Source organism: Pseudomonas sp. 22189 (genome assembly GCF_052045635.1).
GTDB classification, from domain to species: domain Bacteria; phylum Pseudomonadota; class Gammaproteobacteria; order Pseudomonadales; family Pseudomonadaceae; genus Aquipseudomonas; species Aquipseudomonas parakoreensis.
The window spans coordinates 1-57,671 of record NZ_JBQEPG010000029.1 but is presented as its reverse complement, the minus strand read 5'-3'; the positions used below and the strand labels follow the sequence as shown (position 1 = coordinate 57,671).

46 protein-coding genes (1 of these 46 running past the window's edge) are annotated in these 57,671 nt (G+C 59.3%); 28 read left to right on the top strand and 18 right to left on the bottom strand.

All coding sequences use genetic code 11. The annotated features are described in order from the left end of the window. Positions 1-472: the 5' portion of a rod shape-determining protein MreB gene (gene mreB / locus ACTJKS_RS24050; protein WP_002555108.1), read on the bottom strand. Its footprint begins 566 nt before the window's first position; the window shows 472 of its 1,038 coding nt (coding positions 1-472); it begins with the start codon at positions 470-472; the stop codon falls past the left edge of the window. A gap of 211 nt (positions 473-683) precedes the next feature. On the opposite strand from mreB, the gene gatC reads away from it, so the two are divergent. From gatC to ACTJKS_RS24020, 6 genes are all read left to right on the top strand, one after another. Then, entirely contained in the window at positions 684-971 is a 288-nt protein-coding gene (gatC, locus tag ACTJKS_RS24045; protein WP_003221657.1) for an Asp-tRNA(Asn)/Glu-tRNA(Gln) amidotransferase subunit GatC, read from the top strand. A gap of 16 nt (positions 972-987) precedes the next feature. Next, a complete protein-coding gene (gene gatA, locus ACTJKS_RS24040; protein ID WP_041072817.1) occupies positions 988-2,439 on the top strand; it encodes an Asp-tRNA(Asn)/Glu-tRNA(Gln) amidotransferase subunit GatA in 1,452 nt (483 codons plus the stop codon). A gap of 10 nt (positions 2,440-2,449) precedes the next feature. Then, on the top strand, positions 2,450-3,895 hold the full coding sequence (gene gatB, locus ACTJKS_RS24035; RefSeq protein WP_041072816.1) for an Asp-tRNA(Asn)/Glu-tRNA(Gln) amidotransferase subunit GatB: 1,446 nt from the start codon (positions 2,450-2,452) through the stop codon (positions 3,893-3,895). Positions 3,896-4,046: 151 nt separating this feature from the next. Further along, positions 4,047-4,421 (top strand): septal ring lytic transglycosylase RlpA family protein, encoded by a 375-nt coding sequence (locus tag ACTJKS_RS24030; protein ID WP_108181675.1) that lies wholly within the window; start codon positions 4,047-4,049, stop codon positions 4,419-4,421. A gap of 46 nt (positions 4,422-4,467) precedes the next feature. After that, a complete protein-coding gene (locus ACTJKS_RS24025) occupies positions 4,468-5,529 on the top strand; it encodes a calcium/sodium antiporter (RefSeq protein WP_108181674.1) in 1,062 nt (353 codons plus the stop codon). Beyond that, positions 5,526-5,903, top strand: a complete 378-nt coding sequence (locus ACTJKS_RS24020) for a carboxymuconolactone decarboxylase family protein (RefSeq protein WP_007966091.1) — start codon at positions 5,526-5,528, stop codon at positions 5,901-5,903. The genes ACTJKS_RS24025 and ACTJKS_RS24020 overlap by 4 nt, the downstream gene beginning before the upstream one ends. An 85-nt stretch (positions 5,904-5,988) precedes the next feature. Here the strand turns inward: ACTJKS_RS24020 and ACTJKS_RS24015 are convergent, their stop codons facing one another. The 5 genes from ACTJKS_RS24015 to kdgD all read right to left on the bottom strand — a co-directional run bounded on the left by ACTJKS_RS24015 (position 5,989) and on the right by kdgD (position 12,541). Further along, a complete protein-coding gene (locus ACTJKS_RS24015) occupies positions 5,989-6,930 on the bottom strand; it encodes an AEC family transporter (protein ID WP_041072811.1) in 942 nt (313 codons plus the stop codon). 113 nt (positions 6,931-7,043) lie between these two features. Continuing rightward, complete coding sequence (gene garD / locus ACTJKS_RS24010; RefSeq protein WP_041072809.1) at positions 7,044-8,597, bottom strand: galactarate dehydratase; 1,554 nt, start codon at positions 8,595-8,597, stop codon at positions 7,044-7,046. Between the two features lie 11 nt (positions 8,598-8,608). Then, positions 8,609-9,973 carry an MFS transporter gene (locus ACTJKS_RS24005; protein ID WP_108181673.1) on the bottom strand — a complete coding sequence of 455 codons (1,365 nt, stop codon included), beginning with the start codon at positions 9,971-9,973 and terminating at the stop codon, positions 8,609-8,611. A 136-nt stretch (positions 9,974-10,109) separates the two neighbouring features. Further along, positions 10,110-11,555: an aldehyde dehydrogenase family protein gene (locus ACTJKS_RS24000; RefSeq protein ID WP_262949111.1), complete on the bottom strand. Its 1,446-nt coding sequence runs from the start codon at positions 11,553-11,555 to the stop codon at positions 10,110-10,112. Positions 11,556-11,629: 74 nt separating this feature from the next. Then, entirely contained in the window at positions 11,630-12,541 is a 912-nt protein-coding gene (gene kdgD, locus ACTJKS_RS23995) for a 5-dehydro-4-deoxyglucarate dehydratase (protein ID WP_145597342.1), read from the bottom strand. A 237-nt stretch (positions 12,542-12,778) separates the two neighbouring features. On the opposite strand from kdgD, the gene ACTJKS_RS23990 reads away from it, so the two are divergent. From ACTJKS_RS23990 to ACTJKS_RS23980, 3 genes are all read left to right on the top strand, one after another. Next, positions 12,779-14,092, top strand: a complete 1,314-nt coding sequence (locus ACTJKS_RS23990; protein ID WP_142580040.1) for a phospholipase — start codon at positions 12,779-12,781, stop codon at positions 14,090-14,092. Between the two features lie 3 nt (positions 14,093-14,095). Further along, positions 14,096-14,284 (top strand): hypothetical protein, encoded by a 189-nt coding sequence (locus tag ACTJKS_RS23985; RefSeq protein ID WP_041072799.1) that lies wholly within the window; start codon positions 14,096-14,098, stop codon positions 14,282-14,284. Positions 14,285-14,555: 271 nt separating this feature from the next. After that, entirely contained in the window at positions 14,556-14,909 is a 354-nt protein-coding gene (locus ACTJKS_RS23980; RefSeq protein WP_108181670.1) for a hypothetical protein, read from the top strand. Between the two features lie 4 nt (positions 14,910-14,913). Here the strand turns inward: ACTJKS_RS23980 and ACTJKS_RS23975 are convergent, their stop codons facing one another. The 4 genes from ACTJKS_RS23975 to ACTJKS_RS23960 all read right to left on the bottom strand — a co-directional run bounded on the left by ACTJKS_RS23975 (position 14,914) and on the right by ACTJKS_RS23960 (position 19,479). Next, positions 14,914-15,660: a FadR/GntR family transcriptional regulator gene (locus tag ACTJKS_RS23975; protein WP_186448505.1), complete on the bottom strand. Its 747-nt coding sequence runs from the start codon at positions 15,658-15,660 to the stop codon at positions 14,914-14,916. A 179-nt stretch (positions 15,661-15,839) separates the two neighbouring features. Beyond that, positions 15,840-17,567, bottom strand: a complete 1,728-nt coding sequence (locus ACTJKS_RS23970) for an ABC transporter ATP-binding protein/permease (protein WP_041072797.1) — start codon at positions 17,565-17,567, stop codon at positions 15,840-15,842. A 96-nt stretch (positions 17,568-17,663) separates the two neighbouring features. Continuing rightward, positions 17,664-18,224 carry a response regulator transcription factor gene (locus ACTJKS_RS23965; RefSeq protein WP_003221630.1) on the bottom strand — a complete coding sequence of 187 codons (561 nt, stop codon included), beginning with the start codon at positions 18,222-18,224 and terminating at the stop codon, positions 17,664-17,666. Then, positions 18,217-19,479, bottom strand: a complete 1,263-nt coding sequence (locus tag ACTJKS_RS23960; protein ID WP_027610820.1) for an ATP-binding protein — start codon at positions 19,477-19,479, stop codon at positions 18,217-18,219. Before ACTJKS_RS23960 ends, ACTJKS_RS23965 begins: the two co-directional genes overlap by 8 nt. A 408-nt stretch (positions 19,480-19,887) precedes the next feature. Here ACTJKS_RS23960 and ACTJKS_RS23955 point away from each other — a divergent pair, with 408 nt between their 5' ends. Beyond that, a complete protein-coding gene (locus tag ACTJKS_RS23955; protein ID WP_027610819.1) occupies positions 19,888-20,607 on the top strand; it encodes an SIMPL domain-containing protein in 720 nt (239 codons plus the stop codon). A 167-nt stretch (positions 20,608-20,774) separates the two neighbouring features. Here ACTJKS_RS23955 and ACTJKS_RS23950 read toward each other — a convergent pair whose 3' ends face one another. Beyond that, positions 20,775-21,137: a DUF6124 family protein gene (locus ACTJKS_RS23950; protein WP_108181667.1), complete on the bottom strand. Its 363-nt coding sequence runs from the start codon at positions 21,135-21,137 to the stop codon at positions 20,775-20,777. Positions 21,138-22,089: 952 nt separating this feature from the next. Here ACTJKS_RS23950 and ACTJKS_RS23945 point away from each other — a divergent pair. The 9 genes from ACTJKS_RS23945 (at position 22,090) to ACTJKS_RS23905 (ending at position 34,718) form a co-directional block, all read left to right on the top strand. After that, a complete protein-coding gene (locus ACTJKS_RS23945) occupies positions 22,090-23,691 on the top strand; it encodes an ABC transporter substrate-binding protein (RefSeq protein ID WP_262949112.1) in 1,602 nt (533 codons plus the stop codon). A gap of 260 nt (positions 23,692-23,951) precedes the next feature. After that, positions 23,952-25,577 (top strand): ABC transporter substrate-binding protein, encoded by a 1,626-nt coding sequence (locus ACTJKS_RS23940; RefSeq protein ID WP_041072781.1) that lies wholly within the window; start codon positions 23,952-23,954, stop codon positions 25,575-25,577. Between the two features lie 300 nt (positions 25,578-25,877). Beyond that, positions 25,878-27,476 (top strand): ABC transporter substrate-binding protein, encoded by a 1,599-nt coding sequence (locus ACTJKS_RS23935; protein ID WP_108181665.1) that lies wholly within the window; start codon positions 25,878-25,880, stop codon positions 27,474-27,476. A 176-nt stretch (positions 27,477-27,652) separates the two neighbouring features. Next, entirely contained in the window at positions 27,653-29,065 is a 1,413-nt protein-coding gene (locus tag ACTJKS_RS23930) for an OprD family porin (protein WP_041072777.1), read from the top strand. Positions 29,066-29,142: 77 nt separating this feature from the next. Beyond that, positions 29,143-30,738: an ABC transporter substrate-binding protein gene (locus ACTJKS_RS23925; protein WP_047291244.1), complete on the top strand. Its 1,596-nt coding sequence runs from the start codon at positions 29,143-29,145 to the stop codon at positions 30,736-30,738. A 73-nt stretch (positions 30,739-30,811) separates the two neighbouring features. Then, positions 30,812-31,822 (top strand): ABC transporter permease subunit, encoded by a 1,011-nt coding sequence (locus tag ACTJKS_RS23920; protein WP_041072773.1) that lies wholly within the window; start codon positions 30,812-30,814, stop codon positions 31,820-31,822. A gap of 10 nt (positions 31,823-31,832) precedes the next feature. Beyond that, positions 31,833-32,759: an ABC transporter permease subunit gene (locus ACTJKS_RS23915; protein ID WP_041072771.1), complete on the top strand. Its 927-nt coding sequence runs from the start codon at positions 31,833-31,835 to the stop codon at positions 32,757-32,759. A 10-nt stretch (positions 32,760-32,769) separates the two neighbouring features. Continuing rightward, entirely contained in the window at positions 32,770-33,738 is a 969-nt protein-coding gene (locus ACTJKS_RS23910) for an ABC transporter ATP-binding protein (RefSeq protein ID WP_041072769.1), read from the top strand. Further along, positions 33,738-34,718, top strand: a complete 981-nt coding sequence (locus ACTJKS_RS23905; RefSeq protein ID WP_047291239.1) for a peptide ABC transporter ATP-binding protein — start codon at positions 33,738-33,740, stop codon at positions 34,716-34,718. Before ACTJKS_RS23910 ends, ACTJKS_RS23905 begins: the two co-directional genes overlap by 1 nt. Before the next feature lie 210 nt (positions 34,719-34,928). On the opposite strand, the gene ACTJKS_RS23900 is transcribed toward ACTJKS_RS23905, so the two are convergent. The 3 genes from ACTJKS_RS23900 to ACTJKS_RS23890 all read right to left on the bottom strand — a co-directional run bounded on the left by ACTJKS_RS23900 (position 34,929) and on the right by ACTJKS_RS23890 (position 39,157). After that, positions 34,929-35,183 carry a hypothetical protein gene (locus tag ACTJKS_RS23900; RefSeq protein WP_047291237.1) on the bottom strand — a complete coding sequence of 85 codons (255 nt, stop codon included), beginning with the start codon at positions 35,181-35,183 and terminating at the stop codon, positions 34,929-34,931. A 157-nt stretch (positions 35,184-35,340) separates the two neighbouring features. Then, positions 35,341-36,570 carry an MFS transporter gene (locus ACTJKS_RS23895; RefSeq protein ID WP_108181664.1) on the bottom strand — a complete coding sequence of 410 codons (1,230 nt, stop codon included), beginning with the start codon at positions 36,568-36,570 and terminating at the stop codon, positions 35,341-35,343. A gap of 1,003 nt (positions 36,571-37,573) precedes the next feature. Then, entirely contained in the window at positions 37,574-39,157 is a 1,584-nt protein-coding gene (locus tag ACTJKS_RS23890; protein ID WP_041066884.1) for a peptide chain release factor 3, read from the bottom strand. A 449-nt stretch (positions 39,158-39,606) separates the two neighbouring features. On the opposite strand from ACTJKS_RS23890, the gene ACTJKS_RS23885 reads away from it, so the two are divergent. The 5 genes from ACTJKS_RS23885 to ACTJKS_RS23865 all read left to right on the top strand — a co-directional run bounded on the left by ACTJKS_RS23885 (position 39,607) and on the right by ACTJKS_RS23865 (position 44,830). After that, positions 39,607-40,296 carry an ABC transporter permease gene (locus ACTJKS_RS23885; protein ID WP_262949113.1) on the top strand — a complete coding sequence of 230 codons (690 nt, stop codon included), beginning with the start codon at positions 39,607-39,609 and terminating at the stop codon, positions 40,294-40,296. 21 nt (positions 40,297-40,317) lie between these two features. Then, entirely contained in the window at positions 40,318-41,211 is an 894-nt protein-coding gene (locus ACTJKS_RS23880) for a glycine betaine ABC transporter substrate-binding protein (RefSeq protein WP_108181662.1), read from the top strand. Between the two features lie 12 nt (positions 41,212-41,223). After that, the gene (locus ACTJKS_RS23875; protein ID WP_041066877.1) at positions 41,224-41,877 is read left to right on the top strand and encodes an ABC transporter permease; all 654 of its coding nucleotides are present in this window, start codon (positions 41,224-41,226) and stop codon (positions 41,875-41,877) included. Further along, the gene (locus tag ACTJKS_RS23870) at positions 41,874-43,031 is read left to right on the top strand and encodes an osmoprotectant ABC transporter ATP-binding protein OsmV (RefSeq protein WP_027610804.1); all 1,158 of its coding nucleotides are present in this window, start codon (positions 41,874-41,876) and stop codon (positions 43,029-43,031) included. The genes ACTJKS_RS23875 and ACTJKS_RS23870 overlap by 4 nt, the downstream gene beginning before the upstream one ends. 635 nt (positions 43,032-43,666) lie before the next feature. Further along, positions 43,667-44,830, top strand: a complete 1,164-nt coding sequence (locus ACTJKS_RS23865; protein WP_047291221.1) for a type III PLP-dependent enzyme — start codon at positions 43,667-43,669, stop codon at positions 44,828-44,830. Between the two features lie 44 nt (positions 44,831-44,874). Here ACTJKS_RS23865 and ACTJKS_RS23860 read toward each other — a convergent pair whose 3' ends face one another. Both ACTJKS_RS23860 and ACTJKS_RS23855 read right to left on the bottom strand, forming a co-directional pair. Further along, positions 44,875-45,747 carry a hypothetical protein gene (locus ACTJKS_RS23860; protein ID WP_108181660.1) on the bottom strand — a complete coding sequence of 291 codons (873 nt, stop codon included), beginning with the start codon at positions 45,745-45,747 and terminating at the stop codon, positions 44,875-44,877. A 53-nt stretch (positions 45,748-45,800) separates the two neighbouring features. Further along, complete coding sequence (locus ACTJKS_RS23855) at positions 45,801-48,014, bottom strand: alpha-xenorhabdolysin family binary toxin subunit A (protein ID WP_108181659.1); 2,214 nt, start codon at positions 48,012-48,014, stop codon at positions 45,801-45,803. A 304-nt stretch (positions 48,015-48,318) separates the two neighbouring features. Here ACTJKS_RS23855 and ACTJKS_RS23850 point away from each other — a divergent pair, with 304 nt between their 5' ends. Next, the gene (locus tag ACTJKS_RS23850; RefSeq protein ID WP_108181658.1) at positions 48,319-49,392 is read left to right on the top strand and encodes an alpha-xenorhabdolysin family binary toxin subunit A; all 1,074 of its coding nucleotides are present in this window, start codon (positions 48,319-48,321) and stop codon (positions 49,390-49,392) included. A 30-nt stretch (positions 49,393-49,422) separates the two neighbouring features. Then, positions 49,423-50,424, top strand: a complete 1,002-nt coding sequence (locus ACTJKS_RS23845) for an alpha-xenorhabdolysin family binary toxin subunit B (RefSeq protein ID WP_108181657.1) — start codon at positions 49,423-49,425, stop codon at positions 50,422-50,424. Positions 50,425-50,444: 20 nt separating this feature from the next. Here the strand turns inward: ACTJKS_RS23845 and ACTJKS_RS23840 are convergent, their stop codons facing one another. Continuing rightward, complete coding sequence (locus ACTJKS_RS23840) at positions 50,445-51,218, bottom strand: tetratricopeptide repeat protein (RefSeq protein ID WP_108181656.1); 774 nt, start codon at positions 51,216-51,218, stop codon at positions 50,445-50,447. Beyond that, complete coding sequence (locus tag ACTJKS_RS23835) at positions 51,215-51,895, bottom strand: Fe2+-dependent dioxygenase (protein WP_108181655.1); 681 nt, start codon at positions 51,893-51,895, stop codon at positions 51,215-51,217. Before ACTJKS_RS23835 ends, ACTJKS_RS23840 begins: the two co-directional genes overlap by 4 nt. A gap of 207 nt (positions 51,896-52,102) precedes the next feature. Here ACTJKS_RS23835 and ACTJKS_RS23830 point away from each other — a divergent pair, with 207 nt between their 5' ends. Together ACTJKS_RS23830 and ACTJKS_RS23825 are read left to right on the top strand one after the other, a co-directional pair. Beyond that, the gene (locus ACTJKS_RS23830; protein WP_086793725.1) at positions 52,103-54,424 is read left to right on the top strand and encodes a TonB-dependent receptor; all 2,322 of its coding nucleotides are present in this window, start codon (positions 52,103-52,105) and stop codon (positions 54,422-54,424) included. A 234-nt stretch (positions 54,425-54,658) separates the two neighbouring features. After that, positions 54,659-57,187, top strand: a complete 2,529-nt coding sequence (locus ACTJKS_RS23825; protein WP_108181654.1) for a PepSY domain-containing protein — start codon at positions 54,659-54,661, stop codon at positions 57,185-57,187. Positions 57,188-57,671 lie beyond the last annotated feature (484 nt).

Genomic DNA, 57,671 nt, shown 5'->3' with positions numbered 1-57,671 from the left:
CACGGGCTTCTTCAACCGGCAGGCCGGCACCGATCGCAGCGGCCATCGGCTCTTCGATCAGGAACACTTCACGGGCACCGGCACCAAGGGCCGATTCACGGATGGCACGACGCTCAACCTGGGTGGATTTGCATGGAACGCAGATCAGCACACGAGGGCTGGGCTGCAGAAAGCTGTTTTCGTGAACCTTGTTGATAAAGTATTGCAGCATCTTTTCGCAGACGCTGAAGTCGGCAATCACGCCGTCCTTCATCGGACGAATGGCAGCAATGTTGCCCGGCGTACGGCCGAGCATGCGCTTGGCTTCGGTGCCGACAGCGACGACACTTTTCTGGTTACCGTGTGTCCGAATGGCCACAACCGATGGCTCATTCAGGACGATACCGCGCTCGCGCACGTAAATAAGGGTGTTGGCAGTGCCCAGGTCAATGGAAAGATCGCTGGAAAACATGCCACGCAGTTTCTTGAACATGGGAAAGGGACCCTAGGCAACGCGTGGGTAAAAAAGTGCGGCAAACTCTAACAACGACAGGGATTTTGGGCAAGGCGCCAATATGTTAAATTGGCCGCTTTTCTGTGCACCAAGCCCCACAATCGCGGCCTTATGACCGTAGAAGTGCGGTAGTGTTCCGACAATCTAACACACGGACGCCGTCCGTTCTGTTTTCCACTGGAGAATCCCGATGGCGCTAGAACGCTCCGACGTGGAAAAAATCGCGCATCTGGCCTGCCTTGGCCTGAATGATGCCGATCTTCCGCACATTACTTCCGCCCTCAACAGCATTCTCGGGCTGGTCGACGAAATGCAGGCCGTCGATACCGACGGTATCGAGCCGTTGGCCCACCCGCTGGAAGCCAGTCAGCGCCTGCGCGCCGACGTCGTGACCGAGACCAATCACCGCGAGGCTTACCAGTCCATCGCACCAGCGGTCGAAAACGGCCTGTATCTGGTTCCGAAAGTCATCGACTAAAGGGAAAGAGCCTGCAATGCATCAAATGACTCTGGCCGAGATCGCCCGCGGTCTCGCCGATAAAAAGTTTTCCTCCGAAGAGCTGACCAAAGTCCTGCTGGCGCGTATTACCCAGCTCGATCCGCAGCTCAACAGCTTCATCAGCCTCACCGAAGAGCTGGCGCTTGCGCAGGCGAAAGCCGCCGACGCGCGCCGGGCCAACGGTGAGAGCGGCGCCCTGCTCGGTGCGCCGATCGCCCACAAGGACCTGTTCTGCACCCAGGGCATCCGCACCAGCTGCGGCTCGAAGATGCTCGACAACTTCAAGGCGCCCTACGACGCCACCGTGGTTGCGAAACTGGCAGCTGCCGGCGCCGTGACCCTGGGCAAGACCAACATGGACGAATTCGCCATGGGTTCGGCCAACGAGTCGAGCTGGTACGGCGCGGTGAAAAACCCGTGGAACCTGGAACACGTGCCGGGTGGTTCGTCCGGTGGTTCGGCGGCGGCGGTTGCCGCTCGTCTGTTGCCGGCGGCCACGGCCACCGATACCGGTGGTTCGATCCGTCAGCCCGCTGCATTCACCAACCTCACCGGCCTGAAACCGACGTACGGTCGTGTTTCGCGCTGGGGCATGATCGCTTACGCCTCCAGCCTCGATCAGGGCGGCCCGTTGGCGCGCACTGCCGAAGACTGCGCGATTTTGTTGCAAGGTATGGCCGGGTTCGACCAGAACGACTCCACCAGCATCGATGAGCCGGTTCCGGATTACTCCGCCAGCCTCAACACTTCGCTGCAGGGCCTGCGCATCGGCGTGCCGAAGGAATACTTCAGCGCCGGTCTCGATCCCCGCATCGCCGAACTGATCCAGAACAGCATCAAAGAGCTGCAGAAGCTCGGTGCCGTGATCAAGGAAATCAGCCTGCCGAACATGCAGCACGCGATTCCTGCGTACTACGTGATCGCCCCGGCCGAAGCCTCTTCGAACCTGTCGCGTTTCGACGGCGTGCGCTTTGGCCATCGCTGCGAGAACCCGGAAAACCTGATCGACCTGTACAAGCGCTCGCGTGGCGAAGGCTTCGGGCCGGAAGTGCAGCGCCGGATCATGGTCGGCGCCTACGCGCTGTCCGCCGGTTACTACGACGCCTACTACCTGAAAGCGCAGAAGATCCGTCGCCTGGTGAAAAACGACTTCATGGCGGCCTTTAATGAAGTCGACATCATCCTCGGCCCGACTACGCCGAACCCGGCCTGGAAGCTCGGCGCAAAGAACAGCGATCCGGTCGCTGCCTATCTGGAAGACGTCTACACCATCACCGCCAACCTCGCGGGCCTGCCGGGCCTGTCGATGCCGGCCGGTTTTGTCGACGGTCTGCCGGTGGGCGTGCAGTTGCTCGCGCCGTATTTCCAGGAAGGTCGCCTGTTGAACGTTGCCCATCAGTATCAGTTGAACACTGACTGGCACACCCGCACCCCAACCGGCTTCTGAGGAGACACACATGCAATGGGAAGTCGTGATCGGGCTGGAGATTCACACTCAGCTCACTACCCGGTCGAAAATCTTTTCCGGTAGTTCCACCCAGTTCGGCTCCGAGCCGAACACCCAGGCCAGCCTGATCGACCTGGGCATGCCCGGCGTATTGCCGGTACTGAACCAGGAAGCGGTACGCATGGCGGTGATGTTCGGTCTGGCGATTGACGCCGAGATCGGTCAGCACAACGTGTTCGCGCGTAAAAACTACTTCTACCCGGACCTGCCGAAGGGCTACCAGATCAGCCAGATGGAATTGCCGATCGTCGGCAAGGGCCACCTGGACATCGCCCTGGAAGACGGCACGGTCAAACGCGTTGGCATCACCCGCGCGCACCTGGAAGAAGACGCTGGCAAGAGCCTGCACGAAGAATTCAACGGTGCCACCGGCATCGACCTGAACCGTGCCGGCACGCCGCTGCTGGAAATCGTTTCCGAGCCGGACATGCGCAGCGCCAAGGAAGCCGTGGCTTACGTCAAAGCGATCCACGCGCTGGTGCGTTACCTGGGCATCTGCGACGGCAACATGGCCGAAGGCTCGCTGCGTTGCGACTGCAACGTCTCGGTCCGCCCGAAAGGCCAGGTCGAGTTCGGCACCCGCTGCGAGATCAAGAACGTCAACTCGTTCCGCTTCATCGAGAAGGCGATCAACTCCGAGATCCAGCGGCAGATCGAGCTGATCGAAGACGGCGGCAAAGTGATCCAGCAGACCCGTCTGTACGATCCGAACAAGGACGAGACCCGTCCGATGCGCTCCAAAGAGGAAGCCAACGACTATCGTTACTTCCCCGATCCGGACCTGCTGCCGGTGGTCATCGAAGAGTCGTTCCTCGGCGAGGTGCGCGCCACTCTGCCGGAACTGCCACCGCAAAAGCGCGAGCGCTTCCAGAGCCAGTTCGGTCTGTCGGCCTACGACGCCAACGTGCTGGCCACCAGCCGTGAGCAAGCGGACTACTTCGAGAAAGTCGCAGCCATCGGTGGCGACGCCAAACTGGCGGCGAACTGGGTGATGGTCGAGTTGGGCAGCCTGCTCAACAAGCAAGGCCTGGACATCGAGGACTCGCCGGTCTCCGCCGAGCTGTTGGGCGGCATGCTGCAGCGCATCAAGGACAACACCATCTCCGGCAAGATCGCCAAAGTGGTGTTCGAAGCGATGGCCAACGGCGAAGGCACGGCGGACGAGATCATCGACAAGCGTGGCCTCAAGCAAGTGACCGACAGCGGCGCGATCTCCGCGGTACTGGACGAAATGCTCGCGGCCAACGCCGAGCAGGTCGAACAATACCGCGCGGCAGACGAAGCCAAACGCGGCAAGATGTTCGGCTTCTTCGTCGGTCAGGCCATGAAGGCTTCGAAAGGCAAAGCCAACCCGCAGCAAGTGAACGAACTGCTGAAAAGCAAGCTCGAAGGCTGATGCAAATGGGGCCAGACCTGAAGCCTGGCTCCATCCCCTGTGGGAACAATCCATGGCTGAAGGGGTTTTGTGGTGAGGGGATTTATCCCCTCACCACAGAAGCTGATCTCCACATTGGGTTGTTTCCACATTTGTTTTGTGGAGCTTTCGAATGAAACGCCTGCTCGGCGCCTGCGCCCTGCTCTCCTTGCTCGCCGGTTGCGCCAGCAACGACATCATCGACCCGCACGGTTACGACCAGACTGGCGTCGCTTCCTATTACGGTACCAAGCACCACGGTAAACGCACCGCCAGCGGCGAAGCGTTCAACCAGAATTCCCTGACCGCCGCCCATCGCCAACTGCCGTTCGGCACGCGGGTGAAGGTCACCAACCTGAAAAACGACAAATCCTGCGTTGTGCGCATCAATGATCGCGGCCCGCACACCCGTGGCCGCTTGATCGATGTCTCCCGTGAAGCCGCCGAACGCCTCGGCATGCTAGGCAGCGGCACGGCACGCGTGCGCATACAGGCCCTCGACGACTGATGGAGCGCTGACCATTTTTGCTCTGGCCGATTTACCGCTGATCAACGTGATCGAGTTGCTCAGCGGCCTGATCCTGTTGATCCTCGGCGCCGAACTGATGGTGCGCGCCGCGGTGCGTCTGGCCGCCCGCCTGCATGTGCGCCCGCTGATCATAGGCCTGACCATCGTCGCCCTTGGCAGCAGCGCCCCGCAGATGGCGGTCAGCCTGCAAGCGACCCTGACGCACAACCCCGACATCGCCGTCGGCAGCGTGATCGGCAGCAGCATCTTCAACATCCTCGTGACCCTTGGTCTGTCGGCGCTGATCATTCCGCTGCGGGTCTCGCGGCAACTGGTGCGCCTGGATATTCCGCTGATGATCGGCGCCAGCCTGCTGGTGTTTGTCCTCGCCTGGAACGAACAGATCGGTCGCTTCGACGGCGTGCTGCTGCTCGCGGCATTGGCGTTGTACCTCAGTTTGTTGCTGCGCCAGTCGCGGCACTCGGCGCGTCCGCATTCGCAATTGCCGCAAGCCCCGCAGGTGCCGTGGTTCAGCAGTCTGTTGATGATCGTCGTCGGTCTGGCGCTGCTGGTGTTCGCCGGGCATTTGCTGCTCGGCGCAGCGGTGGCGGTGGCGACGGATCTGGGCTTCTCCGAACGAGTAATCGGCCTGACCGTGGTCGCGGTCGGCACCTCGCTGCCGGAGCTCGCCACCTCGCTGATCGCCGCACTGCGCGGGCAGCGCGATATCGCCGTGGGCAACGTGATCGGCGCCAACCTGTTCAACCTGCTCGGGGTGCTCGGCGTTACCGCACTGTTCGCACCGACACCGTTGTCGGTCTCGCCCAACGCACTGGATTTCGACCTGCCGGTGATGCTCGGCGTCGCCGCGCTGTGCCTGCCGGTGTTCTATTCCGGCTATCGCGTGACCCGCGCTGAAGGTTTGTTGTTGCTCGGTTTGTACGCGGTTTACGGGCTGCACGTGGTGTCGTTCACCACCGGCATGCCACTGGCCGGCAAACTGGAAAAGCTGATGCTGTTTTACGTGCTGCCAACGCTGCTGGCGTTTCTGTTATTCACGTCCGTACGCGCCTGGCGCCGCCAACACCACAAGAGGGATGTGCCATGACCGATTCGCAGAAAACCGGGGTTGAAATCCGCCGTCAGGTAATGGGCGATGCGTTCGTTGATCGCGCGCTGGGCAACGCCACCGAGTTCACCCAGCCGCTGCAGGATTTCGTCAATGAACACGCTTGGGGCGGCGTGTGGAATCGCGAAGGTCTGCCACTCAAGACCCGCAGCCTGATCACCCTCGCCGCGCTGACTGCATTGAAGTGCCCGCAGGAATTGAAAGGCCACGTACGGGGTGCGCTGAACAATGGCTGCACGGTCGAGGAGATTCGTGAGGCGCTGCTGCATTGCGCGGTGTATGCCGGAGTACCGGCGGCGATAGATGCGTTTCGCGCGGCGCAGGAAGTGATCGACAGTTATCAGAAAAACTAAAAGATCGCAGCCTTCGGCAGCTCCTACAGGAGAACGCATTCCAATGTAGGAGCTGCCGCAGGCTGCGATCTTTTGATCTTGCCCTTCAGATCCACCCACCCCACTGCAACAGAAAGATCCCGATATTGGTGGTCACCGCCGCCATCAGCGTGGTCAGCACAATGATCGCCGCTGCCAGCTCATGATTGCCCTGCGCTGCCCGGGCCATGACGAAACTCGCCGCCGCCGTCGGGCTGCCGAAGTACAGAAACAGAATCCCCAGCTCCGCTCCGCGAAAGCCCCACAGCCACGCACCGAGCGTCGCCAGCACCGGCAAACCGATCATCTTCACCAGACTCGAACTGAGCGCCATGCTCCCGCTCTTGCGCAGCGCCGCTAATGACAGCGTGCCGCCAATGCAGATCAGCGCCAGCGGCAAGGTGGTTTGCGCCAGATACTGGCCGGAGGTTTCCAGCCAGCCTGGCAGGCTGATCTGGAAATACGCGAACGGTGCGGCGGCAATCACGCTGATGATCAGCGGATTGCTGAACACGCTTTTGCAGATGCTCCACGGATCGGACTTGATCACCGGGCTGTACACCGCAAGCACGATGGTCGACAGCGTGTTGTAGAACAGGATCACCAGCGCCGCGAGAATTGCCCCGAGGGAAATCCCGTAGTCGCCGTACATGCTCGCCGCCAGCGCCAGACCAATCACCCCGTTGTTGCCGCGAAACGCGCCCTGGGTGTAGATGCCGCGATCTTCACGCGGGCACTTGATGATCGCCCAGCCCCAGGCCAGGGCAAAACTCACCAGCGTGGCGACTGCAAAATAGATCAGCAGCGCCGGTTGCAGCGCGGCGTGCAGATCCGCATGCAGAATCCCGAGAAATAGCAGCGCCGGCATGCTGACGTTGAACACCAGCGCTGAGGCAGTGTGGATGAAGTTGTCGTTGATCCAGTCGATGCGCTTGAGCAACACCCCGAGGAACAGCATGGCGAACACCGGCGCGGTGATGTTCAGGGTTTCGAGGAAGATTGCCAGCATGCCGGGGGAGCCTTTGGGTGAGCGTCGTCAGGGCTTAATGATAAGCCACTGAGTTGCTGTTGAAGATCAAAAGATCGCAGCCTGCGGCAGNCAGGCTGCGATCTTTTTTGGACTCAGGTAATCGGCGCCGGATTGAACAGGGTGATGTCGTTATGCAGCTTGTGCTTCTCCGCCCACGTCTGCTGCTTGCCGCTCGCCACATCCAGGTAATAGTGGAACAACTCCCAGCCCAACGCCTCGATGGACGCACGGCCGGTAGCAATCCGCCCGGCATCGATATCGATCAGATCCGGCCAGCGTTGCGCCAGCTCGGTCCGGGTCGAGACCTTGACCACCGGCGCCATGGCCAAGCCATACGGCGTGCCCCGCCCGGTGGTGAACACATGCAGGTTCATCCCCGCGGCCAACTGCAAGGTGCCGCAGACAAAATCACTCGCTGGCGTCGCGCAGAAGATCAAACCCTTCTGCTTGAAACGCTCGCCCGGGCCGAGCACGCCATTGATCGCGCTGCTGCCGGATTTGACAATCGAGCCCAGCGATTTCTCGACAATGTTCGACAACCCGCCCTTCTTGTTGCCCGGCGTGGTATTGGCGCTGCGATCCGCCTCACCCTTGGCCAGATAGCGGTCGTACCAGTCCATCTCGCGCACCAGTTCCTGCGCCACGGTCTTGGTTTCGGCACGGGACGTCAGCAGATAGATCGCATCGCGCACTTCGGTGACTTCGGAAAACATCACCGTCGCCCCGGCGCGCAGCAGCAAGTCCGAGGCATACCCCAACGCCGGGTTGGCGGTGATGCCGGAGAACGCATCGCTGCCGCCGCACTGCATGCCGAGGATCAGCTCGGAGGCCGGCACGGTTTCGCGGCGGCGCTGGTCAAGCTTCTGCAAACGGACTTCGGCCAGCGCCATGATCTGCTCGATCATCTCGGTGAAACCGTGACTGGAATCCTGCAGGCGATACAGCCATGGCTCGCTGAGATCGACCGAGGCATCGTCCTCATGCATCACCTGCCCGGCCTGCAATTTCTCGCAGCCCAGACTGATCACCAGCGCTTCGCCACCCAGGTTCGGGTTGCGCGCCAGATTGCGCACGGTGCGAATCGGGATGTAGGCGTCAGTCGCGGTGATCGCCACGCCGCAGCCGTAACTGTGGGTCAGCGCCACCACGTCATCAACGTGCGGATACTTCGGCAGCAGCTCGTCCTTGATGCGCTTTACCGCGTGGTCGAGCACGCCGGTGACGCACTGCACCGTGGTGGTGATCCCGAGAATGTTGCGTGTGCCGACGGTGCCGTCGGCGTTGCGATAACCCTCGAACGTGAAGCCTTCCAGCGGCGACTGCGCGGCCGGTACTTCGGTGGACAGCGGCAGGCTGTCCAGCGGCGGCGCGGTCGGCATGCGCAGTTGATCTTCCTTGACCCAGCTGCCACGCGGGATCGGCTGCAACGCGTAGCCGATGGTCTGGCCGTAGCGAATCACCTGGCCGCCCTCGGGAATGTCCTCGAGGGTGACCTTGTGGCTCTGCGGCACAAAGTCCACGGTCACCAGACCGTCCGGGAACTCGGTACCGGCCGGCACGCCCTGGTCGTTGACCACAATCACTACGTTGTCCCGCTCGTGCAGGCGGATGTAGCGCGGCGAGTCGGAATGTTCAATCAACTGCATGACGCCGCTCCTCAGGAATGCGCTTGAGACAATTTGCCGGTGATTTCAGAACCACCGTTGGTTGGCGGCTCTTTGAGCACCACACGTTTGATCGGGCCGACGATCACCAGGTAGCTGAACACCGCGACCAGTGCGTTGGCACCGACGAACACTAGCGCCCACTTGAACGAACCGGTGGAGCTGATGATGTAGCCGATCACGATCGGCGTGGTAATCGAAGCGAGGTTGCCGAAGGTGTTGAACAACCCGCCGCTCAGGCCAGCGATCTGTTTTGGCGAAGTGTCGGACACCACCGCCCAACCCAGCGCGCCTACGCCTTTGCCGAAGAAGGCCAATGCCATGAAACCAACGACCATCCATTCCACGTCAACATAGTTGCAGGCCACGATACTGCTCGAGACCAGCAAGCCGGCAATGATCGGCGCCTTGCGGGCGAAGGTCAGCGAATGCCCTTTGCGCAGCAGGTAATCGGAAATCACCCCGCCAAGCACGCCACCGATGAAACCGCAGATCGCCGGCAGCGAGGCAATGAAACCAGCCTTGAGGATGGTCATGCCGCGCTCCTGCACCAGGTACACCGGGAACCAGGTCAGGAAGAAATAAGTGATGCCGTTGATGCAATACTGGCCCAGATACACGCCGAGCATCATGCGGTTGGTCAGCAACTGACGGATGTAATCCCACTTCGGCCCGTCGGTTTTTTTGCCTTGCTTGACGTCCATGTCGACCATGCCGCCATTGTCGGCGATGAACTGCACTTCGGCTTCGTTGGCCAGCGGATGCTGACGCGGGCTGTGGATAACCTTGAGCCAGACCAGCGAGAAGATGATGCCGAGGATACCCATGACAATGAACACGTGCTCCCAGCCGAAGCGATACACGATCCAGCCCATCAGCGGCGCGAACAGCACAGTGGCGAAATATTGCGCCGAGTTGAAGATCGCCGAGGCCGTACCGCGTTCAGCGGTCGGGAACCAGGCCGCGACAATCCGTGCGTTACCGGGAAAGGATGGCGCCTCCGCCAGACCGACCAGAAAGCGCAGCATGAACAGCGCAACGATCGCCGTGGACATGCCGAATTCACCGACAAAGCCTTGCAGCACGGTGAACAGCGACCAGGTGAAAATGCTCAGGGCGTAGACTTTTTTCGAGCCGAAGCGATCGAGCAGCCAGCCACCGGGAATCTGTCCGGCAACGTAGGCCCACCCGAAAGCGGAGAAGATATAACCGAGGGTGACCGCGTCGATGCCGAGGTCTTTTTGCAGGCTGGAACCGGCGATGGCGATGGTCGCGCGGTCGGCGTAGTTGATCGTAGTCACCAGAAACAGCATGAGCAGGATCAAATAGCGGACGTGAGTCGGCTTGGACGATTGCATGTAGATGTACTCCCACTGATTATTTTTATGCGCGGGTGAATCTGTTGTGCTGCATGTATTCCCTGTAGGAGCTGCCGAAGGCTGCGATNCAAATCAAAAGATCGCAGCCTTCGGCAGCTCCTACAGGGGTATTGCTTCAGGAGCCGATGTAGCTGGTCTTCACGACCGTGTAGAACTCTTGCGCATAGCGGCCTTGCTCACGTGAGCCATAGGATGACCCCTTACGGCCCCCGAACGGAACGTGGTAATCGACACCGGCGGTCGGCAGGTTGACCATCACCATCCCGGCCTGCGAATGGCGCTTGAAGTGGTTGGCGTACTTCAGCGACGTGGTGGCGATGCCGGCCGACAGACCGAACTCGGTGTCGTTGGCCATCGCCAGCGCCGCCTCGTAGTCGGCCACGCGAACGACGTTAGCCACCGGGCCAAAGATTTCTTCACGGCTGATGCGCATCGACGCTTCGCTGTCGGCAAACAGCGTTGGCGCGAGAAAGTAGCCTTCGGTGTCGCAGGTCACCAGACCACCGCCGCTGACCAGACGTGCACCTTCGGACTGGCCGATATCGATGTACTTCATGTCCTGTTCCAGCTGCGCCTGGGAAACCACCGGACCGATGTCGGTGCCGGATTTGAGCGCGTGGCCGACCTTGATCGACTGCATGCGCTCGGTCATGGCTTCGACGAACTTGTCGTGAATCCCGGCGGTGACGATCAAGCGACTCGACGCCGTGCAACGCTGGCCGGTGGAGTAGAACGCGCTCTGCACCGACAGCTCGACCGCCTGCTTGAGGTCGGCGTCGTCGAGAATGATCTGCGGGTTCTTGCCGCCCATTTCCAGCTGCACCTTGGCCTGGCGCGACACGCAGTTGACGGCGATCTGCCGACCCACGCCGACCGAACCGGTGAAGCTGATGCCGTCGACTTTCGGGCTGTTGACCAGCGCTTCGCCGACCACCCGACCGCTGCCCATCACCAGGTTGAACACGCCGGCCGGGAAGCCTGCGCGGGAGATGATTTCCGCCAGCGCCCAGGCACAACCCGGCACCAGATCCGCAGGTTTGAGCACCACGCAGTTGCCGTAGGCCAGGGCCGGGGCGATTTTCCATGCCGGAATGGCAATCGGGAAGTTCCACGGGGTGATCAGACCGACCACGCCGAGGGCTTCGCGGGTGACTTCGACGTTGACGCCCGGGCGCACCGACGGCACGTAGTCGCCGGACAGACGCAGGCATTCACCGGCGAAGAACTTGAAGATGTTGCCGGCGCGGGTCACTTCGCCAATGGCTTCGGGCAGGGTCTTGCCCTCTTCCCGGGCCAGCAGGGTGCCGAGTTCTTCGCGACGGGCGAGGATTTCCGTGCCGACTTTATCCAGCGCATCGTGACGGGCCTGAATGCCCGAAACCGACCAGGTCGGGAACGCGGCGCGGGCCGCATCGATGGCGGCGTGAACCTGCGTCAGGTCAGCCTTGGCGTAATCGCCGATGGTATCGCTCAGCTCGGACGGGTTGATGTTCGCCGAGTAGTCGGCACCGGCAACCCATTCGCCGTTGATGTAGTTGTCGTAGCGTTTTGCAGTTGTCACAGGGCAGCCCTCAAATCTCAAAGCCTTTACGCAAAAAGCCGCTGATTACTCAGCGGCCGCGTTTTTGTCGGGTGTTACTGCGCACCTTGCTTGTCGATCAGCGCAGCCAGCATTTCGAATTCTTCGCCGGTCAGGTCGGTCAGCGGCGCCCGCACCGGGCCTGCGTCATAGCCGGCGATTTTCGCGCCTGCCTTGACGATGCTCACGGCGTAACCGGCCTTGCGGTTGCGGATGTCGAGGTACGGCAGGAAGAAGTCGTCGATGATCTTGGCGACGGTGGCGTGATCGTCGCGGGCAATCGCGTGGTAGAAGTCCATCGCGGTTTTCGGGATGAAGTTGAACACCGCCGAGGAGTAAACCGGCACGCCCAGTGCCTTGTAGGCGGCGGCGTAGACCTCAGCGGTCGGCAGGCCGCCGAGGTAGCTGAAGCGATCACCGAGGCGGCGACGGATCGACACCATCAACTCGATATCGCCCAGACCGTCCTTGTAGCCGATCAGGTTCGGGCAGCGCTCGGCCAGTCGCTCCAGCAATGGCGCAGTCAGGCGGCAGACGTTGCGGTTGTAGACCACCACCCCGATGTTCACCGATTTGCACACCGCTTCAACGTGGGCGGCGACGCCGTCCTGACTGGCTTCGGTCAGATAGTGCGGCAGCAGCAACAGGCCTTTGGCGCCCAGACGCTCGGCTTCCTGGGCGTACTCGATGGCTTGACGGGTCGAGCCGCCGACACCGGCCAGAATCGGCACGCTGCTGGCGCAGGTGTCGACGGCAGTCTTGATGATTTCCGAGTATTCGCTGGCGGCCAAGGAGAAGAACTCACCGGTGCCGCCGGCGGCGAACAAGGCTGAAGCGCCGTACGGAGCCAGCCATTCCAGACGCTTGATGTAGCCGGCGCGGTTGAAATCGCCCTGCGCGTTGAAATCGGTGACCGGGAACGACAGCAGACCGGCGGAGAGGATGGACTTCAGTTCTTGTGGATTCATTATTCGAACACCCTGGGTAGCAACGTTTTTTGTGAGTTTTATGATTCAGCCAGCGCTGAAGTTGTAGGTCATCGTACAACTTAAAAGACAACCGTCAACTGCATTTCATCGTTGCCCCGCACTTTTTGTCGGACAAGATTCGATCTTGACGTAGGAAAAATCTGGTCTAGGCTCGACATGACTGTATATCCATACAGTTAAAAATAAATCCACCGACGACATATCAAGGAGCCAGAAATGTCCGGACTGCATGCAAAACCACAGGTACGACCCAAACCGGTCGTCGCTCGACTCGATGATCTTTTCACTGTAAAAGGCATTCGCTTCAACGCCGACAATCCGCATCTGCTGCTGCACATCGCCGACGCCCATAGCGATGTCGTACCGGCCGCCGCCCTCCCCGGCAACGCCTTGAACATTCGACCGCCGCTGCGCTTCGAAGGCGCTGAACACACGGCCATCGGCGATAACACCCTGCTGCGCTTCAGTGAAAACGCCGAGCCGATTCGCGCGCAAAACAAGCCCTTGCACTTGCCCAATGGCCTTGCGCTGACCTACGGCCAGGTGGTGGCGCTGGCTGGAGATTTCTACGGCGTGGTCGATCGACCGATCAACGAAGGCGCGACCCCGGCTGATCGCCTGAATCGCTTCCACGCTGCATTTGATTCTCTCGCCGTGCTGCCGGCCTCACGCGCCGAGGCCACGCAGATTCTCGCGGTCATGCAAAAAGAGATCGACGCGGTTAAACAGGCGATCAAGGACGGTAAATCACCGCACGAAGCCTACGACGCGCTCGGAGATACGTTGTCCGAAGAGTGGAACAAGCTCACCGGCGGCGGCAGTTTCGTCTCCGCGCTGTTCCCGCTTGGGCGCTATCTGAAACTGGCGGCGAACAACGCCGACCACTTTGGTGAATGGGCCAGACTGGCCTACATCGCCGGCCACACCGCCGCCCTGCAAACCGCCGTCGCAGCCCGCGCCAATCACGATGAGCAGCAACTGGAACGGGCCTACGCGATGAACGCGTTTGCCGACCACTTCCTCACCGACCTGTTCTCTGCCGGCCACCTGCGTGTGCCACGCAAAGAGATGGCGGCGGTGGTCAGGCCGAGCGATCTCGGCTCGCTGGTCACCCGTTTCATGCACGACGAGGACAGCAAATTCGGCCTCAAGGTGCGCAACGCCCATGGCGATCAATGGCGCGCCTACGGCGACAAACGTTACTTCGACGCCAGCGACGCGGATAACCGCACCCAGGTCAATCTGGCGGTGCAGGCTTCGGCGGATGAAATCTTCGCCGCCTACCTCAGCGGCAACGTGCCCGCCCCTTCAACGTTTGCCGCGCTGCAACGCCTGCCGGATCTGACGGCGGTGCTGAATCTTTCCAGCAACTTCTCGCCGCTGTTCCGCGTCGAGGGCGGCAAGGTGCTGCGGCGCAAAGACGTGAACAACCTCAACGACACCGCCACCATCGATGACTGGTGGGGCTGGAGCACCTACCTGCTGCTCAAGGACTACCACCCGACGGGTAACGTCAATCAAGGAGAATGAGCAATGACGATCACATTGAAACTGGAACTGACGTCGGGGCAGTCGCTGCAGGGCGCGCCGCTGGAGCTGCTGGAGGACGGCAAGCCGATTGCGCGGGGGGTTGTGGATAAATCGGGAGAGGTGGCGTTTGCTGCCAAGCCTGGTAACGCGAAACTGGCGGTGAGGGTGGATCGCTCGATATTGCCGCGCTGAATTCACGGGCCTCTTCGCGAGCAAGCTCGCTCCCACCCTGGATTTTCGGCCAGCCCGATTGTGAGTTCAGCCGAGAATCATTATGGGAGAGAGCTTGCTCGCAAAGGGAATCGTTACCAAGACCGTTCGTCGAAACTGGTATTTCTTACAGGTTCCAGATCAATCCTCTGCCGGCTTCAATACCCAAGGAGTAAACGAACCGGCTCCGCCAGGCAACGCTGTAATGAGCATGCCTTCAACGGTTTGATGGATATTGAAACGGAGTTTGATCATGACTGCACACGCTAAAGCTTTGGCCGCGCCAAGTCTCAGGGAAGCAGAAAACGGAAAACTTTATGTTGGCAAACTGACAGGAGCTGCCCACGGAGAAGTGCTGCCCTACCCTAATGCATCTGTCGGTGACCACATTACTTTTCATGTAGTGACCACCTCCGGTAACACTCGGGAAGACCATCAAATACTCACGGAGCCCGAGGTAGGAAAACCAATCATTTTCCTAATCCCCAAAGATGTTTTTGAAAAGAATCTGACTCCTGAGGCCACTGCTGAACTCCGCTACAGCGTTACAAGTCGCGATCAGCCACCAAAGGCATCACCACTTCTTACCATTAAGCTGGAACGGTAACCTTTCACCCCTGCGCCTGTGCCTCTTCATGGGCCTGGCGCAGTCTTTCACGGCTGTTGGTCAAATGCAGGCGCATCGCCGCCCGCGCCGCATCGGCATCCTGGCGGGCAATCGCCTCGTAGATTTCCTCGTGCTCACGGCTCAGGCGGTTCATGTAGTGCTGCTGGTCATCATGGGCCAGGCGTGCCGAGTTCAACCGCGTACGCGGAATGATACTGGTGCCCAGGTGGGTCATGATGTCAGTGAAGTAGCGGTTGCCGGTGGACAGGGCGATTTCCAGGTGGAAGGCGAAGTCCGACGCTACCGCATCGCTGGCGTGGGCCACGCTGTCGTTCAGCGCATCGAGGGCGGCGCGCATGGTTGCCAATTGCTCGGGGCTGCGACGTTGCGCGGCAAGCCCGGCAGATTCGACTTCAAGGCTGATGCGCAATTCGAGAATGGCCAGCACATCACGCAGGGTGACGACAGTGGCCGGATCGATACGGAAACCGCTCGGGCTTGGCGTGTCGAGCACAAAAGTGCCAATGCCGTGGCGGGTTTCAACTTGACCGGCCGCCTGCAAACGGGAAATGGCCTCGCGCACGACGGTGCGGCTGACGCCATGGGCTTCCATGATCGCCGACTCGGTAGGCAGTTTGTCACCGCGCTTGAGCAGGCCATCGCGGATCTGCTCGCTCAGCACCGTCACCAGTTCCTGGGCCAGGCTGCGGCGCTTGCGCGGGAGGCGTGGGGTGTCGATCGGGTTTTCCATGGTCAACGTCTGGTCTCGAAAAATCGGCTTGGTGGGCATCATAGCGCAGGCGGGTTGTACGATCACTGTCGAGTCGAAACACCGCCCTTGTAGGAGCTGCCGCAGGCTGCGATCTTTGATCTTGAAAAACAACATCAAAAGATCGCAGCCTGCGGCAGCTCCTACAGGGGGTGTGGGGGTCAGGCGGTCACGGCCTGTTCCACCAGATGCCCGCTGTCGATCCGTACATGCCGTGGGTGGAAGCGCTTGAGGCTGCTGCGGTGGCCGACGCTGACGATGCTCAGGCCCGGCAACTGATCAATCAGCGCCTGATACAACGTTGCCTCATCCTCTTCATCCATCGCCGACGTCGCCTCGTCCATGTACAGCCATTGCGGTGCGTAAAGCATCGCGCGGGCGAAGGCCAGGCGTTGCTGCTCACCCGGCGACAGCATGCGCTGCCAGTGATTGGCTTCGTCCAGACGCGCGACCAGATGCGGCAGGCGGCAAGTTTCCAGCACCTGCGCGTAACGCTCTGGCGCGTAGGTGTCGCCCGGTTGTGGATAACTCAAGGCTTCGCGCAGGGTACCGATCGGCAGATACGGCTTCTGCGGCAGGAACAGATAACGCGCTGCCGGCAGGCGAATAGCGCCGTGGCCCGCGGGCCACAAGTGCCCCATCGCCCGCAACAGCGTGGACTTGCCGCTGCCGGAGCGACCGCTGAGCATCACCCGCTCGCCGGGCTCTACCGTCATGTCGGCATTGGTCAGCAGGTGACGACCATCGGCCAGGTCCAGGCCGAGGTTGTGCACTTGCAATTCGCTGCCTTGGTTTTGCACGTCGATGGCCGGGCGGCGCTGTTCGTTATCGGTCATGGCCTGACGGAAACTCAGCAGACGATCACAGGTGGCGCGCCAGGACGCGAGGCTCTGATAGGCGCTGATGAACCAGCTGAAACTCTCCTGGACGTTGCCGAATGCCGAGCTGATCTGCATCAGTTCACCCAGCTCGATCTTGCCGGCGAGGTAGCGCGGCGACGCCACGATAAACGGGAAAATGATCGCAGCCTGGCTGTAACCGGCAGTGAAGAACGTCAGGCGCTTGGACACTTTCATGATGTCCCAGAAGTTGTGCCAGACATTACCGAAGCGACCGCTCAAACGACGATTTTCGTTCGGCTCGCCGTTGTACAACGCGATACTCTCGGCATTTTCACGAATCCGCACCATGGAAAAACGCAGGTCGGCTTCGAAGCGTTGTTGTTGGTTGTTCAGGCCGATCAAGCGGCGACCGATCAAGTGCGTCAGCCAACTGCCCACCACGGCATAGACCAGCACGCACCAGAACATGTAGCCGGGAATGGTGATGCCATAGACCTCAATGCTGCCCGACACGCCCCACAGAATGATCGAGAACGACACCAGGCTGACGATATTGCGCAGCAGGCCGATCCCCAGCTCAAGGGTATTGGAGGTGAAGTTATTGAGGTCTTCGGAAATCCGCTGGTCCGGGTTATCGGTGTAACCGCCCTGCTCCAGCTGGTAGTAATTCTTGTCGGCGAGCCAACGGGAAAAATGCTTTTCGGTGAGCCAGGCCCGCCAGCGAATCGTCAGCATCTGGGTCAGATACAGTCGGTACACCGCACCGACAATCGCCACCGCTGCAATCGCGCAGAAATACAGAATCAGCTGCCAGAACGCCGCTTCATCTTTCTTCTGCAGCGCGTTGTAGAAATCCTTGTACCAGGTGTTGAACCACACCGAGATCCCCACGCTGAGCAACGACAGCGCAATCACCGCAATCAGCAATGTCCAGGCCTTGCCCTTCTCTTCGCTGCGCCAGTAAGGCGTGATGATCCCCCACACCTTGCGAAAAAACTGCCCGCGCACAGCATCGTTGACCGCGGAATATTCAGCGTTCTGATTCATGGAAAAGGCTCGATAAAGAAAAGAACAGACACGCACCGATCATAGTTGATCGGTGCGCGTTATCGCGAGGGCTGGCGATGGCCGTTCAGCGCAGGTTCAGCGACGAACCGGGCGCTTCTGCAGTTTGCGCTGCAGGGTGCGGCGGTGCATGCCCAGGGCGCGGGCAGTGGCGGAGATGTTGCCTTCATGCTCGGTGAGCACGCGCTGGATGTGCTCCCATTGCAGACGGTCCACCGACATCGGGTTTTCCGGCACCAGGCTGTCGAGGTCGGCGTGTTCGGAGAGCAGCGCAGCCAGCACGTCGTCGGCGTCGGCCGGTTTGCACAGGTAGTTGCAGGCGCCGCGCTTGATCGCTTCGACCGCCGTGGCAATGCTCGAATAACCGGTGAGGATCACCACGCGCATTTCCGGGTCCAGTTCCAGCAGCTTGGGCAGCAGCACCAGACCGGAGTCGCCGTCCATTTTCAGGTCCAGCGCGGCGTAGTCCGGCAGGTCGGCCTGGGCGATGGTCAAGCCTTCCTCGGCGGAGCCTGCGGTACTCACGCGAAAGCCACGGCGGGCCATGGCACGGGCCATTACTCGGGTGAAGGTCGCGTCGTCGTCGACCAGCAGCAGATGCGGCAGTTCTTCGCCTTCGACTTGGATTTCGTCACTCATGTTGGTCTCCTCGGGCGCCGTGGGGCAGGCGCAGCTCGGTGAGCGTGCCGCCTTCCTCATGACTATAGAGTTTCACTGAACCGCCGGCGCGTGTCACGCTGGCCTTGCTCAAAAACAGGCCCAGGCCGAAACCTTTGCCCTTGGTGGTAAAAAACGGTTTGCCGATCTGCTCGGCGATGGCCAGCGGCACACCGGCACCGTGGTCACGAATGCTGATGGTCACGGTTTCCGCGTCCCAGTCCAGCGTCACCTGAAGATTTTCCGGGCAGGCGTCGGCGGCATTGTTCAGCAGATTGAGCAGCGCCTGGGTCAGATCCGGCGGCGGTGCCATGCGCGGGACTGTGCCCTGGCCGAGACGCTGGAAGCGATAACTGGCTTCCGGACGCATCAGGTGCCAACGGTTCAGCGCTTCGTCGAGCCATTGGGTGACGTCCTGCATTTCCACGGCCATACGGCGGTTGGCTTCGGCGGCGCGCACCAGTTGTTGCAACGTTTCTTTGCACAGCTTGACCTGATCCTGCAGCACTTTCAGATCGTCCTGCAACATCGCGTCGGGGTGATCCTGCTGCATTTCCTTGAGCAACACGCTCATGGTTGCCAGCGGCGTGCCGAGTTCATGCGCGGCGCCAGCGGCCTGGGTGGCGACGGCCAGCAATTGCTGATCGCGCAAGCCTTCTTCGCGGCGAATCGCGCGCAATTCTTCCTGACGGCGCAGCTCTTCGGCCATGCGCGCAGCGAAAAACGTGATGACCGCAGCCGCGAGGGCAAAACTCAGCCACATGCCGTAGATCTGCAGGTTCTCGCGGGCCACCGGCAGGGTTTCCAGCGGGTAGAACCGCGTCAGCATCACGGTGTAGAGCGCCAGCGCGATACCCGACAGAATCACCGAATAACGCCACGGCAGCGTCACCGCCGCGATGGTCAGTGGCACCAGGTAGTAGGAAACGAACGGGTTGGTCGAACCGCCGGAGAAATACAGCAACGCACTGTGGATCACCAGATCGCACGCCAGTTGCAGCGCATATTCGAGTTCGGTCACCGGCCACGACGTACGCAGTCGCACGGCGGTGAACACGCACAGAAGAATCGAGCAGCCGAGGGTCATCGCCAATTGCACCCACGGCAACGGCAACAATTGCAGCCAGTAGGCCAGGCCGACGGACCCGGCTTGCGCGGCGAGCACCAGGGTGCGGATGAACGTCAGCCGCCAGAGGTTCTGGCGAGTGGCGGAAGTCAGTTGTACGGGGGCGAGCATGAGCTCTCCTGATGAGCGCTCCAGGCGGATCGCACGGAGTATAACCAAGCCGCGCCTTTGAGAGGCGAAAGTGCGGCAAATGACCACATGGCGCTGGCGGAAAATTCAGCTACCTCACATAGCTGTCCGAGATCAGTGTGGTGAGGGGATTTATCCCCGATGGGTGGCGAAGCCGCCCCAAACCCTGCAATCCGTTTTTCACAGGCAGACCGCATCTGCTGAATTGCGACTGCTTCGCAGCCGATCGGGGCGGTGCGACGTTTCGCTAAATCCCCTCGCCACAAAGAGCTTGCGGCGTGCGGCCATCTGTATAGAAGTTGTAACTGGGCGAACCGCAGCACAGAAGCTAGAGTCTGATGGTTTCACGCAGGGACGAACCAACACCTGCGCATTATTCAAGGAGCCTTCATGCACACCTTTCGCCGCAGCGCCGCCCTTCTCGCCCTGACCGTCGGCAGCATCGCCAGCCTTCCGGCGCTGGCCGCCGATGAGCTGCACTACAACCAGATCTCCCTGCGCGCCGAAGTCAGCCAGGAAGTGGCCCGCGACCTGATGATCGTGACGCTCTACACCGAAGCGCAAAACACCGACCCGGCCAAACTCGCCGCCGACGTCAGCACCACCATGAACAAGGCGCTGGCCCAGGCCAAGCAAGTCAAAGACATCACCCTGCGCCAGGGCAGCCGCAACAGCTACCCGATCTACGACACCAAGGGCCAGAAAATCACTGGCTGGCGTGAACGCGCCGAACTGCGCCTGGAAAGCGCCGACTTCGCCGCCCTGTCCAAACTCACTGGCGAACTGCTGACCGACCTGAAAATGGGCGGCATGGACTTCGCCATCGCCGAGCCGACCCGCAAGGCCAGCGAAGACAAACTGCTCAAAGAAGCCGTCAGCGCCTTCAAGGCCCGCGCGCAACTGGCCACCGACGCACTGGGCGGCAAGGGCTACAAAATCGTCAACCTGAACCTCAACAGCAACGGCTACCCACAACCGTACATGCGCGCCCCGATGATGATGAAGGCCGCCGGCATGGCGGATTCGGCACCGGTCACACCGGAAGTCGAAGCCGGCACCAGCCAGGTCAGCCTGACAGCGGATGGCTCGATTGAAGTGCTGATGCAGTGAATTGATGCTTGCTGAATGAGAAACCGGCGATCAGTGAATGATCGCCGGTTTTTTTGTGCCCGGGATTTGTGTTGTTTGATCTGACGCCTTCGCGAGCAGGCTCGCTNACATTTGAAATGCGCACTCCTGTGGGAGCGAGCCTGCTCGCGAAGAACGATAACGCGGTCTCAAGCCTGCTGATCAACCCGATCCAGCGCCCGATTCACCGCCAGCTCAGCGAGCATGATGATCTGCTGAATCGCCAACGCCGTATTGCGCTGCGGGCGACTGAGCTGATCGGCGAAATCGCTGGCCATGGTGTTGGCCGAGGCCAGGGACTCACAGGCGTGGGCCAACAGACTTTCCGTGTCGATGCCCGGATGGACGAGGAACATCGAGCTGGGTGGGCGCGGTTTTGTGGCTTCGGGGCTGAGGTAGAAATCGAGGGCACGCTTGATCGCTTCGCGGTTTTTTGCGAGGTCTTCGGCGTGGAGGGCTTCGGTGAGTGGGGTTGTGGGTTCGAGCGGTGGATCTGGGACCGGTTTGGACATTGATAGCGTTCCTGATCAATAGCCATTCACTCGCCGTTCTCACGCGGCGGAGTGGTGGCAGCAATGTGCGGGGTGAGAAACCGGTAGGAACAAGCCCGGCCGGACCGAAGCCCGCCCGCACACAGCCGCCATAGAATATTGCAGCAGCAGAAATGCCGGCGGCAATTATGGTGGTACTGATTGTGGATTAACAGTTCCTGCGGGTTCTCACACCCGATCGCTGAGTTTTCAGCGACAGCCCAAGGCTAGAGAGCTGACGTCCGAGGGACAACCTGAAAACCTTGTGGGATGGTTCTGGTTATCCCACACACCTTTAAACACAACCCCACTCTCTGTAGGAGCTGCCGAAGGCTCGGGCCGCGTTCGGACGACCTTTTGACTTTGGCTCTCACAACTCAAAAGCAAGATCAAAAGATCGCAGCCTTCGGCAGCTCCTACAGGAGAACTCAGAGTATTCAATCAAAGTCAGGTCGGCTGTCAGGCCGCCATCGCTGGCAAGTCGCCGCAACCGCTTTTCACCACTCAACACGATGAGCGTTAGCTCGAGTACCGCTTTTGATCTGAGGGCCCGTCGGCAGGCTGAGTGGAGGGGTTTATCCGGGGGTGGGAGCGCAGCGACCGTTTGGCGCAGCCAAACACAGCGAGAGGAGGTGCAGCGAAGCAAACCGTAGGCGCTGCCCCCCGGATGAATCCCGGAGCGAAGGAACCCGAGCCTAGGCGAGGGCCGAACGTCAGGGTAAAGCCCTTTGGTTACTTTGGGGCGTTTGCCAAAGTGACCCGCCGTCAGGGCGGAACCCTAAGTGGCCGTTACCGCAGCAACGGATATGTACCCGACAAAAGCCGCCACATATACCGAGATAGACATCTCAACAGGAAAAACGATATTTCCGAACACACCCAAATCCCCGCTACCCTGAAAAACACAACCACCTCCAATCGACCCGGGGACTCCATGGAAAGATTCACCCTAAAACCACTACTAATCACCCTCGCACTAACCGCCATAGCCCCAATCGCAAACGCAGCAACAACCCTGGTCTACTGCTCCGAAGCCAGCCCCGCCGGCTTCGACCCCAGCCAATACACCAGCGGCACCGACTTCGACGCCTCCGCCGAAACCGTCTTCAACCGCCTCACCCAATTCCAGCGCGGCGGCACCGACATCGAACCCGGCCTGGCGACAAAATGGGACGTCTCCAACGACGGCCTGCAATACACCTTCCACCTGCGCCAAGGCGTGAAATTCCACACAACGGAATACTTCACCCCGACGCGCGACTTCAACGCCGACGACGTGCTGTTCACCTTCCAGCGCCTGCTCGACCCGGACAACGCCTTCCGCAAGGCCTACCCCGCCGAGTCCCCGTACTTCACCGACATGGGCCTGAACACCACGATCAAATCAGTGGAAAAACTCGACGACAACACCGTGCGCTTCAACCTGAACAACGTCGACGCCGCGTTCGTGCAAAACCTCGCCATGAGCTTCGCCTCGGTGCAATCGGCCGAATACGCCGCCCAACTGTTAAAGGAAGGCAAAGCCGCCGACCTCAATCAGAAACCGGTGGGCACCGGCCCGTTCGTGTTCAAGCGTTACCAGAAAGACGCGCAGATCCGCTACGCCGCAAACAAGGACTACTGGAAACCCGAGGACGTGAAGATCGACAACCTGGTGTTCTCGATCACCCCGGACGCCGCCGTCCGCCTGCAGAAACTCAAGACCGGCGAATGCCAGGTCAGCGGCTACCCGCGCCCGGCCGACATCGAAGTGATGGAACAAGACCCGAACCTGCGCGTATTGAAGCAGGCCGGTTTCAACCTCGGCTTCCTCGCCTACAACACCACGCATCCGCCGCTGGACCAGCTCAAGGTCCGTCAGGCGTTGGACATGGCCATCGACAAACCGGCGATCATCAAAGCCGTCTACCAGAGTGCCGGGCAACTGGCGCAGAACGCCTTGCCACCGGCGCAATGGTCGTATGACCCGAACATCAAGGACGCGCCGTACGACCCGGTGAAAGCCAAGGCGCTACTCAAGGAAGCCGGGGTTGCACCGGGTACCACCATCAATCTCTGGGCGATGACCGTGCAGCGCGCCTCCAACCCGAATGCGCGGATGTCGGCGCAGATGATCCAGCAGGATTGGGACAAGATCGGGATCAAGGCCAACATCGTCAGCTACGAATGGGGCGAGTACATCAAGCGCGCGAAAAATGGCGAACACGACGCGATGATCTATGGTTGGACAGGTGACAACGGCGACCCGGACAACTGGCTCGGCGTGCTCTACAGCTGCGCGGCAGTCAAGGGCAGCAACTACGCCAAGTGGTGCGATCCGGCCTACGACAAATTGATTCGGCAGGCCAAGGTGTCCTCGGATAAAGCGCAACGGGTAAAACTGTATCAACAGGCGCAACTGATCCTTAAACAGCAGGTGCCGATCACGCCCATTGCCAACTCCACGGTGTTCCAGCCGCTGCGCAAGGAAGTGAGCGACTTCAAGATCAGTCCGTTTGGCCTTACACCCTTCTACGGCGTGGGTATAAATAAGTAACACCGAGCCCCAAGGCGGCGCGCACAACGTGACCAATGCACCGTTTTGGGGCCTCGTTTGCACCGTAAAAAACGGCCGCAAACGGTCAAATGCGTCAACTCTTATACAAATGCGACATTAAGGTACGTTCGTGCCACGCTTTGAGGCCGGCAGTCGCTCTGGATCTTGCATTGGGTATGGCCCCTGCATAAGTATCCGCAGGCACGACTCACGAGGTCGTACCTCAATATTAAAAAATGACAACAAATCATGAGGCCAACATGCTTAAACACGCGGTCATTCCGTTTTTAGTCGGCGCAGGCTTGTTAGCCTCCGCACCTTTCGCATCCGCTGCGACTAACCTGGTGTTCTGCTCCGAAGGGAGCCCGGCCGGTTTTGATCCAGGCCAGTACACCACCGGAACCGACTTCGACGCCTCAGCCGAAACCATGTTCAACCGTCTGAGCCAGTTCGAGCGTGGCGGCACCGCCGTTATCCCGGGCCTGGCCACCAGCTGGGACATTTCCCCGGACGGCCTGAATTACACCTTCCACCTGCGTGAAGGCGTCAAGTTCCACACCACCCCGTATTTCAAGCCGACTCGTGAGTTCAACGCCGACGACGTGCTGTTCACCTTCAATCGCATGATTAACAAGGATGACCCGTTCCGTAAGGCCTACCCGACCGAATTCCCGTACTTCACCGACATGGGGATGGACACCAACATCACCAAGATCGATAAAGTCGACGACCACACCGTCAAGTTCACGCTGAAAGAAGTCGACGCCGCGTTCATCCAGAACATGGCCATGAGCTTCGCCTCGATCCAGTCCGCCGAGTACGCTGCCCAGCTGCTCAAGGAAGGCAAGGCTGCAGACATCAACCAGAAGCCGATCGGCACTGGTCCGTTCGTGTTCAAGAGCTACCAGAAAGACTCGAACATCCGTTACACCGGCAACAAGGACTACTGGAAGCCTGAGGACGTGAAGATCGACAACCTGATCTTCGCTATCACCACCGACCCGTCGGTGCGCATCCAGAAGCTGAAAAAGAACGAATGCCAGGTCACCCTGTTCCCGCGTCCGGCGGATCTCGCGGCGCTCAAGGCCGACAAGACCCTGAAGATGCCTGACCAGGCCGGTTTCAACCTGGGCTACATCGCCTACAACGTGATGGACAAGGTCAAGGGCAGCAACGAGCCTAACCCGCTGGCCGACCTGCGCGTGCGCCAGGCGCTGGACATGGCGGTGAACAAGCCGCAGATCATCGATTCGGTTTACCAGGGCGCCGGTCAGCTGGCCGTCAACGCCATGCCGCCGACCCAGTGGTCCTACGACACCACCATCAAGGACGCCAAATACGATCCTGAGAAAGCCAAACAGCTGCTCAAGGAAGCCGGCGTCAAGGAAGGGACCGAAATCGTTCTGTGGGCGATGCCGGTACAGCGCCCGTACAACCCGAACGCCAAGCTGATGGCTGAAATGCTCCAGTCAGACTGGAAGAAGATCGGCTTGAACGTGAAGATCACCAGCTACGAATGGGGCGAGTACATCAAGCGCTCCAAAGGTGGCGAGAACCAGGCCATGCTGATTGGCTGGAGCGGTGACAATGGTGATCCCGACAACTGGCTGAACGTGCTGTTCGGCTGCGACTCGCTCAACGGCAACAACTTCTCCAAGTGGTGCGACAAGAAGTACGACGGTCTCGTCAAAGATGCCAAGCGCACCACCGATCAGGCCAAGCGCACCGAACTGTACAAACAGGCGCAACACGTCCTCAAAGATGCTGTTCCCTACACACCTATCGCTCACTCGACGGTGTTCCAACCCATGCGCGCCAACGTGCAGGACTTCAAGATCAGCCCATTCGGCTTGAATTCCTTCTACGGCGTCAGCGTCAGCAATTAAGCCATCGCAGCGGCGACGTTCATGACGTCGCCGCTGCTTTAGCTGCCGGAAGTCAGGAATTTGCCTACAGCCAATTCCGTTGCGGATGACTGCAACGGCAGGGGATGTGTCGACTTTTCCTACGAGCATTCAGGCAATTACGCATTTACTGCCAGACCCACGGCCCCTACCGTCGGGTTCTGACCAGTTTCTGCGTGGGCCATCGGCTTGCTGTACGTACTGGATTGAGCTCAATGCCACCTCAACTTCCCTGGACGGGATCGCGGTGCATTGAACAACACGACAAAAAGAGGGAGCGTCATGCGCCATACCTTGGTTTTTTCCGCATTGCTGGGCGCCGGCCTGCTGGCCGCCACGTCCGCCAGTTTTGCCGCCAGCAAGAGCCTGGTGTTCTGCTCCGAAGGCAGCCCGGCGGGTTTTGATACCGCGCAATACACGACGGCGACCGATAACGACGCCGCCGAGCCGCTGTACAACCGTCTGGTCGAGTTCGAAAAAGGCGCGACCAACGTCGTACCGGGACTGGCAACCCAGTGGGATATTTCCGAGGATGGACTCAAGTACACCTTTCACCTGCGTGAAGGTGTGAAATTTCATACAACGCCGTACTTCAAACCGACGCGCGATTTCAACGCCGACGACGTGCTGTTCACGTTTAACCGCATGCTCGATCCCGCGCAGCCATTCCGTAAGGCTTATCCAACCGAATTCCCGTATTTCAACGGGATGAGCCTGAACAAGAACATCGCCAAGGTCGAAAAGACCGGGCCGCTGACCGTGGAGTTCACGCTCAACAGCGTCGACGCCGCGTTCATCCAGAACATTGCCATGAGCTTCGCCGCGATCCTGTCCGCCGAATACGCCGACAAGCTGCTGGCTGAAGGCAAGCCAAGCGACATCAACCAGAAACCGGTCGGGACCGGGCCGTTCGTGTTCAAGAGCTATCAGAAGGACTCGAACATCCGTTACACCGGCAACGAACACTACTGGGACCCAAGCCGGGTCAAGCTGAAGAATCTGATCTTCGCGATCAACACCGACGCTTCGGTGCGCGTGCAGAAGCTCAAGGCCGGCGAATGCCAGATCACTCTGCATCCGCGCCCTGCCGACGTGGAGGCGCTGAAGGCCGACCCGAAACTGCAGCTGATTTCCAAGCCTGGCTTCAACCTCGGTTACATTGCGTACAACGTCCGTCACAAGCCCTTCGACCAACTCGAAGTGCGTCAGGCGCTGGACATGGCCGTGAATAAACAAGGGATTCTCAACGCTGTTTATCAAGGCGCCGGACAACTGGCGGTCAACGGCATGCCGCCGACCCAGTGGTCCTACGACGACAGCATCAAGGATGCCGCCTACAACCCGGAAAAAGCCAAAGAGCTGCTCAAGGCCGCCGGCGTCAAGGAAGGCACCGAGATCACGCTGTGGGCGATGCCGGTCCAGCGTCCGTACAACCCGAATGCCAAATTGATGGCCGAAATGCTCCAGGCTGACTGGGCCAAGATCGGTCTGAAAGTGAAGATCGTCAGCTACGAATGGGGCGAGTACATCAAGCGCACCAAGAATGGCGAGCACGACATCAGCCTGATTGGCTGGACCGGCGACAACGGGGATCCGGACAACTGGCTGGGCACCCTGTACAGCTGCGATGCCATCGGCGGCAACAACTACTCCATGTGGTGCGATCCGGCTTACGACAAGCTGATCAAAGAGGCCAAGGTCGTCACCGACCGCGACCAGCGCACAACGCTCTACAAACAGGCGCAGCAGTTGCTCAAGCAGCAAGTGCCGATCACGCCTGTCGCCCACTCGACGGTCAACCAGCCGTTAAGCGCCCGGGTTGAAGGCTTCAAGGTCAGCCCCTTCGGTCGCAATGTGTTCTCGGGCGTCAGTATCGATTAACCCAACCGATTAGCCGCAATGCTGAGGGGGCTGTCTATCCCCCTCACGCAAGCGCTTTGCCGAAATTCGCCGATCCGGCCTTTTGCAAACGTTTGCGATGTGTGAAATGAGTTCTAAACCAATAACCGGCCCACCCAAAAAAGCCGGCATAAAAAGAAAGTAAAGGAGCTTCACCCATGAAACTGAGCAGCACCGCGATACTGGCCCTGGCCATCAGCAGCATCACCGCCACGGCCTATGCCGAGGAACAGAGCCAGGCATTCACCCCGGTGACCGTCAACGAGAAAAGCGCCCAGGCTGATGCCACCGGCTTCCTCGAAGGTTCCACCATCAGCGGCACGACCCGTAACTGGTACGCCAACGAGCAACTCAAGCGCGGCGGCAAGTTCACTTATCGCAAGGACGGCGTTGCCACCCCGACTGATCGTCGTATCAACTGGGTGCAGGGCACCATCGTCAATTTCACTTCCGGTTTCACTCAGGGCACCGTGGGTGTCAGCACTGAAGTCGCTGCTTACAACGCTGTAGCGCTGGAGCGCAATCGCAAGGACCTGGCCTCCAACAACGGTGGCGCACCGGGTTCGCGTCCAGGCGCGGGCAACAACCGTACGCTGACCAAAGAAGGCGGCGACGCTGAGGGCCAGTGGAGCAAACTGGGTCTGGCCAACGTCAAGTTCCGCGTGTCGAACACCACCCTGACCGCCGGTCGCCAGAACTTCAGCACCCCGATCGTCGACACCATCGGCAACCGTGCGCTGCCTTCGAGCTTTGAAGGTGTGAGCCTGCACAGCGAAGAACTGAACAACTTGTCGTTCGACGCCGGCAGCTTCGACCGCGTATCGCCACGTACCGAAGAAAGCCTGTCGAAATTCCGTTCCGAGTACACCAACAACAACGCCGAAACCGATCGCGTCAGCATCGTCGGCCTGAACTATCAGCCGCTGAAAAGCCTGAAGACCAGCCTGTACGCCTCCAAGGTTGAAGACTTCTGGAACCAGTACTACTTCGGCGCCACCCACGAACTGGGTGACAGCAATGTCGTCAGCCTGACCACCGGCCTGAACTACTACAAGACCGTCGATACCGGCAAAAAAGAGATGGGCGAAATCGACAACGACACCTACTCGCTGTCGTTCGGCCTGACTCACCAGGCTCATAGCCTGACCTTCTCGTACCAGGAAATTAACGGTAACGAGTACTTCGACTACCTGCACGAAACCAACGGCATCTACCTGGCCAACTCCCTGCTGTCCGACTTCAACGGCCCGAACGAGAAATCCTTCCAGGTCGCCTATGGTCTGAACATGGCCGAATATGGCGTGCCAGGCCTGAAGTTCAACATCTACCAGGCTCGCGGCTGGGGTATCGACGGTACTCACTACACCGGCACTGCCTATGACGTACGCAACATGGACGGCGAGCACCACTACGAATACGGCATTGGTGCGACCTACGCCGTACAGAGCGGCCCGCTCAAGGCGACCACCATCCGTGGCACCTACACCGCTCACCGCGCCAGCGAAAACCAGGCTGACGGCAGCATCAACGAGTTCCGTCTCGTGACCACCATCCCGTTCAACATCCTGTAAAAACGCCGACCGACGGCTGACTCATGACGAGTCGGCCGTTCGGTTTTTTGTCTTCAACCGATTGCAGAGGGTTATCGATGAAAATGCTTCCCCTACGTGCGGCCGTCACGGCTGTGTTGTTGAGCGCCGCCATCGGCGTCTCGGCCAAACCCTTGGTGGTCTGCACCGAAGCCAGCCCGGAAGGCTTCGATATGGTCCAGTACACAACTGCAGTCACTGCCGATGCGGTGGCCGAAACGATCTTCAACCGTCTGGCGGACTTCAAGCCCGGCACCACCGAAGTGATTCCGGCACTGGCCGAATCCTGGGACATCAGTGAAGACGGCCTGACGTACACGTTCCACCTGCGCAAAGGCGTCAAGTTTCACACCACCGAATACTTCAAGCCGACCCGTGACATGAACGCCGACGACGTGGTCTGGAGCTTCCAGCGTCAGCTGGACCCGAATCACCCGTGGCACAAACTGTCGAGCGTGGGCTTCCCGTACTTTGAAAGCATGGGCTTCAAGGAACTGCTCAAAAGCGTCGAAAAAGTCGACGACAACACGGTCAAGTTCACCCTGACCCGCCGCGAAGCGCCGTTCCTGGCCGACATCGCCATGGCGTTTTCCTCGATTTACCCGGCCGAATACGCCGACCAGTTGCTCAAGTCCGGCAAGACCGCCGACCTCAACAACAAGCCTGTAGGCACCGGCCCGTTCATCTTCCAGCGTTACGCCAAGGATGCGCAGGTGCGCTTCAAGGCCAACCCGGACTACTTCCGTGGCAAGCCACCGGCCGATGCGTTGATCCTGGCAATCGCCACCGACAACAACGTGCGCCTGCAGAAGCTCAAGGCCAACGAGTGCCAGATCGCACTGTATCCGAAGCCGGATGACATCCCGAGCATCAAGAAAGACAGCAACCTGAAGGTCGATGAACTGGACGCGATGACCGTCTCGTACATCGCCATGAACACTCAGCACAAATACATGAGCGACGTGCGGGTCCGCAAAGCGATCGACATCGCTTTCGACAAGGAAGCCTACGTCAACGCCCTGTTCGGCAAAGGCAACGCGACCGTAGCGGTCAACCCCTACCCGCCGACACTGCTGGGCTACAACCACGACCTGAAGAACCCGCCACGTGACCTCGACAAGGCCCGCGCCCTGCTCAAGGAAGCCGGGGTCCCGGAAGGCACCGTGTTTACTCTGTTTACCCGTAACGGCGGCGGCCCGACCAACCCCAATCCGATGCTCGGCGCACAGATGATGCAGGCCGATCTGGCGAAAGTCGGGATCAAGGTCGACATCCGTGTGATGGAATGGGGCGAGATGCTCAAGCGCGCCAAGGCCGGCGAACACGATATGGTGTCGGCCGGATGGGCGGGCGACAACGGCGACCCGGATAACTTCCTGACGCCTATGCTCAGTTGCGAAGCAGCCAAGAACGGCGAAAACTACGCGCGCTGGTGCAACGAGAAATTCCAGGCACTGCTCGACGAAGCACGGGCTAAAGTAGATCCGGCCGAACGCGCGAAGCTCTACGAACAGGCTCAGGTGCTGTTTAATCAGGACCAACCGTGGATCAGCATGGCCCACACCCGTATGTTTACCGCAATGCGCAATAACGTAGAGGGTTACCACATCAGCCCTCTGACCACGAATAACTTCGCCACCACCCAGGTGAAGTAGATAAGAAACTCCCGGCCTCCCTGACCCCAGGGTCGCCGGGCACGCCTAACCGGCTGATGAGGTACCACACAAGATGTTTAGTTTTATTGCCCGCCGACTGGGGTTGTTGATCCCCACGTTTTTCGGCATCACCCTGCTGACTTTCGCGTTGATTCGCATGATTCCCGGCGACCCCGTGGAAGTGATGATGGGCGAACGTCGGGTCGACCCCGAAATGCACGCTCAGGCAATGGAACGCCTTGGTCTGAACAAACCGCTGTATGCCCAGTACCTGGACTACATCGGCAAACTGGCCCACGGCGATCTCGGCGAATCCCTGCGTACGCGTGAGAGCGTATGGACCGAGTTCACCTCCCTCTTCCCGGCGACCCTGGAACTGTCCATGGCCGCCCTGCTGTTCGCCGGCATTCTCGGTCTTCTGGCCGGGGTGATCGCGGCCCTCAAACGAGGATCCCTGTTCGACCATGGGGTGATGGGCATCTCCCTGGCGGGGTATTCGATGCCGATCTTCTGGTGGGGCCTGATCCTGATCATGTTCTTCTCGGTGAGCCTGGGCTGGACCCCGGTGTCCGGGCGGATCGACCTGCTCTACGACATCGAGCCGCGCACCGGTTTCATGCTGATCGACACGCTGTTGGCCGATGACATGGGCGCATTCTTCGATGCCCTGCATCACCTGATTCTGCCGGCCATCGTGCTCGGCACCATTCCACTGGCGGTGATCGCGCGGATGACCCGTTCGTCGATGCTCGAAGTGCTGCGTGAAGACTACATCCGCACTGCCAAGGCCAAAGGCCTGTCGCCGTCGCGCGTGGTGTTCGTGCACGGCCTGCGTAACGCGCTGATTCCGGTTCTGACCGTGGTCGGCCTGCAAGTCGGTACCCTGCTGGCCGGCGCGGTCCTGACCGAAACCATTTTCTCCTGGCCCGGCATCGGTAAATGGCTGATCGAAGCCATCGGCGCCCGGGACTACCCGGTTGTGCAAAACGGCATCCTGTTAATCGCCTGCCTGGTGATTCTGGTCAACTTCGTAGTGGACATCCTCTACGGCTTTGCCAACCCACGCATCCGTCATCAGCGCTGAGGTCCATACCATGAGCACTCCAACATCCTCAGTAGCCACTTCCGCCCCAAGCGCGGATCAAAGCCTGCTGTATCCGTCACCGTACAAAGAATTCTGGCAAGCCTTCGCGAAGAACAAGGGCGCGGTTGCCGGCCTGCTGTTCATGCTGCTGGTGATTTTCTGCGCGATCTTCGCGCCGTGGGTCGCGCCGCATAACCCGAGCGAGCAATACCGTGACTTCCTGCTGACGCCACCGGCGTGGCTCGAAGGCGGGCAAATGCAGTTCCTTCTCGGCACCGATGAACTGGGCCGCGACCTGCTGTCGCGGCTGATCCAGGGTTCGCGCCTGTCGCTGCTGATCGGTCTGTCGTCGGTGGTGATGTCGTTGATCCCGGGGATCCTGCTGGGTCTGTTCGCCGGTTTCTTCCCGAAGATGATCGGCCCGACCATCATGCGTCTGATGGACATCATGCTGGCCCTGCCGTCCCTGCTGCTGGCTGTGGCGATTGTCGCCATCCTCGGCCCTGGCCTGATCAACACCGTGATCGCCATCGCCGTGGTTTCGCTGCCGTCCTACGTGCGTCTGACCCGTGCCGCCGTGATGGGCGAACTGAACCGCGACTACGTCACTGCCGCGCGCCTGGCCGGTGCCGGTCTGCCGCGCCTGATGTTCATCACCGTGCTGCCCAACTGCATGGCACCGCTGATCGTTCAGGCCACCCTGAGTTTCTCTTCGGCGATTCTCGACGCGGCGGCGCTGGGCTTCCTCGGCCTTGGCGTACAACCGCCAACCCCTGAGTGGGGCACCATGCTGGCCTCGGCCCGCGACTACATCGAACGCGCCTGGTGGGTCGTGAGTCTGCCGGGTCTGACCATTTTGCTCAGCGTGCTGGCAATCAACCTGATGGGCGACGGTCTGCGCGATGCGCTGGACCCGAAACTCAAGAACGCCGCCTGAGGAGATTCCCATGTCACTGCTAGAAATCAAGAATCTCAACGTCCGCTTCGGCGACAAGAACGCGACGCCCGTGGTCGATGGCCTCGACCTGAAAGTCGACAAGGGCGAAGTCCTGGCCATCGTTGGCGAGTCGGGGTCGGGTAAATCCGTGACCATGATGGCGCTGATGGGGCTGATCGAGCATCCCGGCATCGTCACGGCCGACTCGCTCAGCTTCGACGGCAAAGACATGCTCAAGCTGAGCAATCGTCAGCGTCGGCAAATCGTCGGCAAAGACCTGTCGATGGTGTTCCAGGATCCGATGACCGCGCTCAACCCGAGCTACACCGTCGGTTTCCAGATCGAAGAAGTGCTGCGCCTGCACCTGAAAATGTCCGGCAAGCAAGCGCGCAAACGCGCCATCGAACTGCTGGAGAAAGTGGAAATCCCGGGCGCCGCCAGCCGTATGGACGCCTACCCGCACCAACTGTCCGGCGGCATGAGCCAGCGTGTGGCAATTGCCATGGCGATTGCCGGCGAGCCGAAACTGCTTATCGCCGACGAACCGACCACGGCGCTGGACGTGACGATTCAGGCGCAGATCATGGATCTGCTGCTGGCGTTGCAGAAAGAACAGAACATGGGCCTGGTGCTGATCACTCACGACCTTGCGGTCGTGGCCGAAACCGCCCAGCGCGTCTGTGTGATGTACGCAGGCCAAGCGGTAGAAGTCGGTCAGGTGCCGCAACTGTTCGACATCCCGGCACACCCTTACAGCGAAGCCCTGCTCAAGGCGATTCCCGAGCACAGTCTGGGCGCCGAGCGCCTGTCGACCCTGCCGGGCATCGTTCCAGGCCGCTACGACCGTCCGCAGGGCTGCCTGCTGTCGCCGCGCTGCCCGTACGTGCAGGACAGCTGCCGCGTGCAACGTCCAGCCCTTGATCCGAAAGCCAACAGCCTCGCCCGTTGCTTCTACCCGCTGAACCAGGAGGTGGCGTAATGGCCGTCGTACTTACCGCCCGCGACCTGACCCGTCACTACGAAGTCTCCCGTGGCCTGTTCAAGGGCCACGCGACCGTGCGCGCCCTCAACGGCGTGTCGTTCGAGCTCGAAGCCGGCAAGACCCTCGCTGTCGTAGGCGAATCGGGTTGCGGCAAATCCACCCTCGCTCGCGCCCTGACCCTGATTGAAGAGCCGTCTTCCGGCTCGCTGAAAATCGCCGGGCAAGAAGTCGCCGGCGCCGACAAGGCCCAGCGCAAACAACTGCGCAAAGACGTGCAGATGGTGTTTCAGAGCCCGTACGCGTCGTTGAACCCGCGGCAGAAAATCGGTGATCAATTGGCCGAGCCACTGCTGATCAACACCAACCTGAGTGCTACCGAGCGTCGCGAGAAAGTCCAGGCGATGATGAAGCAGGTCGGCTTGCGTCCCGAGCACTACCAGCGCTATCCGCACATGTTCTCCGGTGGTCAGCGTCAGCGTATTGCCCTGGCGCGGGCGATGATGCTGCAACCGAAAGTGCTGGTGGCGGACGAACCGACCTCGGCGCTGGACGTGTCGATTCAGGCGCAGGTGCTGAACCTGTTCATGGACCTGCAGCAGGAGTTCAACACCGCCTACGTGTTCATCTCGCACAACCTGGCGGTGGTGCGTCACGTCGCCGACTCGGTGCTGGTGATGTACCTCGGCCGTCCGGTGGAAATGGGCCCGAAAGAGGACATCTACACCCGACCTCTGCACCCTTACACCCAGGCCTTGTTGTCGGCGACACCCACGATCCACCCGGATCCGGACAAGCCGAAAATCAAGATTGTCGGCGAACTGCCCAACCCGCTGAACCCGCCACCGGGCTGCGCGTTCCACAAGCGTTGCCCGTACGCGACCGAGCGTTGCAGCACTGAAGAGCCGGCCCTGCGCCAACTCGACAACCGGCAGGTGGCTTGCCACTACGCCGAGCAGTTCCTTGATGGCGCCGCGTAGGCAAAACCGGAGACCGCCACTCAACCTGTAGGAGCTGTCGAGTGAAACGAGGCTGCGATCTGTTGATTTTCAGCATCAGGATCAAAAGATCGCAGCGTGCCGCAGCTCCTGCAGGAATCGTGTTTATCCGGAAATAATGTGTTAACCCAAACCTCTTCTCCCCCGATTGCGCATCAGTCGGGGAAGAAGGGGTTTTCTTTTGCCGGCGCTTTACGACTGGCTGTCGCCTTCGTCATCGTCAGTGTCCGGCTCGTCAGTGGTCGAGTCGTCATCATCCTTGCTGCCGCCCTGATCCTGATCGCCCGGTTCGGATTCCGACTTGGCCAGCATGACCACACCGGCTTGCCCGTGGGCTGCGTTAAACCCCTGTGATGGTGTGGCAGAACTTGCCCACGCCGCCGTAGTGCCAAGCGTCAACATCACCAAAACCTTAAGCAACAGCACAATGCGTTGAAAAATGCTCATAGCCATTTCCATCCTTTCGTGGTTGAAGCCTGGGGTGCCGATCCGGCGCTGAATGAAATCTAGTTCCGATCAGTCCGGTTCACCAGATAGGACGCTGACCAACCCCGGGAAATGCCCTGGTACGAGAGATCACTTGTGAATAACCGCTATAACCGAATCAGCTAAGCGAGGCCGTGCGTTCGCTGGTGGCCAGCGCTTTGGCCTGGGTCGACGAGCGCGTCGCCAGGCAGATCAGCGGCAAGGTCAACAACGCCAGTGTCGCGCTTGCAAGCCATACGCTGTGCCCTCCGAAGTGCCCATACAGCTGACCACTCAACACCGGCGACAACAATGCACTGGCGCTCCAGCTCATGAAAAACAGACCGAAATACTGGCCGCTTTTGCCGCCCTGCGCGTGCCGCATGACCAGCATATTCAGCGGCGGCATGAAAAAAGCTTCACCCAAGGTCCAGATCACCGTCGACAGACACACGTAAAGCAACCCGGAGCCAAACGGCAACATCCCCAACCCGACCGCCAACAACACACAACCCGCGAGCAATTGCCGACGCAAGCCCCACCGCTCGCCCCAGTGCGTGAGCGGGATCTGCAGCGCCACCACCAGCATCGCGTTAAGCCCGAACTGCCAGCCGATGGCCTCGGTGCTCAAGTGGTAGTAGTCGCGCAGATAGTTGCCCAGCGTGCTGTAAACCGTGTCGAAGGCCATCCCCAGCAACACGGCCGCACCGAGCAGCCAGAGGAATGCCGCGTCGCGCAACGGTGTACCAGTGCCAGCTTCGGTCACCTCATCGGGCTTGAGTACCGCGCGGCGCCATGTAGTGCGCACAAACCACAGCAACGCGAGCAGCGTCATCGCCGCACTGACAAAAAACACCCAACGGAAATCCGTCTGCGCCAACACCCCGCCGGCCACCCCGGCCGCCGCCATGCCAAGGTTTCGCGCCACCCGGCTCAAGGCTTGGGCACGGGAGCGCTGCGCAGGCTCGCAATACTCCATGATCAGTCGCTGATGCAGCGTTCGAATCGCCCCGTCGACGGCACCACTGAGCAACAGCAACACGGCCAGCAACGCCACCTGCGTCACCAGCCCCAACAGGATCAACACCCACATGGAAACAAAGAACAACGCGGCGGTCAGCCGCGCCGTCCGCACATGATCACTGAGCAGCCCACCCAGCATCGAACCAATCAACAACCCGGCTCCGTAAGCCGACAACAGCCAGCCCACCGTCTCGATCGCCAGCCCCAGCTCCTGGCGCAGATACAGCGCCATGAACAACTTGACCATGCTGCTCAAGCGATTGATGAACAGCAGCGCCGCGAGCACCCAGGCCATCAGGCTGAAATAGCCGTTGGGGCGCAGCAGATGGACGAGGTTGCGCGTCATTCCATTGACCTCTCAAAGCGACTGGCGTGGACCTGAAACACTAACGCCCAGCACACCGGTTGTCGCGCTCAAGAACATCGATATCTCAAAATACAGAGTCGCCCTACAACCCTGTGGGAGCTGTCGTAGGCAGCGATCTTTTGACTTCGCGCTTCAAATCCAAAAGATCGCAGCCCTCGGTCGCTAAGTTCGATTAGAAAATGGTCGGCTCGCAGGCCGCCATCGCTGGCAAGCCAGCTTCCACAATGGATTGGGGGTATTCATTTGGAGAACGATTGGCTGGCAGGGCGCCTTCGCGAGCAGGCTCGCTCCCACAGGGAAATTGAGTGACTTCAGTGGGCGATTGGTCGGCTGACAGGCCGCCATCGCTGGCAAGCCAGCTCCCACAATGGATTGGGGTATTCATTTGGAGAACGGTTGGCTGGCAGGGCGCCTTCGCGAGCAGGCTCGCTCCCACAGGGAAATTGAGTGACTTCAGTGGGAGATTGGTCGGCTCGCAGGCCGCCATCGCTGGCAAGCCAGCTCCCACACAAGAGCAAGAGCAGAACGCGCACCGCTCTTGCTCCTCACCACTCAACACAATGAGCGTTAGCTCGAGTACCGCTTTTGATCTTGATCCACGGGCGACATCGGAAGGCTGAGCGGAGGGATTGATCCGGGGTGGGAGCGCAGCGACCGTTTGGCGCAGCCAAACACAGCGAGAGGAGGTGCAGCGAAGCAAACCGTAGGCGCTGCGCCCGGATCAATCCCGGAGCGAAGGGACCCCGAGCCCCAGCGAGCGGGCCGAACGCAGGAGCAAGCCTTTTTTTGCTTACTTTTTTGAGGCGTTTGTCAAAAAAGTGAGTCGCCGTCAGGGCGAAACCCTAAGCCGCCATCACCTAAAAAACGGATATACACCCAAAACCACCCGAAGCCTGGTCGGCCCAAAGGCCGCCAAGGCAAAGCCCAAAAAAAGCCCCCAAGGCCTACACCTCAGGGGCTTTCGAACAACCCAGCTCAGCGCTTAATGATGCTCACGCGTCGCACGGAATTTGACATCCGGCCACCGCTCTTCCATCAACGCCAGGTTAACCCGCGTCGGCGCCAGGTAGGTCAGGTGCCCACCGCCATCCAGCGCGAGGTTCTCCACCGCCTTGTTGGAAAACTCCTCAAGCTTCTTCTTGTCGCTGCACTCGATCCAGCGCGCGGAGTAAACAGTGATCGGCTCATACGAGCACTCAACCTTGTATTCCTCCTTCAAACGACTGGCGACCACATCGAACTGCAGCACACCGACGGCGCCAAGAATGATGTCGTTGCTGCGCTCCGGAAAGAACACCTGAGTCGCGCCCTCTTCGGCCAACTGCTGCAGACCCTGACGCAATTGCTTGGATTTCAGCGGATCACGCAGACGCACGCGACGGAACAGCTCCGGGGCGAAGTGCGGGATACCAGTGAACCCGAGGACTTCGCCTTCGCTGAAGGTGTCGCCGATCTGGATCGTGCCGTGGTTATGCAGACCGATGATGTCGCCGGCGTACGCCTCTTCCAGCTGTTCACGCTCGGAGGAGAAGAACGTCAGGGCGTCGCCGATGCGCACGTCCTTGCCGGTACGCACGTGGCGCATCTTCATGCCTTTCTCGTACTTGCCGGAGCAGATACGCATGAAAGCGATACGGTCGCGGTGTTTCGGGTCCATGTTCGCCTGAATCTTGAAGATGAAGCCCGAGAACTTCTCTTCCACCGGCTCGACGGTGCGCTCGTTGGCCACGCGAGGCAAAGGACGCGGCGCCCAGTCCACAACGGCGTCGAGCACGTGGTCGACACCGAAGTTGCCCAATGCAGTACCGAAGAACACCGGAGTCAGTTGACCGTCGAGGAACTCCTGCTGGTTGAACTCATGGCAGGCGCCCTGCACCAGTTCCAGCTGTTCGAGGAAGCGCTCGTACTCGTCGCCCAGATGCGCGCGCGCCTCGTCGGAGTCGAGCTTCTCGATGATCTTGGTTTCAGTGCGTTCGTGACCGTGACCGGCGGTGTAGACAATGATGTAGTCGTCGGCCAGGTGGTACACGCCCTTGAAATCGCGGTAGCAACCGATCGGCCAGGTGATCGGCGCTGCCTTGATCTTCAGGACGGCTTCGATTTCGTCGAGCAGTTCGATCGGGTCGCGGATGTCGCGGTCGAGTTTGTTGATGAAGCTGACGATCGGCGTATCACGCAGACGGCAGACGTCCATCAGGGCGATGGTCCGTGGCTCAACACCTTTACCGCCGTCGAGCACCATCAATGCCGAGTCGACCGCCGTCAGGGTGCGGTAGGTGTCTTCGGAGAAGTCTTCGTGGCCCGGGGTGTCGAGCAGGTTGATCATGTGTTCGCGATACGGGAACTGCATGACCGACGTGGTAATGGAAATACCCCGCTGCTTCTCCATCTCCATCCAGTCGGATGTCGCATGGCGGTCGGATTTACGGGATTTCACCGTGCCGGCCACTGCAATCGCCTTGCCCATCAACAGGAGCTTTTCGGTGATCGTGGTTTTACCGGCATCGGGGTGGGAAATAATGGCGAAAGTGCGGCGTTTCGCGACTTCGGCGGCCTGGTTGGTCATGGGAAATCGCCTGGCGGTGATTCAAAAAAGGGCGGCGAGTATAGCTTAAAAAGTAACCGCCGAACCACCGTCCCTCGGCCGCGCAAAACCCTGTAGGAGCTGTTGCAGGCTGCGATCTTTTGATCTTGCTCTCAAGAACAAAATCAAAAAATCGCAGCCTGCGGCAGCTCCTACAGGTGGCCAAACAGTGTCTGACGTGGGAACCTTTTAAAGCACGGAGACGTCCATCCCCTGTTACGACATTTCGTCAGGGGCTGAAAAATCAGCAAGTTAGCCTGACGAGGCTGCGCTCATGGCTCGCTTTCAGATCGCTTGGCCGGTCCTGAAAAACGGCTACTTTTCGCGAACGCTGACTTCGGCAGCCAGGAATGGCCTTGCCACACGGAGCTGCGTTCGCCGACTACAAAAAAAGGAGTCCGCCTGTGGCTATCCGCTATGGCAAAGGGCTGATGGGAGGTGCGGTGGTGATCGCGCTCCTGGCCCTGCTGGTTCACTGGATCGGCATCAACACGATCGAACACTACCGCGACGATTTGTTGTTTTACCTGCAAGCTCATCTGATTCTCGTCCTCGCTTCAATGCTGGCCGCCCTGGTCGTGGGCATCCCCGCCGGTATCTTTCTCAGCCGCCCGAGCATGGTCAGCCGCGCTGAACGCTTCATGCAGATCTTCAATATCGGCAACACCGTGCCACCGCTGGCGGTACTGGCGATTGCCCTGGGGATTCTCGGCATCGGCAGTGGTCCGGCGATCTTCGCTTTGTTCCTCGCTTCCCTGTTGCCAATTGTGCGCAACACCTACGAAGGCCTGAAAAACGTTCAGGGTTCGCTCAAAGAAGCCGCCGTCGGCATCGGCATGACCCCGCGCCAGGTGCTGTGGAAAGTCGAATTGCCCAACGCCGTGCCGATCATCATCGGTGGCGTGCGCGTGGCGCTGGCGATCAACGTCGGCACCGCGCCGCTGGCCTTCCTGATCGGCGCCAACAGCCTCGGCAGCCTGATCTTCCCTGGCATCGCCCTGAACAATCAGCCGCAACTGCTGCTCGGCGCCGCGTGCACCGCGCTGCTGGCCCTGCTGCTCGATGGCGTCGTCACCCTCGCCAGCCGTCTCTGGCTGGAACGCGGTCTGCGCCCGTCTTAAGGCTTTTGCGAAGGAATAGTTATGAAACGATTTAGCTTGATCTTGAGCTGCCTCCTGCTGTTTGCAGGATTGGCCCAAGCCGCCGAAAAACCGGTTATTCGCCTCGGCGCCCGGGTGTTCACCGAGCAGACCCTGCTCGCGGAAATCACCGCGCAATACCTGCGCAGCAAAGGCTACGACGCGCAGATCACCGGCGGTCTGGGCAGCAACCTCGCCCGTAGCGCCCACGAAAGCGGACAACTGGACATGCTCTGGGAATACACCGGCGTGTCGCTGGTGGCCTACAACCATGTCACCGAGAAACTCGACAGCGAACAGTCCTACGCCCGGGTCAAAGAACTCGACGCGAAAAAAGGCCTGGTCTGGCTGACCCCGTCGAAATTCAGCAACACCTACGCCCTCGCCCTGCCGAAAAAAGTCGCCGAGGAGTATCCGCAGGTCAACACCATCAGCGACCTGAACAAGGTGCTGCGCGATGAGGCCAAGACCAATCACCTGGTGGCGCTGGACACCGAGTTCGCCAACCGCTCCGACGGTCTGGACGGCATGGTCAAGCTCTACGACATGAACCTGACCCGCAAGAACATCCGGCAGATGGACGCGGGGCTGGTCTACACCGCGCTGCGCAATGGCCAGGTGTTTGCCGGCCTGGTCTACACCACCGACGGCCGCCTGAATGCGTTCGGCCTGAAACTGCTGGAAGACGACAAGCACTACTTCCCCGACTACACCGCTGCGCCGGTGGTGCGCCAGGCCTACCTCGATGCGCACCCGCAACTGGCCGAGCAACTCAAGCCGCTGGCGCAACTGTTCGACGACGAAACCATGCGCCAGCTCAACGCGCGGGTCGACGTCGATCACGAAAGCCCATCGAAAGTGGCCGCGGATTTCCTGCGCCAGCATCCACTCAACTAAGGAGGAAAAGTCATGGAATTTCTGAACGCCTTTTCCCACCTCGACTGGCAGCAGGTGATGCACCTGACCTGGCAGCACATCACCCTGGTCGGCATCGCGGTGACATTGGCGATTCTCATCGGCGTGCCGCTGGGCATTCTGATGACGCGCTTCCCGACACTCGCAGGTCCCTTGCAAGCCAGCGCCACAGTGTTGCTGACCGTGCCGTCGATTGCGTTGTTCGGCCTGCTGCTGCCGTTCTATTCCAAGTTCGGTCAGGGTCTGGGGCCGATGCCGGCGATCACCGCGGTGTTCCTCTATTCGCTGCTGCCGATCATGCGCAACACCTACCTCGCCCTGACCGGCGTCGAACCGGGCATTCGTGAAGCCGCGCGCGGCATCGGCATGACTTTCGGCCAGCGCCTGCGCATGGTCGAGCTGCCGATTGCGGTGCCGGTGATTCTCGCCGGCGTGCGCACTGCGGTGGTGATGAACATCGGCGTGATGACCATCGCCGCGACCATCGGCGCCGGAGGCCTCGGTGTGCTGATCCTCGCCTCCATCAGCCGCAGCGACATGTCGATGCTGATCGTCGGCGCGCTGCTGGTCAGTCTTCTGGCGATCTTCGCCGACCTTCTCCTGCAGTGGCTGCAACGTACGCTGACTCCAAAAGGACTCCTCAAATGATCGAACTTCAAAACCTCAGCAAGACCTTCCAGAGCAACGGCAAAGATGTCAAAGCCGTGGACTCGGTAAGCCTGACCGTCAATGAAGGCGAAATCTGTGTGTTCCTCGGGCCATCGGGTTGCGGCAAAAGCACCACGCTGAAAATGATCAACCGCCTGATCAAGCCGACCTCGGGCAAGATCCTGATCAACGGCGAAGACACCACCGACCTCGACGAAGTCACCCTGCGCCGCAACATCGGCTACGTGATCCAGCAGATCGGTCTGTTCCCCAACATGACCATCGAAGAGAACATCGTCGTGGTGCCGAAACTGCTCGGCTGGGACAAACAGAAATGCCACGACCGTGCCCGCGAACTGATGAGCATGATCAAGCTGGAACCCAAGCAGTATCTGCATCGTTACCCGCGTGAACTGTCCGGCGGCCAGCAACAGCGCATCGGTGTGATCCGCGCACTGGCGGCGGATGCGCCGTTGTTGCTGATGGACGAGCCGTTCGGCGCAGTCGACCCGATCAACCGTGAGATGATCCAGAACGAGTTTTTCGAGATGCAACGCGCGCTGAACAAGACCGTGATCATGGTCAGCCACGACATCGACGAAGCGATCAAGCTCGGCGACAAGATCGCGATCTTCCGCGCCGGCAAACTGCTGCAGATCGATCACCCGGACACCCTGCTCGCGCACCCCGCGGACGACTTTGTCAGCAACTTCGTCGGCCAGGACAGCACCCTCAAGCGTCTGCTGCTGGTGAAGGCGGAAGACGCGGCGGACAACGCCCCGTCAGTCAGCCCGGAAACCCCGGTGGCCGATGCGCTGGAGCTGATGGACGAGCATGACCGCCGCTACGTGGTGGTCACCTGTGCCGAGAACAAGGCGCTGGGTTATGTGCGACGCCGCGACCTGCATCGCCAGACCGGCACCTGCGCGCAGTATCTGCGCGAGTTCAACGCCACTGCAGCGTACGACGAGCACCTGCGCATCCTGCTGTCGCGCATGTACGAGTTCAATCGCTCGTGGCTGCCGGTGATGGATGCCGAGCGGGTGTTCCTCGGCGAGGTGACGCAGGAGTCGATTGCGGCTTACCTGAGCTCGGGACGTTCGCGGGGCATGAAGACCAATATCGTTTCGCCGGCTGAGGCTGTAATCGCGTAAAAACTCCAAATCTGTGGGAGCGAGCCTGCTCGCGAATGCGCAATAACAGTCAACAATGATGTTGGCTGTGAAAATGTTTTCGCGAGCAGGCTCGCTCCCACAGGATTCGCGCAATCCTCGGGGCATTTACAGGGCGGAAAAGAATCTCAACAGCAATGTTCGTTGGACCTGGGCAAAGACACCTGTTCAAACAAGCAAAATCCCCCTCACACCCACCTCTCGCCGCCAACGTCGCCGATGTTGCGCCTAACGTACTTACCCTCGACTTCGCCGACAAAAGCGGCGAACGTGCAGGTATTTTTAACACATGAAAATTCTTGGGGAACATCTGTCCGTCATCTCGGTCGGCTACAAAGAGTGATATCCGCGACGTACGTCAGAAGCGTGCAAAAACGCGACATTTTTAGTTGATCTCAGGCCCCTCACGCCCTAAAGTTCGCGCCGAACGTCCATGCTGGAAACGATCCATCCGGCTCAAGTACTGACGACGAGACAGCAAGGCCAAGGGCAGTTACGCCCGTGGCCTTTTTGCTTTCGGCGACATGCCTTGGGAAGTAGGCGAACCAAAGTGGGGATACGGAGGACGTTCATTTACACCCATGTTTTTACCCGTTTGCCCATAGGAGCACTCCAGCATGTCGATCCAGGTCGAAGACTATTTCGCGCGCGAAACCTTTCAGAAAATGAAGGCGTTCGCCGACAAACAGGAAACCCCGTTCGTGGTGATCGACACCGCGATGATCGCCCAGGCCTACGATGACCTGCGCGCCGGTTTCGAATTCGCCAAGGTATACTACGCGGTCAAGGCCAACCCGGCTGTCGAGATCATCGACCTGCTCAAAGAGAAAGGCTCGAGCTTTGATATCGCCTCCATCTATGAGCTGGACAAAGTCCTGAGCCGTGGCGTCAGCCCGGATCAGATCAGCTACGGCAACACCATCAAGAAGTCCAAGGACATCCGCTACTTCTTCGAGAAGGGCGTGCGTCTGTACGCCACCGACTCCGAAGCCGACCTGCGCAACATCGCCAAAGCCGCGCCGGGTTCGAAAGTCTATGTGCGCATCCTCACCGAAGGCTCGACCACCGCTGACTGGCCGCTGTCGCGCAAATTCGGCTGCCAGACCGACATGGCCATGGACCTGCTGATCCTGGCCCGCGACCTCGGTCTGGTGCCTTACGGCATCTCGTTCCACGTCGGTTCGCAGCAGCGCGACATCAGCGTCTGGGACGCGGCGATCGCCAAGGTCAAAGTGATCTTCGAGCGCCTGAAGGAAGAAGACGGTATCCACCTGAAGCTGATCAACATGGGTGGTGGCTTCCCGGCCAACTACATCACCCGTACCAACAGCCTGGAAACCTACGCCGAAGAAATCATCCGTTTCCTGAAAGAAGACTTCGGTGATGACCTGCCGGAAATCATTCTCGAACCGGGCCGTTCGCTGATCGCCAACGCCGGCATTCTGGTCAGCGAAGTGGTACTGGTCGCACGCAAATCGCGCACCGCCGTCGAGCGTTGGGTCTACACCGATGTGGGCAAGTTCTCCGGCCTGATCGAAACCATGGACGAAGCGATCAAGTTCCCGATCTGGACCGAGAAGAAAGGCGAGATGGAAGAAGTGGTGATCGCCGGTCCAACTTGCGACAGCGCCGACATCATGTACGAGAACTACAAGTACGGCCTGCCACTGAACCTGGCGATCGGTGATCGTCTGTACTGGCTGTCGACCGGTGCCTACACCACCAGTTACAGCGCCGTCGAATTCAATGGCTTCCCCCCGCTGAAATCGTTCTACGTGTAAACCACGTCGATTGGCAAAAGGCCCATGTTTTCATGGGCCTTTGTTTATTTGCGCAACCATGACTCGATATGGGTCAACCTCTGCAATAGCTCCACAGCATTCTCCTCGCCAGTGGCCAGCTTCACATTCAGCCTTCCCAGGGTCGTCAGGTCATCGGCTTTGGTAAGTTCAACTCTTGCACTGTCGAAGCGCTGAGTAACTTCCTCGAAAAAAGCGCCGATCTGCATGAGCAAATACGCCTGTTGATCAAAGAGCCGCTTTACGTCCGCCTCATACTCTCTCGACCTGATCAGGGGATCCGACGAGGAATATTCAATACTCCATTGAGGAGTCGTGTCATGAGCCCTGAACAACTCGGGAGCAACCATCGGCTGCGAATGACATTCACACGTGCGATACCCCATGGCTCTGGTGAATATCGCTTTGAGCCCGAATGAATGCTCATGCACATCCTGGACGATCTTCTCGATAACAATCATGTCGCCCTTTCCGGCGAAGAACAGATTACCCAGGCCGTAAACCAGATCCTTGATGGTACGGGGTCGAAACGAGCCCCAGATGGGCGACTGCACGATAGTGAAAGAGCTGATATCCACCTGATCGACCGGCTCGGATCTGGAGGTTCTGGCGGTATATTCCAGTACCTCTTTTCTGAAAGTAAGCAGTGCCTCTATGTATTGACTGGCCTGGCTTTTCAGCTCTTCGACGCGCTTGTGTAACCCCAGCAGTGTTCGCTCATCCCAAAATGCATTATTCAGACGCGAGTCGTATGGTAAATACGTACGTTGATGGCCACTCTGGGCGCGTCGCGCAAAAACAAGGTTGGCGTTGTCATGCGTTGCGACAACCGTCGACAGAAAAACGATATAGCGCTCCAATGTGCGGCGCTGCTCACGGGTAAATTCATATCCGGCCATGCTCATATCCTTATGAAGGAGGGTGGCTGACTCCCACCCTCCCCACCGACGTATTACAAGGTCAGTGGCTTCAAATACCGGATCGCTTGTGTAACACCGGCAATCGCCAGATCGACTCGCTCCTCAACTGGCACGGACGTGTCCTGAGTAAACGAGCTGGACAGCTCTTCGAAATAGGCCAGCAGTCCGGCAAATTCACCGACGTACTTCCAGCGCGCATCGTCGACCTTATCCAGCGTTTCCAGCAGTTCGATTTTCCCGTCCGCTTCCACGATATCTTTCGCGTACTTTTTCACCTGGTCTTTCAGCGCCAAGGCTTTTTCCCTGAGCTTGTTGTGAGCCGCCACCATGTTGAGGAAGGACACGGCCTCGCCGATACCCGAGATCAGCTTTTTAAGCGTATCGATAGCCAACATGGCAACTTGAACCTGCGGTGGCGCTAGTCCCAACTCCTTCAAGCTACTGAGCGACAGTGCGACGCCTTCGCCGATTTTTTCGATTCCGGCCTTGGCAATCAAGTCAATGGCCTCAGCCACTGACTTTATTTCTGCGTCCAGCTCGACCAGTTGCTCCTCAAGCTTATCCTTGCGCTCTTGCGCGTAAGCGCGCTCATCCTGAAGACCGGCAATCGATCTTGCCGAATCACTGCGACTGTAAGCGGCCATCAGATTTTTATTAATGCCTTTCAGATCCTCAGACTGCGCCTGGATCTTTTTGGCAATAGCCGACAATTCAGCCTCCATGTCTTCACGAACGTCGTCAGCATCTGCAGGGTCGTTAACCTCCTCCTTTAGCAATCGCAAATTTCTCTGTGAGCGTTCCATATTGATAATAAGCGTCTGACCTTTAATACGCAGATCAGCCGTTGCCCGGCTGGCGGAAAGCGCCAGCCCATTAGCTGTTTGCACGGGGCCTGACGCATAGACATACCGCTCGAAAAGCATTTGCGCGGTGACATTGATATCTTGCATCTCAGCATTAAAATCGCGCAGCCTGACGATATTGAATTCTTGCGAAACCTTTTGATTCAACATAAAAGCCCCCATCCTTCCGGTGAATTTTATTTTACCCGCCTCGTACTCCTTATCTGCTTCAGCGAACACGCGAAGTAATTGATCAGAATCGACCTTGATTTGCTCCCATGGCAGGACGATTTTTGCCAGATGGTTCATGAAACGCCTAAGTTCTGTGGCAATGGTCAGCGAGTCGGCCTCCTCTTTCGAGGCTGTAATATATTCAGCCAACGAATTCCAGACCAACATCAGATTGCGGGTAGCCACATCTGCCTCAACGGTAACGTTGTTCAACTCCTGCAAATCAGCGCGCACTCTGTTCAATGACCCCAGCGTCTTGTTTTTACTGGCCATTCGCAGATTATCGTTGCGCTGTTCTTCATTAAGGGCATTACGCTTCTTGCGGATGGCTTCAGCCTGGACGCCTGTGTAAATAGCCAGAATCAACCCTCCAATATTGAGACCTGCCGCCGACTTGATTGCCTCCTGAACCATCTGGTCATATTGTTTGGTGAGCACATCAATCTCTTTCGAGCGCTCATCCATCTTGTTTTGCAGCTCTTTGATATCCTGCTGATAGGTATTATTCGAAACGGCCCTCAAGCGTAACTGGACTTGCGGAAGCACATCTTCGCGCAGGTCTGTGCCAAAGCTATCCAGTTGATCCCTGACAGATGCGGCTCTGGCATGAGCATTCCGAACTTTGGCAAGAATGTCATCCAGATACAGTTTCAGTTCAGGTACGTCACCCGCCGGCAAGTCCAGTTCGGGAAGCCCTGGAATCCGCCGCTTCAGTTCCAGATATTGCTCTGGTGTCTTGATGTCGTGCTCTTCAAGGTATTTCGAGGCTTTCAGATCGTCATATATCTCTCTGATTCCACTGCCCGCCAGAAGAATACTCCCGGCAAAGATCTTTAAATCGGTGCCCGTCAGCATTATTTTTTCACGCAGCGGCGACCAGCGCCTGGCGTGATCATAGGTTTTTTTGAACGTAGCCTGGAAATCACGAGCCGTCAGCCCCGGCCCACCTGTTTCGCCTTGACCGTAGTCCAGATAGACCATCACATCTTCTAGAGTCACAGGAAGCGACAGGCCTAACACCTCATACTTGCGCAAGTTGACGATATCTTCCTTGGTTAGCTGAAACCCTGGATCTCGATTGTATTCACCGCCCTCCCCCAACGATGCACTCACGAATAACAGCGGCGCCTTTGCGGCGGCCTCAACCAACTTGTCACTTAACTTCGGTTCCATCAGAGACTCCTTGTCTTCTTCGGATTGTATATTGACTATTCATTTACAACGCTGAACCAACCATCCAGAACGCATATCATCAGCGCTGCAATTTAACTTAGTGCACGAAAACAAATACCCACAAGCCATTAAATATTAGAAGAAAATACACAGATCCCGAACAACCCAAACCCGCCCACCACTTATGCAAGAGATTTCAAAAAACGACAAATCATAACCAACAAGAAGTCACACTCAATGCATATACCCACGAGCAAAAGCAATATTAACCTTGAGGCTCAGACAACCACTCAAGGAATTAAAAGTGCAGCCCAGCTCAAACCCGCTCGTCACCAAAGACGACATTCGAAAAATAAAAAACTACATCTCTGCCGCCAAAGCATTGCCGCGCAATATCGAAGATGTAGAACGCCAATTGAAAACCAGACACACCGGCATCATCGGTCTGGAACCGATCGATATTGTTCAGCTCAATCATATGATCATCAACAATGCCAATTCGTGGAGCGACATCGAGTACTCGATGAAGCGTGTGGCCGGAAGTCTTTCGACCTTTTCGGAGGACCTGGAAAATTTTGGTCAGGAAATTATCGACGCCATCGTGACGATGCCGGGTTACATAAACTACCTGGGTACTATCGACTCGCTGAGCGAAGAACAAATAACCAGGCTTCCGCCACTGGAGATCGGCACGGCAGAAAAGAACCGTTTCGGCTCCATTCAGGAGTCTCTCGCGTTCATCGAAAGATCGATCGGCGAGAAGAAGCTCAGCAGTGTGGATGTCAGCGAGCGATTGAAGTACTTCAAGATCGATCTTAACGACAAGGTTGCCGTCAATATTGGTGAAAAACTACGCCTGGCCGGCGATGCGCAACTCAACCGACAGCTGACTGAACTGAATGTTGCGATTGATCGAGCGAATAAACTCATAGAGGAAAAAACCCGCGAGACGGCGCCGGATTTTTTTGATCACATTCTTGGTTTTGTCGCCGCTTACAAGGGCGGCCCTCTCAGCTCGAGCGTTTATTACAAAACGCTCGAACTTCAGCAAAATACCCATTTACGCCCATTGATTGCCCAGCGAGATCAACTCGCGGAGCAGATCAAACAAACCAATATTCTGGCCGGCACGCTCATGGAGTTTCAGTCGGGTCTGGACAGCATGTCGCTGTACGTCGAAGGCGCGATACAGAGTACCTCGCAACTGGAGACGCTATGGATCTCCGTTACCGACTACATCAACGCCTCGCAAAATAAAGTCATGGGTATGCACGAGTTTCTGACCCTCAGAAGCTTTGTCTCCAGTTTCAAGATTGTCATTAAAAACTGGAAAACCGTTCAAGCCAACGCGAATCAACTTATCCACGCATTCGACTGACGCCACTCAATCATTCAGGAAATATTCATCATGACAAACCTCAGTTATGCCCAGCCTGACCTTGGCCGCATTCAAGAAAGCCGCGAGGCGATCCGTTATCAAGCGATCGTTGGCTCTGCCAACCTGTACATCAAAGCCTTGAGCGATGAGTTGATCGCTTTGAATGCCGCCGTCAGCGACCTTGATCTTACGGCCGCGAATATCTTCACTTCGGCAATGACAGCGCTGGAGACCGACGACCTGAACGAAAACCTGCAGGCACTGGCCAGCCTCAACGCCCGTGAACCGAGTGCTCAGGTTGAAAAAGCACGCCAGCAGTATTCGCAGATCGTCACCCAACTGATCAAGCTGTGCACTGAACAAATGACCAGACTCCACACTTCGCTGCACAACAGTGCATTCGGGGTGCAGAGCATCGGCATCAGCAACAACCGTTTCAGACTTGAAGAGCTGGCCGCGAGCAAAATCAATCTGACCCGGGAGTACGACGCCGAGCAAATCCCGCTGGCTGAATTGAAAGACGATGAAACCGTTCTGAATCTGGCCATTGCCGAGTTCGAAAAGCTGACATTCATTGATCGAATCAAGCCATTGCTTGAACAACTGAAGGCGATCATCGGCAACAAACCGACCACCCCTGAAGCGGCGGCGCTGGAGGCCGGACTGATTATCGCCAACAAGTTTCTCGACGAAGCCAACGAGCTGATCAAATACAAGGATCTGATCAAGGCGCGCCAGATCATCCAGAGTCGCCGTGCACAACGCGAGGAGCGCGTGGCGTCGCTGGCCAGGCAACTGCGCGACAATGACGACAAGACCCGCCAGTTGAAAGATACGCAGAAGGTTGTGCCACACCAGCAAACCTATGTCAGTGAGACCGGCAAACTGACGGCTGCGTTGTCCGCGTTTCTCGGTGCGGTCACCGCTGCGCCGAATGAAGACGTTCTGCGGCGTGGCGAACGAGTGCTGGAACACAGCCAGTCCCTGCGCAATTACCTGATCCCGCTGCAGGGACGCTGGTTACGCGGGTGATCGAAGGCGCCTGCCCTCGATTACTGATGGAGAGCAGGCGTCTCGGCGTCAAGGGCCGCCAGACGCTGACGGTACTCGGCGCCCATGGCGCGTATCTGCGGATGCACGGATGCCAGCAACGATTCGCCGCTGACGCGCAAGAACTTCACATTGCCGAGCAGCAAAGCCTTGCGCAGCCATTGCAGTGCCTCTTCGATTCGCCCCGCTTGCGCCAGGATCGCGGCGTGACTGAACTGCCCGCGAAAATCCCCACCCTCCGCGGAGCGTCGATACCAGTCGTGCGCCGCTGGCCGATCCATCGGGCCTGCTCGCCCTTCCTCCAGATACCGTCCCAGCAGGTTCATTGACTTCGCATGGCCCGCTTCAGCGGCGCGCCGATACAACGCCAATGCCTGACGCTGATCGACCATGACACCGCGCCCGGTCGCCAGCAGGTTGGCGAGGTTGTACATCGCCCAATCCAGCCCCGCGTCAGCGGCGATTCGATAATGCTGCGCGGCAATCGCGGCATTCGCGACGCATCCCCAGCCATGCTCATGACAACGGCCCAGCATGTTGCGCGCCATCCAGTGCCCTTGCCCGGCGGCGATGGCGAACCAGCGCAGTGCCAACGTTTGATCCTGAGCAATGCCACGGCCATCGAGCAGGATCTGCCCGAGCAACGCCTGTGCTTCAACAATGCCCTGGCCGGCGGCGAGCAGAATCGCCTGCGCCGCACGCGCCGGACTTTCTTCGAGCATCGCGCTGAGCTGCGCAACGTCGAGCACTTCCTCCCGCCGCAGTTGAAAACTCATACGTCAACCCAGCGCCGCAGCAGGTTGTGATAGGCGCCGGTCAGGCGAATCAGCGACGGGTGATCAGGCATGTCCTGAGTGAGCTGCTGGATCGCCCCGTCCAACTCGAACAGCAAGGCGCGCTGGCTGTCTTCGCGCACCAGACTCTGCGTCCAGAAGAACGACGCATAACGCGCGCCACGGGTGACGGCGTTGACCTTGTGCAGGCTAATGCCGGGGTACAGCACCATGTCGCCGGCGGGCAGTTTCACCCGCTGCGTGCCGAAGGTGTCCTGAATCTCCAGTTCGCCGCCGTCGTAGTCCTCGGGTTCACTGAAAAACAGCGTGGCCGACAGATCGGTGCGCACCCGCTCGATGCTGCCTTTGGGCTGACGCACGGCGTTGTCGATGTGAAAGTCGAAACTGCCGCCCGCCGTGTAGCAGTTGAGTAACGGCGGGAATACTTTGTGCGGCAGCGCAGCGGACATGAACTGCGGATTTTTCCACAGCCGCTCGAGCATCGCTGTGCCGATTTCCTTGGCCAGCGGATGGCCTTCCGGCAGTTGCAGATTGTGTTTGGCCTTGGCCGACTGATAGCCGGCGGTGATCTTGCCATCGGCCCAATCCGCCTGCTCCAGCGCCTCGCGAATGCGCTGCACTTCTTCTTTGCCGAACAGGCCGGGGATGTGCAGCAGCATGGCGATCGTACCTGATGGTAAAGGGGTGCCAATGGTATTGATTCTTATTGGCCGTGTAAAACCCGCATGACGGATGAATCGGCAAAAACCGTAGGGTTAAATTGTAAAGAATGTAAATTCGTCGCGAATAACAATGTTTCGCAATTGATACGAATACCCGTTTACCCTATATTCCGCGACCTCAAATCCTTGGGGAGGGGAATAAAAATGTCACGTCAACACGCACAATTGCCGGTCAGTTCACCACGTTTGCTCGCTTCGGCCATTGGTGTCGCCATCACCGCCGGTTCCGCTGGCCACATGGTCTTCGCCGCAGAAAAGACCGACAGCAAAGCCTCCGGCAATGCCATCGCCCTGGACGCTACCGCCATCACCGGCGAAGCGCAGGACTCGACGTCCTACCAGGTCGAAAAAGCCTCCTCGCCCAAGTACACCGCGCCGCTGGTCGATACCCCGCGTTCGGTCACCGTCATCCCGCAACAAGTGCTCAAAGACACCGGCGCCCTGAACATGCAGGACGCGCTGCGCACCGTGCCGGGCATCACCTTCGGTGCCGGTGAAGGTGGCAACCCGCAGGGTGATCGTCCGTTCATTCGTGGTTTCGACGCCCAAGGCGACACCTACCTCGACGGCGTGCGCGACACCGGTTCGCAGAGCCGCGAAATCTTCGCTGTGGAAAACATTGAAGTCAGCAAAGGCCCGAATTCGGCCATCGGCGGTCGCGGCGCGGCCGGTGGCAGCATCAACCTGGTGAGCAAAAAAGCACACTTGGGCAACTCGTTCGACGGTGGTTTCACTTGGGGTTCCGACCAGACCCAGCGTTACACGCTGGATGGCAACTACCAGTTCAGTGACACCGCTGCCGGCCGCCTGAACCTGATGAGCCACGAGAGCAATGTCGCCGGTCGCGACAAGGTCGACTACGACCGTTGGGGCATCGCGCCGTCCCTGGCGTTTGGCCTGGGCACCGACACCCGGGTCAACCTGGACTACTACCATCTGGAAAGCAACGACACCCCGGACTCGGGCATTCCTTACACCATTCCGGCCGGTGGTTCGGCGGCACGTACCAAGTCCAACCCGGACAAGCCGTACGCCGGTGGCGATCACAGCAACTTCTACGGTCTGGATCGCGACTTCCGCAAGGGCCGCACCGACACCGCGACTTTCGCCATCGAGCATGACCTGAGCGATTCGCTGACCATCAAGAACACCCTGCGCCACGGCACCAGCATGCAGGATTACATCCTGACTCAGCCGGACGACAGCAAGGGCAACGTCAACAATGGCAGCGTCTGGCGCCGTGCCAACACGCGGGTCAGCAACACCGAGACCACCACCAACCAGACTGATCTGTTCGGCAATTTCTACGTCGCCGGTTTCAAGAACAGCTTCTCCACCGGTGTCGAATACACCCGCGAGGAAGGCCAGAAGTCCTCGTACAACGTCAACACTGACACCACGCCGCGCACCAGCGCCGCGACCACCAATTGCACCCCGTCGATGATTGGCGCATCGAGCGGCTACAACTGCACCTCGCTGTCGAACCCGAACCCGAACGATCCGTGGAACGGCGCGATCTCACGCAACTACGCTGGCACCGACACCAAGGCCAACACTTACGCGCTGTATGCGTTCGACACCCTGGAGCTGTCCGAGCAGTGGCTGGTGAACATGGGGCTGCGTTATGACCACTTCGACACCGACTACAAGACCTACAACAACGCCGGCACCACCACCGCCAAAGGTGATGACACCAGCGAATTCGTCACTGGTCAGTTCGGCGTGGTCTACAAACCGGCACCGAACGGCAGCATCTACGCCTCCTACGCAACCTCCGCGACGCCACCGGGCAACACCCTCGGCGAAGGCCAGGAAGGCAACCCGCTGGGCGGCACTCCGGACCGCAATGGCAACCTGCTCAAGAGCGACATGGAGCCGGAAACCACCAAGAACTACGAAATCGGTACCAAGTGGGATCTGCTGAATGATCGCCTGTCGCTGACCGCTGACATCTTCCGCACCGAGAAAGAAAACGCTCGTGTACAAGTCGATACCACCTCGTACGAAAACGCCGGCAAGACCCGCGTGCAAGGTATCGAGCTGTCGGCCAGCGGCAAGATCACCGACAAGTGGCAAGTGTTCGCCGGTTACGCCTACATGGACAGCGAACAGGTGGACGGTGGTGACCTGCCGGCCAACAAGGCCAACAACGGTAACGAGTTGCCCAACACGCCGAAAAACAGCGCCAGCCTGTGGACCACTTATCAGGTCACGCCGAAGCTGACCCTCGGTGGCGGCGCGTTCTACGTCGACGACGTCTACGGCAGCGTGGCCAACACCACGATGGTCGATTCCTATGTCCGTTACGACGCGATGGCCGCCTACAAGCTGAGCAAGAACGTCGACCTGCAACTCAACGTGCAGAACCTGACCAACGAGGTCTACTACGACAAAGCCTTCTCGACCCACTTCGCCAATCAGGCGGCGGGCCGCACGGCGCTGTTGAGCACCAACTTCCACTTCTGACCGATGTGGAAACCTGTGGGAGCGAGCCTGCTCGCGAAAGCGGTGGGTCAGTCAAGTAGAGGCTGACTGACACGACGTCTTCGCGAGCAGGCTCGCTCCCACAAGGTCTGCTCCGCAAGGCTTGGCCCCGTTCATCGACTGAACGGGGCCTTTGTGCGTAATCAAAGAAGCTCTCGATAACCCACGGCATAATGCGCGCCGTGATGACAATTTTGAACGGACAAGGCGAGCGACGTGTTGAAGAAAACCCTGTTCCAGTTGCACTGGTTTTTCGGCATCACTGCCGGGCTGGTGCTGGCCCTGATGGGCATTACCGGTGCCGCCTACTCGTTCCAGGACGAAATCCTGCGGGCACTGAACCCGTCGGTGTTGCAAGTGGAAAAACAGGTCGCTGGCGTCCTGCCCCCGGTCGAGCTGGTGGAACACATCGAAGCAAGCTCCGGCAAGAAAGTCGGCATGCTCTGGGTCGAAACCGACAGCGGCAACGCCGCACGTGTCTACTTCACCCCGCCCAAAGGCGAACGTCGCGGCGAGATGCGCTACTTCGATCCGTACACCGGCGAGTTCATGGGCGACGCGGTGGGTCAGGACTTCTTCGGTCTGATGTTGCAACTGCACCGCTTCCTCGCCATGGGCGATACCGGCCGCAACATCACCGGCGCCTGCACCCTGATCCTGCTGTTCTTCTGCCTCTCCGGGCTGTACCTGCGCTGGCCGCGCCAGTGGAACAGCTGGCGCGTGTGGCTGACCCTCGACTGGCAGAAAAAGGGCCGCAGCTTCAACTGGGATCTGCACTCGGTGGCCGGCACCTGGTGTCTGCTGGTGTATCTGCTGCTGGCGTTGACCGGGCTGTCCTGGTCGTACGAGTGGTACAACAAAGGCCTGACCAGACTGCTTTCCGACGCGCCGCAAAACGAGCGCATGCGCGGCGGTCGTGGCCCGACGCCGGAAGGCCCGGCACCCACCGCCGACTACGCGGCGATGTGGAGCAGCATCTACAGCGCTGCCGGCCCGGGCCTGTCGGCCTACAACATCCGCATGCCGCCAGTGGCCGGGCAACCGGCGACCGTGTTCTACCTGCTCGACAGCTCGCCGCATGATCGCGCGCTGAACCAGATCACCCTCGACCCGGCCACCGGCATCGTCAAACGTGTCGACCGCTACGCCGACAAGAGCTTCAAGGCGCAGCTGTTGACCAGCATTTACGCGCTGCACGTCGGCAGCTATTTCGGTCTGGTCGGACGGATCATCGTCACCCTCGCCGCCGTGTGCATGCCGCTGTTTTTCATCACCGGATGGCTGCTGTATCTGGATCGCCGGCGCAAGAAAAAGCAGATTCAGGACGCACGCAAAGGTCTTCAGGCAACAGCCGGCGATGCACCGGCATGGCTGGTAGGTTTCGCCACTCAGAGTGGTTTTGCCGAACAACTGGCATGGCAGACCGCCGGGCAATTACAGGCCGCCGGGTTGCCGGTGAAGGTGCAGCCGCTGGCGGACGTCAGCGCCGAGGATCTGCGTGAATCGAGCAATGCGTTGTTCGTGGTCAGCACGTTCGGCGACGGCGAAGCACCGGACAGCGCACGCGGTTTCGAACGCAAAGTGCTGCGCACCGCTGCCAGCTTCGACGGCTTGAACTATGCGGTGCTGGGCCTCGGCGATCGCCAGTACCCACACTTCTGCGGCTTCGCCCGACGCCTGCATCAGTGGCTCGGCGATCACGGCGGCAAGACCCTGTTCGCTCCGGTCGAAGTCGACAGCGGCGACCCGTACGCCCTGCGTCACTGGCAGACGCAGCTCGGCCTGATCACCGGGCAAGCGCCGGTCGACACCTGGCAAGCGCCGAGCTACGACAACTGGACGCTGGTCAGCCGCGAACTGATGAATCCCGACAGCAGCGGCGCGCCGGTTTACCTGTTGGGCCTGAAGGCGCCGAGTACCAGCAGCTGGCTGGCCGGGGATCTGGTAGAGGTGCTGCCACGCAATTGCGCGTGGGCGGTCGAACATTTCCTCGACGGCCTCGGCATTCGCGGCGAAACCCGCGTGACGATCAACGGCCTGGAAGAGCCGCTGGAAGTCGCCCTCGCCTCGCGCCAACTGCCCGAGCATCGCGCGCATCTGGTCGGCCTGCATGCGCAAGCGCTGGTGGACGCAATGGTGCCGCTGGCGATGCGCGAGTACTCGATTGCCTCGATTGCCGCTGACGGTGTGCTGGAGTTGATCGTGCGCCAGGAACAACACAGCGATGGCAGCCTGGGCATCGGTTCCGGTTGGCTGACCGAGCATGCCCCGGTCGGCGGCAGCATCAGCCTGCGTGTACGTCGCAACAGTGGCTTCCACCTGCCAAACGAACCGGTGCCGATGATTCTGCTGGGCAACGGCACCGGCCTCGCCGGGCTGCGCAGCCTGCTCAAGGCACGCATCGCCGACGGTCAGCAGCGTCACTGGCTGCTGTTCGGCGAGCGCAATCGCGAGCACGATTTCCTCTGCCGCGCGGAGCTGGAAGAGTGGTTGATCAATGGCGATCTGGCGCGACTCGATCTGGCGTTTTCACGGGATCAGGCGCAGAAGATTTACGTCCAGGATCGCCTGCGCGAATCCGCTGATGAGCTGAAGAAGTGGCTGGCCGACGGTGCGGTGATCTATATCTGCGGCAGCCTTCAGGGCATGGCCGCTGGCGTCGATCAGGCACTCAACGACATCCTCGGCAGCGTCGAAGTCGAACGTCTTATCGAACAGGGCCGCTACCGCCGCGACGTGTACTGACCGACTCCTGTAGGAGCTGCCGCAGGCTGCGATCTTTTGATTTTGTTTTTAAGAGCAAGATCAAAAGATCGCAGCCTTCGGCAGCTCCTTGTATCTCGACTATCGCTCCGTCAGGAGCGATAGTTCTCGACTGATCATCGAGGGAGGGACTTGGAAGCCGTGCAGCTCCTTAGGCTTTTTGCCTGTGATGTAGATCGTGCTCCAGCCCTCCACACTCACTCATATAGTTCGAACGGTATCTTGGGCCCGTCTCTGGCGAGAGCTCGCATTCGCAAGGTTGGACAGAGTGCAGTGATGATCGAAAACAGATCAATGGAGAGACACTCATGTCCAGTTTCGTCGGTGTCGATATCGCTAAAAACACCTTTGATATCGCCACGCACTTGCCAAACGGTAAGCACAAAACCAAGGCCAAGCTGCCTAATGACGCGAAGGGTTTCAAAGAGTTTGAAGCTTGGTTGAACAAGCAGGTCGAGCCCACAGC

Bases quoted from the DNA above. Each gene is read 5' to 3' on its own strand.
- gatC (WP_003221657.1), top strand. From the start codon at position 684: ATGGCGCTAGAACGCTCCGACGTGGAAAAAATCGCGCATCTGGCCTGC.
- gatA (WP_041072817.1), top strand. From the start codon at position 988: ATGCATCAAATGACTCTGGCCGAGATCGCCCGCGGTCTCGCCGATAAA.
- gatB (WP_041072816.1), top strand. From the start codon at position 2,450: ATGCAATGGGAAGTCGTGATCGGGCTGGAGATTCACACTCAGCTCACT.
- ACTJKS_RS24030 (WP_108181675.1), top strand. From the start codon at position 4,047: ATGAAACGCCTGCTCGGCGCCTGCGCCCTGCTCTCCTTGCTCGCCGGT.
- ACTJKS_RS24020 (WP_007966091.1), top strand. From the start codon at position 5,526: ATGACCGATTCGCAGAAAACCGGGGTTGAAATCCGCCGTCAGGTAATG.
- ACTJKS_RS24015 (WP_041072811.1), bottom strand. From the start codon at position 6,930: ATGCTGGCAATCTTCCTCGAAACCCTGAACATCACCGCGCCGGTGTTC.
- garD (WP_041072809.1), bottom strand. From the start codon at position 8,597: ATGCAGTTGATTGAACATTCCGACTCGCCGCGCTACATCCGCCTGCAC.
- ACTJKS_RS24005 (WP_108181673.1), bottom strand. From the start codon at position 9,973: ATGCAATCGTCCAAGCCGACTCACGTCCGCTATTTGATCCTGCTCATG.
- kdgD (WP_145597342.1), bottom strand. From the start codon at position 12,541: ATGAATCCACAAGAACTGAAGTCCATCCTCTCCGCCGGTCTGCTGTCG.
- ACTJKS_RS23990 (WP_142580040.1), top strand. From the start codon at position 12,779: ATGTCCGGACTGCATGCAAAACCACAGGTACGACCCAAACCGGTCGTC.
- ACTJKS_RS23985 (WP_041072799.1), top strand. From the start codon at position 14,096: ATGACGATCACATTGAAACTGGAACTGACGTCGGGGCAGTCGCTGCAG.
- ACTJKS_RS23980 (WP_108181670.1), top strand. From the start codon at position 14,556: ATGACTGCACACGCTAAAGCTTTGGCCGCGCCAAGTCTCAGGGAAGCA.
- ACTJKS_RS23975 (WP_186448505.1), bottom strand. From the start codon at position 15,660: ATGGAAAACCCGATCGACACCCCACGCCTCCCGCGCAAGCGCCGCAGC.
- ACTJKS_RS23970 (WP_041072797.1), bottom strand. From the start codon at position 17,567: ATGAATCAGAACGCTGAATATTCCGCGGTCAACGATGCTGTGCGCGGG.
- ACTJKS_RS23965 (WP_003221630.1), bottom strand. From the start codon at position 18,224: ATGAGTGACGAAATCCAAGTCGAAGGCGAAGAACTGCCGCATCTGCTG.
- ACTJKS_RS23960 (WP_027610820.1), bottom strand. From the start codon at position 19,479: ATGCTCGCCCCCGTACAACTGACTTCCGCCACTCGCCAGAACCTCTGG.
- ACTJKS_RS23955 (WP_027610819.1), top strand. From the start codon at position 19,888: ATGCACACCTTTCGCCGCAGCGCCGCCCTTCTCGCCCTGACCGTCGGC.
- ACTJKS_RS23950 (WP_108181667.1), bottom strand. From the start codon at position 21,137: ATGTCCAAACCGGTCCCAGATCCACCGCTCGAACCCACAACCCCACTC.
- ACTJKS_RS23945 (WP_262949112.1), top strand. From the start codon at position 22,090: ATGGAAAGATTCACCCTAAAACCACTACTAATCACCCTCGCACTAACC.
- ACTJKS_RS23940 (WP_041072781.1), top strand. From the start codon at position 23,952: ATGCTTAAACACGCGGTCATTCCGTTTTTAGTCGGCGCAGGCTTGTTA.
- ACTJKS_RS23935 (WP_108181665.1), top strand. From the start codon at position 25,878: ATGCGCCATACCTTGGTTTTTTCCGCATTGCTGGGCGCCGGCCTGCTG.
- ACTJKS_RS23930 (WP_041072777.1), top strand. From the start codon at position 27,653: ATGAAACTGAGCAGCACCGCGATACTGGCCCTGGCCATCAGCAGCATC.
- ACTJKS_RS23925 (WP_047291244.1), top strand. From the start codon at position 29,143: ATGAAAATGCTTCCCCTACGTGCGGCCGTCACGGCTGTGTTGTTGAGC.
- ACTJKS_RS23920 (WP_041072773.1), top strand. From the start codon at position 30,812: ATGTTTAGTTTTATTGCCCGCCGACTGGGGTTGTTGATCCCCACGTTT.
- ACTJKS_RS23915 (WP_041072771.1), top strand. From the start codon at position 31,833: ATGAGCACTCCAACATCCTCAGTAGCCACTTCCGCCCCAAGCGCGGAT.
- ACTJKS_RS23910 (WP_041072769.1), top strand. From the start codon at position 32,770: ATGTCACTGCTAGAAATCAAGAATCTCAACGTCCGCTTCGGCGACAAG.
- ACTJKS_RS23905 (WP_047291239.1), top strand. From the start codon at position 33,738: ATGGCCGTCGTACTTACCGCCCGCGACCTGACCCGTCACTACGAAGTC.
- ACTJKS_RS23900 (WP_047291237.1), bottom strand. From the start codon at position 35,183: ATGAGCATTTTTCAACGCATTGTGCTGTTGCTTAAGGTTTTGGTGATG.
- ACTJKS_RS23895 (WP_108181664.1), bottom strand. From the start codon at position 36,570: ATGACGCGCAACCTCGTCCATCTGCTGCGCCCCAACGGCTATTTCAGC.
- ACTJKS_RS23890 (WP_041066884.1), bottom strand. From the start codon at position 39,157: ATGACCAACCAGGCCGCCGAAGTCGCGAAACGCCGCACTTTCGCCATT.
- ACTJKS_RS23885 (WP_262949113.1), top strand. From the start codon at position 39,607: ATGGGAGGTGCGGTGGTGATCGCGCTCCTGGCCCTGCTGGTTCACTGG.
- ACTJKS_RS23880 (WP_108181662.1), top strand. From the start codon at position 40,318: ATGAAACGATTTAGCTTGATCTTGAGCTGCCTCCTGCTGTTTGCAGGA.
- ACTJKS_RS23875 (WP_041066877.1), top strand. From the start codon at position 41,224: ATGGAATTTCTGAACGCCTTTTCCCACCTCGACTGGCAGCAGGTGATG.
- ACTJKS_RS23870 (WP_027610804.1), top strand. From the start codon at position 41,874: ATGATCGAACTTCAAAACCTCAGCAAGACCTTCCAGAGCAACGGCAAA.
- ACTJKS_RS23865 (WP_047291221.1), top strand. From the start codon at position 43,667: ATGTCGATCCAGGTCGAAGACTATTTCGCGCGCGAAACCTTTCAGAAA.
- ACTJKS_RS23860 (WP_108181660.1), bottom strand. From the start codon at position 45,747: ATGGCCGGATATGAATTTACCCGTGAGCAGCGCCGCACATTGGAGCGC.
- ACTJKS_RS23855 (WP_108181659.1), bottom strand. From the start codon at position 48,014: ATGGAACCGAAGTTAAGTGACAAGTTGGTTGAGGCCGCCGCAAAGGCG.
- ACTJKS_RS23845 (WP_108181657.1), top strand. From the start codon at position 49,423: ATGACAAACCTCAGTTATGCCCAGCCTGACCTTGGCCGCATTCAAGAA.
- ACTJKS_RS23840 (WP_108181656.1), bottom strand. From the start codon at position 51,218: ATGAGTTTTCAACTGCGGCGGGAGGAAGTGCTCGACGTTGCGCAGCTC.
- ACTJKS_RS23835 (WP_108181655.1), bottom strand. From the start codon at position 51,895: ATGCTGCTGCACATCCCCGGCCTGTTCGGCAAAGAAGAAGTGCAGCGC.
- ACTJKS_RS23830 (WP_086793725.1), top strand. From the start codon at position 52,103: ATGTCACGTCAACACGCACAATTGCCGGTCAGTTCACCACGTTTGCTC.